The sequence below is a fragment of the Vibrio sp. 970 genome (assembly GCF_033339075.1).
The window spans coordinates 173,015-230,685 of record NZ_JAWOTW010000008.1; the positions used below are offsets into that span (position 1 = coordinate 173,015).

General features: G+C 44.5%; 51 protein-coding genes (2 of these 51 running past the window's edge). 21 read left to right on the forward strand and 30 right to left on the reverse strand.

All coding sequences use genetic code 11. From position 1 onward, the window contains the following. The 9 genes from nrfD to R7Q11_RS14040 all read left to right on the forward strand — a co-directional run. Positions 1–663: the 3' portion of an NrfD/PsrC family molybdoenzyme membrane anchor subunit gene (nrfD, locus tag R7Q11_RS14000; RefSeq protein ID WP_042523072.1), read on the forward strand. 468 nt of this gene lie to the left of the window's left edge; only the last 663 of its 1,131 coding nucleotides appear in the window; its start codon lies beyond the left edge, outside the window; the stop codon is at positions 661–663. Between the two features lie 17 nt (positions 664–680). Further along, positions 681–3,773 (forward strand): tetrathionate reductase subunit A, encoded by a 3,093-nt coding sequence (locus R7Q11_RS14005; RefSeq protein ID WP_171342888.1) that lies wholly within the window; start codon positions 681–683, stop codon positions 3,771–3,773. A 277-nt stretch (positions 3,774–4,050) separates the two neighbouring features. Further along, positions 4,051–4,614, forward strand: coding sequence for a c-type cytochrome (locus R7Q11_RS14010; protein ID WP_372059261.1), 564 nt, complete (start codon positions 4,051–4,053; stop codon positions 4,612–4,614). A gap of 8 nt (positions 4,615–4,622) precedes the next feature. Beyond that, positions 4,623–5,684 carry a c-type cytochrome gene (locus R7Q11_RS14015; RefSeq protein WP_225466530.1) on the forward strand — a complete coding sequence of 354 codons (1,062 nt, stop codon included), beginning with the start codon at positions 4,623–4,625 and terminating at the stop codon, positions 5,682–5,684. 303 nt (positions 5,685–5,987) lie between these two features. After that, complete coding sequence (locus R7Q11_RS14020; RefSeq protein ID WP_005376683.1) at positions 5,988–7,319, forward strand: paraquat-inducible protein A; 1,332 nt, start codon at positions 5,988–5,990, stop codon at positions 7,317–7,319. Beyond that, the gene (gene pqiB, locus R7Q11_RS14025) at positions 7,312–8,958 is read left to right on the forward strand and encodes an intermembrane transport protein PqiB (protein WP_171342887.1); all 1,647 of its coding nucleotides are present in this window, start codon (positions 7,312–7,314) and stop codon (positions 8,956–8,958) included. Before R7Q11_RS14020 ends, pqiB begins: the two co-directional genes overlap by 8 nt. Further along, positions 8,958–9,536, forward strand: a complete 579-nt coding sequence (locus R7Q11_RS14030) for a membrane integrity-associated transporter subunit PqiC (RefSeq protein ID WP_017821657.1) — start codon at positions 8,958–8,960, stop codon at positions 9,534–9,536. Before pqiB ends, R7Q11_RS14030 begins: the two co-directional genes overlap by 1 nt. A gap of 102 nt (positions 9,537–9,638) precedes the next feature. Continuing rightward, positions 9,639–10,412: a hypothetical protein gene (locus R7Q11_RS14035; RefSeq protein WP_017633868.1), complete on the forward strand. Its 774-nt coding sequence runs from the start codon at positions 9,639–9,641 to the stop codon at positions 10,410–10,412. Between the two features lie 206 nt (positions 10,413–10,618). Further along, a complete protein-coding gene (locus tag R7Q11_RS14040) occupies positions 10,619–10,858 on the forward strand; it encodes a hypothetical protein (RefSeq protein ID WP_005385812.1) in 240 nt (79 codons plus the stop codon). 60 nt (positions 10,859–10,918) lie between these two features. Here the strand turns inward: R7Q11_RS14040 and R7Q11_RS14045 are convergent, their stop codons facing one another. The 8 genes from R7Q11_RS14045 to sohB all read right to left on the reverse strand — a co-directional run bounded on the left by R7Q11_RS14045 (position 10,919) and on the right by sohB (position 20,041). Continuing rightward, the gene (locus tag R7Q11_RS14045; protein WP_042523082.1) at positions 10,919–12,757 is read right to left on the reverse strand and encodes an extracellular solute-binding protein; all 1,839 of its coding nucleotides are present in this window, start codon (positions 12,755–12,757) and stop codon (positions 10,919–10,921) included. Positions 12,758–13,256: 499 nt separating this feature from the next. Further along, positions 13,257–13,958 carry an orotidine-5'-phosphate decarboxylase gene (gene pyrF, locus R7Q11_RS14050; RefSeq protein ID WP_005376667.1) on the reverse strand — a complete coding sequence of 234 codons (702 nt, stop codon included), beginning with the start codon at positions 13,956–13,958 and terminating at the stop codon, positions 13,257–13,259. Between the two features lie 84 nt (positions 13,959–14,042). Beyond that, entirely contained in the window at positions 14,043–15,218 is a 1,176-nt protein-coding gene (gene lapB, locus R7Q11_RS14055) for a lipopolysaccharide assembly protein LapB (protein ID WP_005376665.1), read from the reverse strand. A gap of 18 nt (positions 15,219–15,236) precedes the next feature. Then, entirely contained in the window at positions 15,237–15,533 is a 297-nt protein-coding gene (locus R7Q11_RS14060) for a LapA family protein (protein ID WP_005376663.1), read from the reverse strand. Between the two features lie 281 nt (positions 15,534–15,814). After that, positions 15,815–16,096 (reverse strand): integration host factor subunit beta, encoded by a 282-nt coding sequence (gene ihfB, locus R7Q11_RS14065; protein ID WP_005385816.1) that lies wholly within the window; start codon positions 16,094–16,096, stop codon positions 15,815–15,817. 213 nt (positions 16,097–16,309) lie between these two features. Further along, positions 16,310–17,980, reverse strand: coding sequence for a 30S ribosomal protein S1 (gene rpsA, locus R7Q11_RS14070; protein ID WP_005385817.1), 1,671 nt, complete (start codon positions 17,978–17,980; stop codon positions 16,310–16,312). Between the two features lie 110 nt (positions 17,981–18,090). Further along, the gene (cmk, locus tag R7Q11_RS14075; protein ID WP_021033981.1) at positions 18,091–18,771 is read right to left on the reverse strand and encodes a (d)CMP kinase; all 681 of its coding nucleotides are present in this window, start codon (positions 18,769–18,771) and stop codon (positions 18,091–18,093) included. Between the two features lie 208 nt (positions 18,772–18,979). Further along, positions 18,980–20,041: a protease SohB gene (gene sohB, locus R7Q11_RS14080; RefSeq protein ID WP_005385819.1), complete on the reverse strand. Its 1,062-nt coding sequence runs from the start codon at positions 20,039–20,041 to the stop codon at positions 18,980–18,982. Between the two features lie 254 nt (positions 20,042–20,295). Between sohB and R7Q11_RS14085 the strand changes: the two genes are divergently transcribed. The 4 genes from R7Q11_RS14085 (at position 20,296) to R7Q11_RS14100 (ending at position 26,374) form a co-directional block, all read left to right on the forward strand. Then, positions 20,296–21,042 (forward strand): YciK family oxidoreductase, encoded by a 747-nt coding sequence (locus R7Q11_RS14085; RefSeq protein WP_005372980.1) that lies wholly within the window; start codon positions 20,296–20,298, stop codon positions 21,040–21,042. Between the two features lie 129 nt (positions 21,043–21,171). After that, a complete protein-coding gene (imuA, locus tag R7Q11_RS14090; protein WP_005372979.1) occupies positions 21,172–21,864 on the forward strand; it encodes a translesion DNA synthesis-associated protein ImuA in 693 nt (230 codons plus the stop codon). A gap of 4 nt (positions 21,865–21,868) precedes the next feature. Next, on the forward strand, positions 21,869–23,272 hold the full coding sequence (locus R7Q11_RS14095) for a Y-family DNA polymerase (RefSeq protein WP_005372978.1): 1,404 nt from the start codon (positions 21,869–21,871) through the stop codon (positions 23,270–23,272). A 27-nt stretch (positions 23,273–23,299) separates the two neighbouring features. After that, positions 23,300–26,374 (forward strand): error-prone DNA polymerase, encoded by a 3,075-nt coding sequence (locus R7Q11_RS14100; protein WP_225466531.1) that lies wholly within the window; start codon positions 23,300–23,302, stop codon positions 26,372–26,374. 72 nt (positions 26,375–26,446) lie between these two features. Here the strand turns inward: R7Q11_RS14100 and R7Q11_RS14105 are convergent, their stop codons facing one another. Both R7Q11_RS14105 and R7Q11_RS14110 read right to left on the reverse strand, forming a co-directional pair. Continuing rightward, complete coding sequence (locus R7Q11_RS14105) at positions 26,447–27,400, reverse strand: chemotaxis protein CheV (RefSeq protein ID WP_005372976.1); 954 nt, start codon at positions 27,398–27,400, stop codon at positions 26,447–26,449. Positions 27,401–27,763: 363 nt separating this feature from the next. After that, positions 27,764–28,981, reverse strand: a complete 1,218-nt coding sequence (locus tag R7Q11_RS14110; protein ID WP_005372973.1) for an ROK family protein — start codon at positions 28,979–28,981, stop codon at positions 27,764–27,766. Positions 28,982–29,388: 407 nt separating this feature from the next. On the opposite strand from R7Q11_RS14110, the gene pyk reads away from it, so the two are divergent. Continuing rightward, entirely contained in the window at positions 29,389–30,831 is a 1,443-nt protein-coding gene (gene pyk, locus R7Q11_RS14115) for a pyruvate kinase (RefSeq protein ID WP_005372972.1), read from the forward strand. A gap of 108 nt (positions 30,832–30,939) precedes the next feature. Here pyk and R7Q11_RS14120 read toward each other — a convergent pair whose 3' ends face one another. Continuing rightward, positions 30,940–32,091, reverse strand: a complete 1,152-nt coding sequence (locus R7Q11_RS14120; RefSeq protein WP_005372971.1) for a patatin family protein — start codon at positions 32,089–32,091, stop codon at positions 30,940–30,942. 44 nt (positions 32,092–32,135) lie between these two features. Then, a complete protein-coding gene (locus R7Q11_RS14125; RefSeq protein WP_005372970.1) occupies positions 32,136–32,228 on the reverse strand; it encodes a YnhF family membrane protein in 93 nt (30 codons plus the stop codon). A 127-nt stretch (positions 32,229–32,355) separates the two neighbouring features. Here R7Q11_RS14125 and R7Q11_RS14130 point away from each other — a divergent pair, with 127 nt between their 5' ends. The 3 genes from R7Q11_RS14130 to R7Q11_RS14140 all read left to right on the forward strand — a co-directional run bounded on the left by R7Q11_RS14130 (position 32,356) and on the right by R7Q11_RS14140 (position 35,074). Continuing rightward, positions 32,356–32,946, forward strand: a complete 591-nt coding sequence (locus R7Q11_RS14130) for an outer membrane protein (protein WP_225466532.1) — start codon at positions 32,356–32,358, stop codon at positions 32,944–32,946. 569 nt (positions 32,947–33,515) lie between these two features. Next, complete coding sequence (locus R7Q11_RS14135) at positions 33,516–34,982, forward strand: sodium-dependent transporter (protein WP_005372966.1); 1,467 nt, start codon at positions 33,516–33,518, stop codon at positions 34,980–34,982. Next, positions 34,979–35,074 (forward strand): MetS family NSS transporter small subunit, encoded by a 96-nt coding sequence (locus tag R7Q11_RS14140; RefSeq protein WP_005372963.1) that lies wholly within the window; start codon positions 34,979–34,981, stop codon positions 35,072–35,074. Before R7Q11_RS14135 ends, R7Q11_RS14140 begins: the two co-directional genes overlap by 4 nt. Positions 35,075–35,136: 62 nt before the next feature. Here the strand turns inward: R7Q11_RS14140 and R7Q11_RS14145 are convergent, their stop codons facing one another. The 15 genes from R7Q11_RS14145 to yceD form a co-directional block, all read right to left on the reverse strand. Beyond that, the gene (locus R7Q11_RS14145) at positions 35,137–35,538 is read right to left on the reverse strand and encodes a hypothetical protein (protein ID WP_005372960.1); all 402 of its coding nucleotides are present in this window, start codon (positions 35,536–35,538) and stop codon (positions 35,137–35,139) included. Between the two features lie 214 nt (positions 35,539–35,752). Then, complete coding sequence (gene ptsG / locus R7Q11_RS14150) at positions 35,753–37,183, reverse strand: PTS glucose transporter subunit IIBC (RefSeq protein WP_005372959.1); 1,431 nt, start codon at positions 37,181–37,183, stop codon at positions 35,753–35,755. Positions 37,184–37,627: 444 nt separating this feature from the next. Next, on the reverse strand, positions 37,628–38,395 hold the full coding sequence (locus R7Q11_RS14155) for a TatD family hydrolase (RefSeq protein ID WP_213874799.1): 768 nt from the start codon (positions 38,393–38,395) through the stop codon (positions 37,628–37,630). Continuing rightward, positions 38,386–39,348, reverse strand: coding sequence for a DNA polymerase III subunit delta' (locus R7Q11_RS14160; RefSeq protein WP_054729226.1), 963 nt, complete (start codon positions 39,346–39,348; stop codon positions 38,386–38,388). The genes R7Q11_RS14155 and R7Q11_RS14160 overlap by 10 nt, the downstream gene beginning before the upstream one ends. Positions 39,349–39,372: 24 nt before the next feature. Then, positions 39,373–40,005, reverse strand: a complete 633-nt coding sequence (tmk, locus tag R7Q11_RS14165) for a dTMP kinase (RefSeq protein WP_005387350.1) — start codon at positions 40,003–40,005, stop codon at positions 39,373–39,375. Continuing rightward, positions 40,002–41,018, reverse strand: coding sequence for an endolytic transglycosylase MltG (gene mltG / locus R7Q11_RS14170; RefSeq protein WP_005372950.1), 1,017 nt, complete (start codon positions 41,016–41,018; stop codon positions 40,002–40,004). Before mltG ends, tmk begins: the two co-directional genes overlap by 4 nt. After that, complete coding sequence (pabC, locus tag R7Q11_RS14175) at positions 41,015–41,830, reverse strand: aminodeoxychorismate lyase (RefSeq protein WP_225466533.1); 816 nt, start codon at positions 41,828–41,830, stop codon at positions 41,015–41,017. Before pabC ends, mltG begins: the two co-directional genes overlap by 4 nt. Before the next feature lie 107 nt (positions 41,831–41,937). After that, entirely contained in the window at positions 41,938–43,188 is a 1,251-nt protein-coding gene (gene fabF / locus R7Q11_RS14180; protein ID WP_005372948.1) for a beta-ketoacyl-ACP synthase II, read from the reverse strand. A 93-nt stretch (positions 43,189–43,281) separates the two neighbouring features. Then, the gene (acpP, locus tag R7Q11_RS14185; RefSeq protein ID WP_004406112.1) at positions 43,282–43,515 is read right to left on the reverse strand and encodes an acyl carrier protein; all 234 of its coding nucleotides are present in this window, start codon (positions 43,513–43,515) and stop codon (positions 43,282–43,284) included. Positions 43,516–43,761: 246 nt separating this feature from the next. Further along, positions 43,762–44,496 carry a 3-oxoacyl-ACP reductase FabG gene (gene fabG, locus R7Q11_RS14190; RefSeq protein WP_031781117.1) on the reverse strand — a complete coding sequence of 245 codons (735 nt, stop codon included), beginning with the start codon at positions 44,494–44,496 and terminating at the stop codon, positions 43,762–43,764. A 45-nt stretch (positions 44,497–44,541) separates the two neighbouring features. Next, positions 44,542–45,465: an ACP S-malonyltransferase gene (fabD, locus tag R7Q11_RS14195; protein ID WP_005387313.1), complete on the reverse strand. Its 924-nt coding sequence runs from the start codon at positions 45,463–45,465 to the stop codon at positions 44,542–44,544. A gap of 75 nt (positions 45,466–45,540) precedes the next feature. Beyond that, positions 45,541–46,491 carry a beta-ketoacyl-ACP synthase III gene (locus R7Q11_RS14200; RefSeq protein ID WP_017821385.1) on the reverse strand — a complete coding sequence of 317 codons (951 nt, stop codon included), beginning with the start codon at positions 46,489–46,491 and terminating at the stop codon, positions 45,541–45,543. 5 nt (positions 46,492–46,496) lie between these two features. After that, on the reverse strand, positions 46,497–47,522 hold the full coding sequence (gene plsX, locus R7Q11_RS14205) for a phosphate acyltransferase PlsX (protein ID WP_017633846.1): 1,026 nt from the start codon (positions 47,520–47,522) through the stop codon (positions 46,497–46,499). A 10-nt stretch (positions 47,523–47,532) separates the two neighbouring features. Then, complete coding sequence (gene rpmF / locus R7Q11_RS14210) at positions 47,533–47,703, reverse strand: 50S ribosomal protein L32 (protein ID WP_005396978.1); 171 nt, start codon at positions 47,701–47,703, stop codon at positions 47,533–47,535. Between the two features lie 59 nt (positions 47,704–47,762). Further along, entirely contained in the window at positions 47,763–48,287 is a 525-nt protein-coding gene (gene yceD / locus R7Q11_RS14215; protein ID WP_005387307.1) for a 23S rRNA accumulation protein YceD, read from the reverse strand. A gap of 149 nt (positions 48,288–48,436) precedes the next feature. On the opposite strand from yceD, the gene R7Q11_RS14220 reads away from it, so the two are divergent. Beyond that, on the forward strand, positions 48,437–49,018 hold the full coding sequence (locus tag R7Q11_RS14220; protein ID WP_005380845.1) for a Maf family protein: 582 nt from the start codon (positions 48,437–48,439) through the stop codon (positions 49,016–49,018). Positions 49,019–49,076: 58 nt separating this feature from the next. Here R7Q11_RS14220 and rluC read toward each other — a convergent pair whose 3' ends face one another. Then, complete coding sequence (gene rluC / locus R7Q11_RS14225) at positions 49,077–50,021, reverse strand: 23S rRNA pseudouridine(955/2504/2580) synthase RluC (RefSeq protein ID WP_021033985.1); 945 nt, start codon at positions 50,019–50,021, stop codon at positions 49,077–49,079. 639 nt (positions 50,022–50,660) lie between these two features. Between rluC and rne the strand changes: the two genes are divergently transcribed. Next, positions 50,661–53,744, forward strand: coding sequence for a ribonuclease E (gene rne / locus R7Q11_RS14230; RefSeq protein WP_158174067.1), 3,084 nt, complete (start codon positions 50,661–50,663; stop codon positions 53,742–53,744). A gap of 332 nt (positions 53,745–54,076) precedes the next feature. Continuing rightward, positions 54,077–55,636: a SulP family inorganic anion transporter gene (locus R7Q11_RS14235; RefSeq protein ID WP_005380840.1), complete on the forward strand. Its 1,560-nt coding sequence runs from the start codon at positions 54,077–54,079 to the stop codon at positions 55,634–55,636. 60 nt (positions 55,637–55,696) lie between these two features. On the opposite strand, the gene R7Q11_RS14240 is transcribed toward R7Q11_RS14235, so the two are convergent. Beyond that, positions 55,697–56,146, reverse strand: a complete 450-nt coding sequence (locus R7Q11_RS14240) for a low molecular weight protein-tyrosine-phosphatase (RefSeq protein WP_025767219.1) — start codon at positions 56,144–56,146, stop codon at positions 55,697–55,699. Between the two features lie 117 nt (positions 56,147–56,263). On the opposite strand from R7Q11_RS14240, the gene cobO reads away from it, so the two are divergent. After that, complete coding sequence (gene cobO, locus R7Q11_RS14245; protein ID WP_065274711.1) at positions 56,264–56,869, forward strand: cob(I)yrinic acid a,c-diamide adenosyltransferase; 606 nt, start codon at positions 56,264–56,266, stop codon at positions 56,867–56,869. Between the two features lie 62 nt (positions 56,870–56,931). Here the strand turns inward: cobO and R7Q11_RS14250 are convergent, their stop codons facing one another. Continuing rightward, on the reverse strand, positions 56,932–57,671 hold the 3' end of the coding sequence (locus R7Q11_RS14250; protein ID WP_225466534.1) for an AsmA family protein. Its footprint extends 1,348 nt past the window's final position; 740 of the gene's 2,088 nt are visible here — the last part of the coding sequence; the start codon falls outside the window, past its right edge; the stop codon is at positions 56,932–56,934.

Genomic DNA, 57,671 nt, shown 5'->3' on the forward strand with positions numbered 1-57,671 from the left:
TCAGGCATCACCATTGCAGTCTACACAGGCGCTGAAATTGCAGTCGTTAAATCGCGCTCTTTATGGCACCAACCCGCGTCGCCGGTTCTTTGGTTTGTCACTGCATTTATGAGCGCGGTCGGATTTTCTCTGTTGATTTGGCTCTTGCTGCCTAGTCAGTCAAAGACACTGACATCTGGCGATACTAATTTACTTAAAAAATCAGTGGTTACCAGCGGTGTATTAACGCTGATACTGCTACCGATTTGGGCATCCAACAATTCCGCATTTTCGCTCTATTCTAGCGAACAGTGGATGCACAACATTGCCCTGCTCACTTTTGTCGTTTTAGGTTGTGTTTTGCTCGCTTTCATCTTCTTGCGCGATACCCAAAAGTCCGCATCAGCCAGATTTCGTCACGTCATAGGGCTCAGTTTTGTGTCTGCTGCCGCACTGGCAAGTGCATGGCTGATTCGCTGGTTTACCATCATGGAAGTGCAAATCATCGCCAAGTTCGATGCAGGGCTGTATCCATACCAACTCACTATGGATGGAAATGGCTGGATAGGCATTATCGGCATGCTCGGATTATGGCTTGCACTGGCACTGCTCGGTTCGGAGCTGGTTCAGCCAAAACAAAAGATCGAAGTAAAAGCCTCATCACTCACCTTAACTGAACGCTAATCAAAGGGGATTTCATCATGGATAACAAACGCCGTCAGTTTTTGAAATCAGGCATTGCAGTGGGTGGGCTTGGCGCATTCGCTGCGGGTTACGCCACCACCACCAAACACATGGTCGAGGGTGCGCTCGAAGGCACTGCGGGAGAAAAAACGCGTGATATTCACCACGGTAACTCGCTTGAACCAGAGTACACGGTCAACAGCAAAGGCAACCTAATCCCTAATCCAAATCAGCGCGTTGCACCATCGATGTGCTTTGGTTGTTGGTCACTGTGCGGATTGCGTGTACGCATTGATAACCGCAACGACGAGATTTTGCGTATTACTGGCAACCCATATCACCCACTCTCTCATCAGCAACACATTCCGTTCGAAACGCCAGTCAAAGGTGCTTATTTAAGTTTGGCAGGAGAAGCGGGCCTTGACGGTCGTTCAACAGCATGCGCACGTGGCAATGGGATGTTAGAAATTCGCAACAGCCCGTACCGCATTACTCAGCCACTGAAACGAGTTGGAAAACGCGGCGAAGGAAAATGGATTCCGATCAGTTACGAACAACTGATAGAAGAAGTCGTCGAGGGCGGTGATTTATTTGGTGAAGGTCATGTGGATGGCTTACGCGACATTCGCGATTTAACAACACCCGTTGATCCTGAAAACCCAGAATATGGACCGAAAGCCAACCAACTGTTAATGACCAACGCCGGTAACGAAGGCCGAGACGACATATTCAAACGCTTCGCGTTCAACAGCTATGGTACGCGTAACTTTGGGCATCACGGCTCTTACTGCGGCTACGCATTTCGTGCTGGCAGCGGCGCATTTATGAACGACTTAGATAAGAACGCACATTTGAAGCCAGACTTTGATAATGCGGAATACATCATCTTCATCGGTATGTCGCCTGCGCAAGCTGGCAACCCTTTTAAGCGTCAGGCGCGCCAACTCGCCAATGCGCGAACAGAAGGTGGCTTGGAATACACCATCATCACGCCAAGTTTGCCTGCGGGTTCATCGAGCTTGGCTGCCGGTGACAACAACCGCTGGATAGCAATCAAACCGGGCACCGACTCTGCCCTCGTGCTTGGCATGATCCAGTGGATCATCGAAAACCAACGCTACAACAAAACCTTCTTGGCGCAGCCGGGGGCAAACGCGATGAAACGAGCCGGCACCGCGCACTGGTGTAATGCTACGCATCTCGTGATAAGCGATAATCAGCACCCGAGAAACGGCACGTTTTTACGCGCGTCGGACTTGAATCTGCCATTCGAGGGCGTAGCGTTGTCTGACTCCGACCCGTACGTCATCGTGGAAGAGCAAAGTGGCCAATTTGGTGTTCATACCCAAACTGAGGAAGCGACACTGTTTGTCGATAAAACGGTTTCGCTTGCATCAGGCAAAGTGCGCGTAAAATCGTCTCTGCAAAGGCTCAAAGAAGAGGCGTTTAAATACAGCCTTGCGTTCTACAGTCAACAATGTGAGATCCCTGTAGAGCAAATCGCAGAACTAGCGAAACGCTTCACAAGCTATGGCACAAAAGCGGTGGTCGATACCCACGGTGGCAACATGCACACCAATGGGTTCTATAACTCGTTTACTATCATGATGCTCAATGCGTTGATTGGTAACATCAACATGAAAGGCGGCGCGATGGCGAAAGCGGGTGGCTACCCAACTTCCGCTGCGGGTCCTCGTTACGACTTCACCAAATTTGCTGGCAAAGTCGGCCCGAAAGGCGTCTTTTTGTCGCGCAGTAAATTCCCCTACCACAAAACCAGCGAATACAAACGTCGCGTTGAGGCAGGAAAATCCCCTTACCCAACTCGCGCACCTTGGTATCCGTTTGCAGCACCACTGCTGACGGAACACTTGTCTGCGGCTATTGATGGTTATCCATATCGCGTTAAAGCGTGGATCAACCACATGGCGAACCCGATGTATGGTGTACCCGGTTTGAAAACGCTGCTGGAAGACAAGCTTAAAGATCCAAAGCAGCTCGGTTTGATTGTGTCTATTGATGCGTTCATTAACGAAACCACCGCGTTGTCGGATTATATTGTACCTGACACGGTCACCTACGAAAGCTGGGGTATGGCAACGCCTTGGCACGACGTTCCGGTGAAAGCCGTCACCGCTCGTTGGCCGATTGTGGAAGCGCGAACAGAGAAAACCGCCGATGGTCGTTCGATTTGCTTAGAAAACTTTTTGATTGATGTCGCCAAGAAAATGCAACTAGGCGGCTTTGGTGACAACGCGATTCAAGATGCGCAAGGGAATTGGCACGCCCTCCACAGCGCTGAAGATTTCTACTTACGTTCCGCGGCAAACTTGGCTTATGTGAAAGGCGGGGTGCCTGAAGTTTCGGCAGAAGACATTGCGTGGTCCGGCCTAGAGCGTTTAATGCCAGCCATGCAGAAGACGCTGACAGCGGATGAGATGAAACGTGTGGCGTTTATTTTTGCTCGCGGTGGACGTTTTGAAAATGCAACCGAAGCGTATCAAGGTGAGCAAATGAAGCACAAATGGACACGACCTGTCGCGATATGGAATGAACGTGTCGGCAGCGCAAGAAACACCATGACCGGTGATTTCTACACGGGTTGCCCAACATGGCATCCACAAAAACTGGCCGATGGCACATCAATGGAAGACCAGTTCCCAAGCTCAGAATGGCCTTTCAGCCTGACGAACTTTAAATCCAACATTCACAGTGCGGTATCCAACCTATCGCCAAGGTTGAACTCGATTAAAGGCGTAAACCCAGTGTACATCCATCCAATCGATGCCGAGCGTGCGGGCATTAAAACGGGTGATGAGTTTGTTATCGAGACACCATCTGCAAGCACCAAAGCACTTGCGATGATAGTCAGCGGGATTCGCCCTAGCACACTCGGATTTGAACATGGGTTTGGTCATACCGAGCTAGGACAACGCTCGCACTGGATCGGCGATAAACAACAACCCGTAAAAACGCGCAGCCAAGATGGCGTCAACATTAACGACATTGGCTTAATTGATCCTACCCGAGAAGGTAAAGGTGTATTGTTGGATTGGGTAGTGGGCGCCGCGGCACGTCAGTCCTTGCCGGCCAAAATCCGCAAAGCGTAACGCCGCACGTTAAGACGTCTCTACCACTTAGAGCTGCCGATTTGTGCAGCTCTTCACCACTTTGTTTTTATAGCTTATAGAACAACCAATAAAAACAAATACGGCCATTTACACTTATTAAATATGTGGAAATCCACAATACCTTTCATTATTGACAAGGCCGACAATATCGTCCGAGTGACTACCAAGTAGCACTTAGACATATTAATAAAAATTAAAGTGAGTCAGCATGTCAAAAATTCTTCCAGTGGTGGTGGCCTGTTTGTTAGCAACCACTATGGGCGCAAGCGCCTCGTCTATTCCGGAAAAAGCCAGCGTATGTAGCGGTTGTCACGGCCAAGATGGCATGGGACAGCCAAATATCGCGCCGATGATCGCTGGTTTAAACGCGAATTATCTCAACACTCAAATCGAACTATTCCTTAGTGGCGAACGCCAAAATGTGGTCATGCAAGGCATGGCGAAGGAACTCAGCGATCCCGCAGGCCGTAAGGAAGTTATGGAGTACTTTGCTAACCTCCCGAGCTATGAGTTCACGAATCCAGAACAACGCGGCGACCAAGCTGATATTCGTAACCCGTATCGTAAGTTAATTTTCCAAGGCGATTGGGATAGAAATATTCCAGCTTGCGCAACTTGTCATGGAGCCAGCGGTATGGGCGTCGACAAGTTCCCTCGCCTCGCAAGCCAACATGCTGATTACTTAAAAACGCAATTGATGGCATGGAAAAACGGCACTCGCAGTGGCGACCCGCTCAATATGATGGGGACCATCGCAAAAAATCTCACTGACAAAGAGATCGAAAATCTTGCTTACTACTTTGCCTCATTACGTTACTAGGAGCAGTCATGAAACGTTTCTATTCTTTGTTCGCACTGCCTTTCATTTCTACGCTCGTACTAGCTAACGCTCCATTACCGGACCGCCAGAAAGAGCTACCTGCGATAGAAAAAGAAAAGCACGGTGAATACTTAAAACCGCGTGATCTCAGCACAATCCCAAACACCGCATTTGGTGAGCAAGTAAAACGCGGTTACTCGCTCTTTGTTAACTCACAACAAATGCGCGGAAAATACGTTGGCAACGAACAAAACTGTGTGAACTGCCATATGGAGGCAGGACGAAAAGCAAACGCTGCGCCACTGTGGGCAGCTTACATGGCATACCCGGCATATCGTAAGAAAAACGATCGCGTAAACAGCTATGCTGACCGTATCCAAGGTTGTTTCGAGTATTCCATGAACGGTAAAGCGCCCGCTTACGATTCGACAGAAATTGTTGCCCTTAGTGCTTACGCCTACTGGTTAGCGATGGGCGGCTTGCTTGACAAACATGGTATGGCGGATGAACCCATTCCAGAACTAGACGCAAAAACGTTGCAAATTGGTGGAAAAGCAAAAGACTTCCCGTTGCCCGAAGCCATCGCACAAGCATTACCAATTGAAAAGCGGGGTAATCTCTCTGGGCGTGGCTACCCAAAAATCGCCGCCCCTGAGCAAGAACCATCAATAGAGCGAGGCGCATTGGTCTACGAAAAGAACTGTGAAACTTGCCATCGCGCCGACGGTTCAGGCATCTCAGGCATCAAAGACACCAACGACCATTCATACATTCCACCACTTTGGGGCGAATATGCGTATAACTGGGGCGCAGGTATGCACCGGATTAACACAGCGGCCTATTTTATTTACGAAAACATGCCGCTTGGGAAAAGTGTGCAGCTGACAGAGCAAGAAGCTTGGGATGTCGCAGCATACGTCAACAGCCATGAGCGTCCACAAGATCCTCGATTCAAAGGCAATGTCACCGCAAACGCGGAGAAATATCACCAGCACCAAGGCTATTACGGCAAAACGCTCAACGGTACGCAAGTCGGCTCCAATGCCTTTAAGAGCGGAACGGTCAAGTAAAGTACAACTAAGTACCTTAAATAAAATGCTCTTTTTCCCTGCTCTGATTATCTGGGCAGGGTTACTTACCCTTAAAAACAAGTAATTACCCCCCTCCACAGACAAGCAATATCACATTATTTTCGACTTCCAACATACTCATCTTCGCCGTAAAATCTTGTACCAAACGCGACTTCGTTTATGTCTTAGATCTCCCATATCCTCTAATGCCAAAAGTAAGAAACTCGTAAACTCCTGAATCAAAACAAGCGTGCCTAGTGAAAAAAGAGTATTCTTAAAGCAAATGAATCTAAAACCTACCCGATGAGTATTCAACCTAATTCCCGTCAGTTAATTTCATGCGAAGAGTGCGGCCTTGTTGTTCGCATTCCCGATATCGAACAGGGGCAAAAAGCACAATGTCCTCGATGTTCGCATTCGCTGACTAAAGTGAATGCCAAGCCTTACCAAAGCGTGATCGCCATATCATCGGCATGTTTGATCATGTTAGTGCTAAGCATTTCTTTCCCTTTTATGTCGTTCAGCGTGCAAGGGTTGTCGCAAGAAATCACCTTGTTGCACGCTGCCAAAATGCTGGCTGAGTTTCAAAATGTGCTTTTGGGTGTGCTGCTACTCGCAACAGTTATCGTTTTGCCTGCAATCTATGTTGGTCTCATTCTCTTTCTTCATCTTGAAGCATTAAAAGCACGTAAACATACCCCCTCTAAAAAGCAGCAACGAATGGCAAAAGTTTTATGCCGTCTTCTGTTTCGAGTCGAACCTTGGTTAATGGTGGATGTATTTTTGATTGGCGTGTTGGTCAGCTTAATTAAAATCGCTTCCCTCGCAGACATAGGAATGGGCACTTCATTCTGGGCGTTTTGTGTATATACCGTTCTGGTAGTCAAATGCATATCAATGGTCGACAAAAGCTGGCTCTGGGGGCACTTTATTCCAGCTATCGAGCTACCTGATGTAAAAGAGGGTGATACGCACCATAACCACAACCATATTGGTTGTCATACGTGCCACCAGCTCAACCCTATTGAAGCTAAAAAACACCAACACTGCATTCGTTGTAAAAGCCCTATTCACAAATACAACCCCGCAGACAATTTACAAAAAGCTTGGGCGCTTTTGTTTGCTTCAATCATTTTCTATATCCCTGCGAACCTCTACCCTATGATGTACACCGTAAGCCTTGGACATGCAGAAGGTTCGACTATCATGGAGGGGGTAATATTGCTTTGGCATTTAGGTTCTTACCCTATTGCGATGGTAATTTTCTTTGCTAGCGTATTTATTCCAATGGCGAAAATGCTGGCACTCGCGTGGCTGTATTACAATGCGCAAAAAGCGCGATATCTTCCGCACGAAGAGAGTATTTCACGCTTAAAGATCTACCGCATAACTGAGTTTATTGGCCGTTGGTCCATGATCGATATCTTCGTCGTCGCGATCTTAGTTGCACTGGTTCAGCTGCAAAACTTAATGGCGATTTATCCAGGTCCTGCTGCGCTCTCTTTCGCGGCAGTGGTCATTTTTACTATGCTTTCTGCAATGATATTTGACTCACGTTTGTTGTGGCAATTGCCACAAAACGAAGTGCAGGAGCCGATTTCTGACAACTTAAACGAGAAAGCCAAATATGAGTGATAAGAACAACGTAACCGCTCAAATAAAACCGCAAAAGCAGATTTCTGCGATATGGATTGTCCCGATCCTTGCGCTAGCCATGGGAGCGTGGATGCTGTTCCAATATATCAACAGTACAGGCCCACAAATTACTCTCCAACTGCCAACCGCAGATGGGATTGAGGTTGGCAAAACCGAAATCCGAGCATTGAATGTAAAAGTCGGACTGATTACTGAAGTCACTCTCAGTGAAAATTACGATCACATCATCGCTAAGGCACAAATGAACAAGGATGCAGAACGCATGCTGCGAGATGACACCATGTTTTGGGTTGTGAAGCCTCGTATTGGCCGTGATGGCGTTTCAGGTTTAGAGACCTTGCTCTCTGGCGCTTATATCCAACTTCAGCCGGGTAAATCTAAGATAGAGAAAGAGCGCTTTACGGTCTTAGATGTTCCCCCAGTCGCCTCTCCTGATGCAGAGGGGTTACGCCTTGTGTTAACACACCGCGAGGCTGGTAAGCTAGGCGTTGGTGACCCCGTCATTTATAAAGGCTTTACGGTTGGTCGTGTAGAGAAAACCAGCTTTGATGTTGACACTCGCAAAGCGTTATACCAACTCTTTATTTTCAAGCCTTATGACAGCTTAGTGCGCACTCGTACCAAGTTCTGGCTGAATTCTGGCGTAGATTTACAGCTCAACGCTGAAGGGTTCGAAGTCAAGTTTGGCTCATTAGAGAGCATGCTAACGGGTGGTGTTACCTTCGATACCGTTCCAGGTCTTGAATCCGGTGAACAGCTCACTGAAAATATGGTCAACTTCCGCTTGTACGATGATATTAAACAACTTCGAGAAGGCATGTACGATGATTATATTGAATTCGTTATGCTTTTTGATGAATCGGTACGAGGACTTAAACGTAAGGCACCTGTCGAATATCGAGGCTTGAGAATTGGTACTGTGATGCGTGTACCAATGCGACTTCCAACCCCAGAAGAGAACTTTTCTGCGAAAAAAATCCCTGTATTGGTACGTATCGAGCTCGGCCGTGTTTATGGCGATTTCCAATCCCAATCTTTACCAATGTTAAAAGATAAATTGAAGAGTGAGTTTGCTAAAGGCCTACGTGGTACTTTAAAAACAGGTAACTTATTAACAGGCGCACTGTATGTTGACGCCGACTTCTATCCAAATGACGAGCCTTACGTACCGAGTAAGTTTGCTGATTTAGATGTTTTCCCAACCATGCGTGGTGGTTTTGCGCAGGTTCAGCGCCAAGTGAACGACTTCCTAAATAAGATTAATAACTTACCGATGGAAGAAACACTAGACTCTCTCAATTCAACGTTAAAAACGTCCGAAAAAACGTTAGCTTCAGCAGAACGCGTGGCGGACAGTATTGATAAACTTTTGAATCAAAAAGAGACGCAAGAGATCCCAACAGATATTCGCCAAAGCTTACAGCAATTACAAAAAACACTCGATGGTTATGGGCCCAACTCAACCATGTACAGCGAAATGGAAGCCACGCTAAAAGAATTAGAAAGCGTAATGACAGAGTTTAAACCCGTACTTAAACAGCTAAACGAAAAGCCAAACTCTCTCGTGTTTGGAGAAGATGAAATCAGTGACCCAATACCAGTTAAAGGCAAAAACTAATGAAACGAGTATTCTTTCTGTCTATCGCGCTATTTGTCGGTCTAACGGGTTGCAGTAGCGCTCCGCAAACTAAAGGAGCTATGTACCTTCTACCTAAGGCGGAACCAGTGACGCTGAGCTCTTCTGATATCGCTCAGCGCCCAACTTTAGTTGTTCGTCCAGTGACATTGGCGAGTTATTTGAATGATAATGGCATTGTTTATCGAACCTCTGAGACCCAAGTTATTCAGGCGAAGCACAATCAATGGGCGCACAGTATTTCTGAGCAAATCACTCAGAGAGTCGTCGCGGAACTACGTCACAAGCAAAGTCATTACTGGCCGACTGAAATGAATAATCTGTTGGATCAAAGCGGTGAAGCCAAACTCCAGCTTACGTTAAATAAATTTAATGGCAGCTACAAAGGTAATATCGAAATTGAGGGGGAATGGTTACTCATTAATGCCGAAGGTAAGGTAGAAAACAGCGCGCCAATACAAATCTCTCAGCCGCTTCAAGATGAGGGCTATGAAGCGCTCGTCAACGCTTTATCCATAGGCTTAGAAAGCCTAACCTCAGACATTGCCAAACAACTCTAAGTCAATGTTAATTACAGGGAAGCAAGTTGCTTCCCTTTTTTATGCAGAGTGTAGCGACTTCTACTAAGCTGAAAGCTGACGAAAAGCCGAAAAGGAAATTGGATGAAACCATGTAACCTGCTATCACTCTCCTCACTCATTCTTGTATTACCTACATCAGTAGCGCTCTCAGCTGAGACACAAGAATCTCGTTGGCGAAATAGCATAGAAGTGTACATGCTAGGACTGAATATCCACGGGGATACCAGTATTGGTCGCTTTTCATCAGAGGTGGATGTCGATCCTAAGTTCATCGTAGACCACCTCGATATTGGGGCGATGTTGCGATTCGAGAGTATTTACCAAAGTAAGTGGGGCTACTACATAGATTATAGTTTCATGAACTTAAGTGGTGATGTTAATAATATCAAGGGCGCTCTGCCTAACGCTCGTTATCGTGCGGACATCGAAATACGGCAAGGTGTTCTAGAAGCAAAGGCATTCCAACGCGAACAATATTCATTTGGTAAACTGGATTATATGTTTGGATTACGTTGGTGGGACAATGACATCACCGGCAAGCTGTATCGTAATGACAACCGGGTACTAGAAGATAGACTGTCATTACAAGAAGATTGGGTCGATTTTTTAGTTGGCTTGCGACTCATTGATGAATTGAGTGAAAACTGGCGATTTCATGCCAGTATCGACGCCGGACTTGGCAACGATACTCACTTCACTTATGCCATTCAAACTGGTGTTCGTTATCGCTTTAACGAATGGTCTGATCTCAACTTAGCTTACAAGTCGACCTGGGTCGATTACAAAAATGAAGAGGTATTTGAATATGATACGGCTTCTCAAGGGCTTTTAGTCGGACTTGGCTTTTACTTTTGATCAGGTGAAACCCTAGCCTATATTCAAGCGTTGTAACGTGTACTAGCTCTAGGTACACGTCTAGTGCCGCGTTACAGATGCTTAAATAAGGCAAATTGATCTTCATCAGACTATAAATTGCTCTTCGGTGTTACTCTCTGTCGCAAAATATAAAACCCCACTCTATGACCTCATATAGGTCTTGTTGATAAGGTTCCCGAGTAGCAATGTCGATTAACATTTCCGATTTAACCACCGCCCTAAATAAGGTGGAGCATATTCATAAAGTGCAGCTTGAAAACGTACATCAGTTCTTCAAAGCAAACGAAGCTTTCTCGTTGCAAACATTCAGCCAGCTGATATCCAGCGACTCGCTTGATGATCGATTTAAAACCATCGATAAAGCGTTCTCTTTGCTTGGTGATGCAAAAACCTACCTTTTAGAAGTGTCTTACCTTATTAAGTAAAAAAGAAAGCCCCGATAAAATTCATTATCGGGGCTATCATTTTCTATCTAAACTACTGATTTACAATTTGTAACGATCATCAATTACCGTTAGTTCTGGGAAGGTTTTACCCTCGTCCATCGCTTCTTCTGTCTCTTCTTTTACTTGGTTATCAATCCAGAAATTACCGATATCCATTGGATGAAGCACCCATTCTGTCGCTTTTGTCATGCCGTTTTTAGGAATTTTAACCCAGCGCCAATGAGCAACTCGAGAATAAGGCACCATGTAGCCAGGAACGATGATATTTGCTTTGCTGACATAGTTTTGGATTTGATGCGACAAGTCGTAACGCTTCTCCTGATCAAACTCAGAATCATACGCTTCAATTAACTTGTCTAGCTCAGGGCTGCTGTAATTGGTGTGAGCATTCGTTTGTGGTCGATTTGCATTATCCGAGTGTAGGTATTCCCAATACGCAGGGATCTCACCAGAGCCCATATTCAAAAACGCTAGCTGATGCTTTTTCTCAAGAATGTATTTAAACGCAGATGAGCCATCCACCAAGTTTAACGTGAACTCAAGACCAGCAAGTTTCGCTTGCTCTTTCAGGTATGCAATACGCGGTGTCCAAGAGTTGTATCCGTAGGTGATAGCAAAGCTCAAGCGTTGGCCCTTGTCGTTAACACGAATACCATCTGCGCCCACTTTATCAAAGCCCGCTTTTTCGAAGTGTTTAACCGCCGCATCAGCATCAAACTTTGGCGGTGTATTGCTAGGATCATCGTATTCGCCATGACCAAAGCCGAGTCCATGCGGTTTACGTGAATAATCTCCACGCATGATGTTTTCAATCATGCCGTCATAGTCAGTGGCTGCCATAACACCTTTACGCACTTCTAGGTTATCCAACATCGGCATCGCTGTGTTCATCCAAAGACCACCAGCTCCTTGCGGTGCTTCGTTAAAGCCCCAGTACTTTTGGATATAGCCTTTTTTGTACACATCACTATTGGTTTTGTCATGCCAAAAGCTTGGTAGCACCATCTCAAAGTAGTCTAAGTTGCCTTTCTCAAAGTGCTTCATGGCAATATCAGGATCGCGAATCACCTTAATGCGAACCTTTTCAACGTTATAACGGTTTTTATAGTAGCGGTTGTTGTATCCCCACCAATCTTCACCGACATGTTTGAATGTCACGCTCTTACCTTTCTTCACTTGATCAATGTAGTAAGGCGCTGCGGTTGGCTCAGATTTAAAGTTAAACTTTCTGACGAAGTTATCAGGCATGCCATCGTTATTTGCGTCCTTTTCTCCTTCAAAGAAGTGTTCAGGACGAGGCTGAAAACCATTACTTGGCATGTTAATCATAACCATAAGTGAGTCATGACTTTGAGCTACAGCAAGATTGACTTTGATCGTGTAGTCATCAATTTTTTCAACACTCACAATACTGTTTGTGAAGAAGTCGTTATACCACGGGTCGATAATGTCTTTTGACGTGTAGTACTTCATCATAAAGACGTAATCATCTGCTGTAATTTTTTCACCATCTGACCACTCGGCCGTTTCGTCGAGTTTAAAGAATACGGTTTTGTTGTCTTCTCCAAATGCCCATGACTTAGCAAGTTGAGGGATCCATTTGCCAGTATTTGGATGACGCTGAGCCAGTTTTGGTGAACCATCCATTAAGTATTGGCGCAAACCTGAGTTCGCATCTGGACCAACACTTCGTAATGTTTGCGGAAAGCTCTGAATGTAAGTGCGATAGGTGCCACCTCGTACCGCCTCTTCAGAGGCAAATAGAGGTTCGTTGTTGTTTGAAATCCATTCGATATCAGCTGGCAATTCTGCCGCACTCAGTTGAAAACTGGCAGCGGTCAGTGTTGCTAGTACTGAAAATGGCAGTTTTTTAGTCATGTTTCTTCCTTGTTGTGTTTGCGCACTAAGGTCGTAACAAGGAAGACAGCGTGTGAAAGCTCACAGAAAGCTGCGATTTAAAATACGCAGATAGGAAATAATAGGAACGTAATATGAAGTGACGTCCTGCCAGCTTCTATATTAATTTCAAAGAGTTTCACTAGGTCATCCTAGACCTTACAACGCAGTGAATGCATCTTCGCCATAGTATTCTTTAGACATTTGTAACGCAAGCCATCAATAACACATGGTTGCATTTTCGAGGCATCACAGTGAGTTATGTTACAAAAGTGTGATCGGCATAGTACCAAGCCCTACTTTACTCAGAATAAACCGCAGAACCTTTATCTCAATTGGCCCCGATATACCAGTTAAAGCGAGTAAATGATCAGACATAGCTGGTTAAAAGGAATGGTTGTTTACCGCGATCAGTATTTTCATTCGATGTAAAAAGTGAGGCATCTTAGCCTCACTTTTCTCCATACAATCGAGACAGTGCTTACATGTTAGATAAGCTCTCATTGATCGACTTCAGCACTTCTGCAGGATTTGACGCTTGAGTGATAGGGCGACCAATCACAAGATAATCTGAACCTGATTGGATAGCGTCTACTGGCGTCATGATACGGCGTTGGTCACCTTGTTCTGAGCCAGCAGGTCGAATACCAGGGGTCACTAACTTAAATTCTTGGCCTAGTTCGCTCTTCAGTAATGAGGACTCTTGCGCTGAACATACCACACCATCTAAGCCTGCGTTTTTGGTCAAGGTTGCTAGACGAATCACTTGCTCCTGAGGCGCAACATTCAAACCAATACCAGCTAAATCACTTTGTTCCATACTGGTTAGTACCGTTACACCGATAAGAAGTGGACGATCTTTACCATATGGCTCAAGAATTTCACGTGATGCCGTCATCATACGCTCACCACCGCTCGCGTGTACGTTCACCATCCATACACCCATTTCAGCCGCAGCGCGAACTGCTTTCGAACAGGTGTTTGGAATATCGTGAAATTTTAAATCTAGGAATACCGAGAAACCACGTTTATGGAGTTCACGTACAAAATCAGGACCAAATAGCGTAAACATCTCCTTGCCAACTTTTAGTCGGCATGACGCAGGATCAATTCTATCTACAAACGCAAGTGCATCTGCTTGGTTATCATAATCCAGTGCGACAATAACTTTTTGGTCGATCATTTCATCTCCTAACTGTTTTGGTTCTTATTAAATAAAAAGTTAAAAAAATGCAGCGGACAGAAACTCTGCCAGCTGCATTAAGAATTATTCACCATCCAATCCGCGGATTGGCTTGATCGTCCCCCATCCTTTACAGGACGGACAATGCCAATAAAGGGAATGGGTAGAAAATCCACACTTCCGGCATCGGTAATGTGGTTTCACTTTTAACTGTTCACCCACCATCGCTTGTAGTGTTGATAGGCTGTCTTTCGCTCGACCATCTTCTGCTTCTGCAATGTGGTAGTCAATTAAACGGTAGAAGCCCTTCATGGTTGGGTTTTTCAGCAATTGTTTCGTCAGTAACTCTTGAGCAGCCCCAACGTTCTCGTGATGAGCAACTAATTGAGCCAACATCAACTCGGCTGATACGCCTGCTTTCTTATCAATACAAGCTCGCAGAAACTCGACAAGTTCATCTTCCTGGCCCAGATGATGATAGCATTCTGCAATAGTTGGCAAGACATCACTGATAAAGTCTTTATCTTGCTCAAGTACCCCTGTCAGATATTTGATGGTGTGCTTATAGTCTTCAGACTCTAGATAAATTCGTCCCAAAGCAATACTTGCTCGAACACACTTCGGGTCTTCCGCTAACGCTTTTTTAAAATGCTGTATTGCCTTATTAGTATTCCCATCAGCTTGGTCGAGCATGGCTATTTCACACCAAAAATGGGCAATATTTGCACGCATCCTTGAGCGTTTATTACCTAACTTAGCCAATTGGTTCGCGTAATAAATCGCCTTTTCCCATTCTCGTGTTTGCTGATAAATGGTCACTAATTGTTGAAGAGCCGCCTCTTTGTAATCTGGCTCTTCGACTAACTGTTCGAAGATTTTCTCTGCACGATCAAGAAAACCTGAGACCATGTAGTCTTTCGCTAACTGTTGAAGGGCGAGGTTCTTTTGGTCCAGTGTTAAGCCTGAACGAGAAATAAGATTTTGGTGAATTCTGATTGCGCGGTCGACTTCACCACGAGACCGGAACAGGTTACCCAACGCAAGGTGAGTATCGATGGTCTCGTTATCAACTTGGAGCAATTCAATAAAGTGATCGACAGCCTTATCTGATTGGTCAGAGAGCAGCAGATTAAGACCCGTCATATACTGACGAGAGATTTGATGAGATTGCTTCTGCTTGTCTTGCTGAGCGCTGCGATGCCCCATATACCAGCCATACGCAGCAGCTATAGGCAACAACAAGAAGAGTAGTTCAAGCATTAAAGTTAAGCCTTATCCTTATGCCTGTTTTTCAATGGCTGGCTTATCAGCAGCGTTGTTTGATTCAGTTGGTTCGTACTTTTTCAGTTTTTTCTTTAAACGACGGACCTGTAGCTGAGTTTTCAGTTGGATGCTACCAAAGATAACCCACGCTAAAGCAAAGCCAACCACAAATACTACACCTAATAGCGTAGATAAGTGGAACTCTCCTTTTGCTAGAAGATAGTTAAAAGTCACGAGCTCTTGGTTTTGGGAACCTAACGCCAATGCAATTAAAAAGAGAGCTAAAACAGCAACGATTTTTATAATTTTCATGTTACATCACCCTTCTAGGAGTAAGTCGGTAAGATTATGCAGGAAAATGCTTCTTCAGACTACGTATATTAGCAATAATCTATACCCAAGTAACCTCAAGATGCTTAGTTTGTAGACATGCTTAGAAGTTAAAGTTATTTGGGTATAGAAAGCAGCAAAGAAAACAGCTGAATCCACAATTAGATTAGTAAACGATCTTGGATGTATGACTAACTTGGATACATTACAAAAAAGCGGCATACACAAACGTATGCCGCTTTTTTCAAACTAATAAGAGTGCATTAACCAATATTTACACGCTCACGAAGTTCTTTACCAGGTTTGAAATGTGGAACGTATTTACCTTCCAATTCCACTTTATCGCCCGTTTTAGGGTTACGACCTACGCGAGGCTCGCGGTAATGAAGAGAAAAACTACCAAAGCCACGGATCTCGATACGGTCACCGCTCTCTAGTGTAGAGGCCATGTGCTCTAAAATATCTTTTACAGCATCCTCTACCTCTTTCGCTGATAAGTGTGTTTGCTCAGCGCAGAGTCTTTCAATCAGTTCAGACTTAGTCATAGTTGCCCTCTTTGAGTATCTTTATCACTTATTATAGTAAGTAATACTAATTCCAACAAACACTTGCTGACAATTCTAGACAAATTTTATGCAAAATGCGCAATGAAGAAATGCCTTTTATTAAGATAGTTTACTGTCATTAGTATTACTACTTAAATATGACCAAATATAAAAAAGGAGCCTTGCGGCTCCTTTTTTGCTTAAGCGAGTATATTATTCGCCTTTAGCAGCTTTGAAAGCGTCAGCCATTGCGTTACCGAATGCATTGTCATCTTGCTTGTTGATAGATGCCATTGCTTCTTGCTCGTCAGCTTCGTCTTTAGCTTTGATAGATAGGTTGATTACGCGGTTCTTACGGTCTACACCTGTGAACTTCGCTTCAACAACATCACCAGCGCTTAGGATTAGAGAAGCATCTTCTACGCGATCGCGTGATACTTCAGAAGCACGGATGTAACCTTCAACGCCTTCTGCGATTTCAACAGTAGCGCCTTTAGCGTCAACAGCAGTTACAGTAGCGTTAACTAGAACACCTTTCTTGTTGTCAGCAACGTAAGCATTGAATGGGTCATTTTCCATTTGCTTGATGCCTAGAGAGATGCGCTCACGCTCAGCGTCTACTGCTAGAACAACTGCAGAGATCTCGTCGCCTTTCTTGTACTCACGTACAGCTTCTTCGCCAGCAACATTCCAAGAAATGTCAGATAGGTGAACTAGACCATCGATGCCGCCTTCTAGACCGATGAAGATACCGAAGTCAGTGATAGACTTGATCTTACCAGTAACTTTGTCGCCTTTAGCTTGTGCTTCAGCGAATGACTGCCATGGGTTAGCTTTACACTGTTTCAGACCTAGAGAGATACGACGACGTTCTTCGTCGATTTCAAGAACCATAACCTCAACTTCGTCGCCAACATTAACAACTTTAGAAGGGTGGATGTTCTTGTTAGTCCAATCCATTTCTGAAACGTGAACTAGACCTTCAACGCCTTCTTCGATTTCAACGAAGCAGCCGTAGTCAGTTAGGTTAGTTACGCGACCAGTTAGTTTGTGACCTTCTGGGTAACGCTTAGCGATTGCTACCCATGGATCTTCGCCTAGTTGCTTAAGACCTAGTGATACGCGAGTACGCTCACGGTCGAACTTAAGAACTTTAACTTGGATCTCGTCACCAACGTTAACGATTTCAGATGGGTGCTTAACGCGCTTCCAAGCCATATCAGTGATATGTAGAAGACCGTCAACGCCACCTAGGTCAACGAACGCACCGTAGTCAGTAAGGTTCTTAACGATACCTTTAACTTCAGAACCTTCTTGTAGAGTTTCTAGAAGCTCGTCACGCTCAACGCTGTTCTCTGATTCGATAACTGCACGACGTGAAACAACTACGTTGTTACGTTTTTGGTCAAGTTTGATAACTTTGAACTCTAGCTCTTTGTTTTCTAGGTGAGCAGTGTCGCGGATTGGACGTACGTCTACTAGAGAGCCAGGAAGGAAAGCACGGATACCGTTTAGTTCAACAGTGAAACCGCCTTTAACTTTACCGTTGATGATACCAACAACAGTTTCAGCTTCTTCGTAAGCTTTCTCAAGTACGATCCAAGCTTCGTGACGCTTAGCTTTCTCACGAGAAAGTTGAGTTTCACCGAAACCATCTTCAACAGCGTCTAGAGCTACGTCTACTTCAGCGCCAACTTCAACTTCAAGTTCGCCAGCAGCGTTCTTGAACTGTTCAGCAGGGATAGCAGATTCAGACTTAAGACCAGCGTCAACAAGAACGAAACCGTTCTCGATAGCTACTACAGTACCTTTAACGATGCTGCCTTGTTGGAATTCTGTTTCGTTTAGAAACTCTTCAAAGAGTTGAGCAAAAGATTCAGTCATTTAATTAATCTTCAATAAATTAAACTTCCACGGGTATCCTACCGCATGGGGTTATTAAATTCGCCAGTCATCATCCTTGCGACCAACGCTCTTAGCCTAGTCGAGTATTATTACTCAGCTAGCTTCGATTCGATATATTGTAGTGCCTTTTCTACTACTTCGTCGATAGTCATCGACGTAGAATCTAGCACAAGCGCATCCTCAGCAGGGCGTAATGGCGCCACTGGGCGGTTACGATCTCGGTCGTCACGCTCTTGGATCTCGCTTAAAAGGTCAGCAAATCTAACATCTAACCCTTTCTCTTGCAACTGTTTAAGGCGTCGATTTGCACGCTCTTCAGCACTCGCATCAAGGAAGATTTTTGCTTGCGCACTCGGGAATACAATTGTGCCCATATCACGACCATCAGCAACCAGACCCGGAGCGGTCTCAAATGCACGCTGACGACGTAGTAATGCTTCACGAACACGTGGCAAAGCCGCAACTTTAGATGCTGCCATGCCTGTTTCTTCTTTGCGAAGCTCCCCTGACACGTCTTCGCCTTCTAGAATGACCTTAACTAAGTCACCTTCCGCGATAAATTGAACGTCTAGGTGGGTTGCTAGTGGGACAAGAGCATCTTCTGACTCGGTGTCGACACCGTGGTGAATCGCAGCGAGTGCAAGTACACGATAAATTGCGCCAGAATCTAAGAGTTGGAAACCCAACTTTTTCGCCAGCAACATACATAAAGTGCCTTTACCTGCACCACTAGGTCCATCTACGGTTACAACCGGAGTTTGAGAGGACATGTTCTTCTCCACCAATAGTTTCTTTTCAGCAATTTGCTCGGTTTTCGAGGCGCACATTATACGGGTAATCAGTCTTTGGAGCGAGGAAAAATGTCGTGTAAAGCATTACACCTAATGCGTAATTGGATTCATCAATAAACATAAAGTTCAACAAAAACGGCGAGAGCTTCTGCCCTCGCCGTTTTAAATGTCATGAACTTAAGCTCGATTAAACAATCGGTTTTTGACCACGCTCAGCTAACTTTAAGATCACACTGTCAGCAACTTTGCCCGCGACACCTGCTAGCTTGTCTGCCAGCTTTTTCTTCTGCACATAATGCACAGAAAGTACGGTTTTATCTTTGCATGCCGCAACAACGATATCATCAGATGTACTAATGTCATCCACCAAACCAAGCTCTTTCGCTTGTGTACCGAACCAGTGCTCACCAGTGGCTACTTTGTCTAGGTCCAAACTAGGACGACGCTCACGGATGAAGTCTTTAAACAAGACATGTGTTTCTTCAAGTTCTTGCTTAAACTTATCGCGCGCTTTATCGGTATTCTCACCGAACATCGTTAGCGTGCGTTTATATTCACCCGCTGTTAGTTGTTCGTACTCAATGTCATGTTTCTTCAACAGTTTGTTGAAGTTAGGAATTTGTGCGATAACGCCAATAGACCCCACAATTGCAAATGGTGCAGAAACAATCTTATCTGCTACACATGCCATCATGTAACCACCACTTGCCGCAACTTTGTCAACAGAGATGGTCAGAGGAAGACCCGCAGCTTTGATTCGGTCCAGTTGAGAAGAGGCAAGGCCGTAACCATGAACCATACCACCGCCAGACTCTAAGCGAAGTAACACTTCATCACCTTCACGTGCGACAGCCAAAATAGCGGTGATTTCTTCACGTAGAGACGCGACTTCTTTTGCGTCTATGCTACCGTTGAAATCAAGAACAAATAGGTGTGGTTCACGCTTGCTATCTAATGAACCGTCTTTGCTCGCTTGTTTGATTTCTTTCTCGCGAGATTTGTTCTTCTCTTTTTCTTCTTTCTTGACGGCTTTATCTCGAGCCTTGATGAAAGCATCGTCATGCAAATGATGCTCTAACTGCTCAACAGATTGTTTGTGTTGCTCTGAAAGGTTGGTAATCTCTAACTCCCCTTTCGCCGCACCCGATTTGCCACCAGCCGATTTTGCAATAATGAGCAGAACAATTATCGCAGCAACCACCGTGATAATTTTGGCCAGAAACAGACCATAATCTAATAAAAATTCCAACGAGAGCTCCTTTATCTCATTTCAGATGACGTTAGTATGTTACGCAGAAACATCAGCGAGAAGGCAGCGCGGTTTGTAACCACTTGTTCTGATTGATAGCATACCTAACGAAAGTTCTGGAATTGGTATAACACATGAATTGGTGTATTGTAACCATCTTGTCACGATTACCAAGATTTTCCATTGAGAAACAGGCGTTTTTTAGCGTCAATTAACTATCATGGACCCTCTTACAATAATAAGGATTTATCGCCGTGAACTACTCCGTTTCAGCTGATGCTCTAAAAGGTAAAGTCATTCTTGTTACTGGCGCTGGTAATGGCATCGGCCGTCAAGCCGCGCTTTCTTATGCCGAGCACGGTGCAACTGTTATTCTCTTGGGTAGAAATGTGCAAAACCTTGAATCTATCTATGATGAGATTGAAGCTGCTGGCTATCCACAAGCTGCTATCATTCCATTGGATCTCAAGGGTGCAACTCAGCAGAATTACATTGATATGGCAGAGACAATCGAAGGACAGTTTGGTCGCTTGGATGGTCTATTACACAACGCAGGTGTCTTGAGTTCGCTGTGTCCATTTGATCAAATCAAAGAGGAAGACTTCGACGATATCATGCAGATCAACGTGAAAGCCGAAGTGCTAATGACTCAAGCATTACTGCCTGTGATGCGTAAATCAGAAGCTGGGCGTATTATCTTTACCTCTTCAACTGTCGGCCACTCTGGCCGCGCATTCTGGGGGCCATACGCTATCTCTAAATTTGCCGTAGAAGGCATGATGCAAGTTTTAGCTGACGAGCTGAGTGATACACCGATCCGCGTTAACGCAATTAACCCTGGTGCCACTCGTACTCGCATGCGTGAAAAAGCATATCCGGGTGAAGATGCGAATACTCTCAAAACGCCACTGGATATCATGCCGCTATATTTGCACTTAATGGATCCTGCGGTTACCGATGTGAACGGTCAGTGCATCGACGCTCAACCGAAGCGTAAATAACTCATTCAGGTTACCTCACATAATCGATTGAAAAGGCAGCAAACGCTGCCTTTTTTCATTTCTCTCTTCATAAAAATCTTGCGACTTTCTCCCACAGAAATATACTGTACATATATACAGGTATTTATTATGCAAGATATTATTCAGAACTTAAAAAGCCAACACCTTGTTTGGCAAGCAAATTTAACGAAAGCAGATCCTCAGCAGTTGCAGACTAGTTCCGGTTTTTCTGAATTAGATGATTTGCTCGGCGGAGGCTTTCCACCTCATGGCGTAGTGGAGATGGAATCTATTGGTAGTATTGGTGAATTGCGTTTGCTCGCTCCCTATTTAAAAGCCACTCAGACCAATGGTATGACCGCATTTATTCAACCACCTGCGCTAGTGAATTCTCTGTTTTTACACTACATCGGGTTGGATATAAACCAAGTGTGGGTTGTTACTCCAACTCACCCCAAAGATGCTCTTTGGGCTGCAGAGCAATGTCTGAAAAGTGGGGTATGCAGTAATGTTTTGTTATGGCAAGAAGAGCTTGAAATACACCAAGTGAAACGCTTACAGGTAGCGAGTGAACAAGGTACTTGCCCTCTCTTTATGCTTAAAACAGATACTATCAACCGCTTGTCTTTGCCTGTGTCACTCAGTTTAAAACTGAAAGGCGACGAGCAAGGGATTCATGTTGAAGTGCTGAAAAGGAAAGGAGGCTGGAATAGAGGTAGCGTTAGTATCGGCTTCCAACACCATTATCCGCAACTGGTGAAACCATCATCTGAAACTGTGCACTCGACTGTGGTCAATTTCCCACTGGCGAACCAAGGTTAGTGATATGGCTCTGTGGATTTACTTGCACTTCCCTCGCCTGCAGCTAGACGCACTCTTTGGTGATAACCAAGAACAACCCGTGGTGATTGTCGAAAGCCAACGTTGCCAGATTATTCAATACAACGAGATTGCCGAACAACAAGGCATTAAACCAGGTATGGGCCTAGGCAGTGCTGCGTCCTTGTGTCGAGATTTACAAGTGCATCCTTATCATCCGCACACCGAATGGAGCAAGTTACAAGAAATTGCTCAATGGCTGTATTTGATCACATCTGACGTTGTGTTGATGCCAAACCAAGGTATTTTACTGCGTGCTACTCCAATGCTCGCTCTGTATGAAGGGCTTGAAAACTATTGGAATAAAGTCAGAGCTCACTTATCGGAGCTGAAACTGAGTTTTCAATTCGGATGTGGTTTTTCGCCTTTTGCTGCCAAATTGATGGCAATATCAGGAGCGAACGTCATCAGTGAAGACAAATCTGCCATACAAAAAGTCCTATCACCATTACCGTTAACACTGGCAGATTTATCAAGCGCTACAGTAGAGAAGTTACAACGTGTAGGCGTCACCACATTGCAAAACCTGCTTGAACTGCCATTGCAAGACATCGCACGACGCTTTGATATCGATTTGGTGAACTACGTTGGTCGACTGACTGGGCAGTTTAAACACCCTGTCGACCTTTATCACCCTACCGAATCCTTCCAAGTTTATTTAGAGCTGTTGTTTGAGATCGAAAACGTTCAGTGGATTGAAAAACCGTTGGCCAAATTACTTCGTCAACTCGAAACCTTTCTTAAATTAAGAGATAAGGTCGCTTTTGAACTGTGTTTAACACTCCACCAGCGTGAGAAACAAGAGCAACACCTTCAACTCACTTCTGCGCAAGGTGATTACCTATGTCAGCGTTGGCAACAGTTAGCGAGTTTGAGCTTAGAGTCACTCTCGCTTAATGGCCCAGTCACAGGGCTAACGTTAAAAGTCATCCGTCAAGGTGAGCCTCTTAGTGCATCACGCGATCTCTTTGCTGGGCAGAAAGGAAACATGAATGCTTTAGAGCTGCTCTCTTTACTGCAAGCTAAATTGGGGAAAAGTGCCGTTTTAAAACCCAATATTGCTTGCGATCCTAGACCAGAAAAGGCCAGTCAGTATCGCCCTGCTGATGCTCCAGATAAAAAGGGGCACGCCATACCCTCCATACTACGCCCCGCAATGCAATTACCCACTCCCATTGTATTGCAAGAACAAGTTTCTTTGGTCCACGGACCTGAGCGAATAGTTTCTGGGTGGTGGGATGGTGATGAGATCATGCGTGATTACTACATTGCACACACCAAGCAAGGCCGCTGGTTATGGATATTTCGCGATCAGCACAAGCACTGGTTTCTTCATGGCTATTTTTGTTAAATCGACAGTTATTTTTGTTGGGTCATTATGAGTTACGCGGAACTATTTTGTCAGTCTAACTTCTCTTTTTTGACTGGAGCTTCTCATGCAGAAGAGCTGGTACTCCAAGCTGCTTTCTATCGCTATCAAGCTCTAGCTATAACGGATGAATGTTCAGTCGCGGGCGTTGTCAAAGCCCATGCGACCATCGAACAACATAAACTCGATATCAAACAAATCGTTGGAAGTATGTTTTGGTTAAATGATGAATGCCAAATCGTACTGCTTTGCCCTTGTCGCAAGGCTTATGCCGAGTTGTGTCGTATCATCACAAACGCAAGAAGACGTAGTGAAAAAGGCAACTATCAACTGTTCGAATGGGATTTGATGTCGGTTCGACATTGTTTGGTATTGTGGCTGCCCACACATCAAGAGAGTGATCACTATTGGGGGCGCTGGCTCAATCAACACCACGCTAATCGTTTGTGGGTAGCGATTCAGCGCCATTTGAGTAACAACGATACTGAGTACATTGCGCACTGCGAGCAGTTAGCACATGAATTTCAATTACCTATAACTGCCTGCGGAGGCGTTCTCATGCATGATGTTGAACGCTTGCCATTACAGCATGTACTTACTGCTATAAAGCATGGGTGTAGCGTCGATAAACTCGGTTTTGATCGTATTTCGAATACTGAGCGAGCACTTCGTCCTTTTAAAAAGTTGATTCGGATTTACAAACCAGAATGGCTGGAAGAAAGCACTTACATCGCCGATTTATGCGAGTTTAAGCTCTCCGATTTAAAATACGAATATCCTACCGAGCTGATCCCAGATGGTTACACACCCGACTCTTACTTACGTATGTTGGTCGAACGCGGTAAAAAGCTGCGTTTTCCTGAAGGCGTGCCAGCAGAAGTCAATCAAACCATCGAGAATGAACTGGCGCTTATTCAAGAGCTGAAATACCACTACTACTTCCTTACTATTCACGACATCGTAATGTTCGCGAAACAGCAAGGCATTCTTTACCAAGGGCGAGGTTCCGCTGCAAACTCTGTGGTGTGTTATTGCCTGGAAATTACCGCCGTCGATCCTCGACAAATCGCTGTCTTATTCGAACGATTTATCAGTAAAGAACGTAAGGAACCGCCGGATATTGATGTAGACTTTGAACACGAGCGCCGTGAAGAAGTTATCCAGTATATTTACAAAAAATATGGCCGTGAGCGTGCAGCACTTGCTGCAACAGTGATCAGCTATCGCTTTAAAAGTGCCGTGCGTGAAGTCGGTAAAGCACTAGGGATTGAAGAGACCCAATTGGATTTTTTCATTAAGAACGTTAATCGCCGAGATCGCCGCCAAGGCTGGCAAGCTCAAATTATTGAACTGGGCTTACAACCAGAATCTCTCAAAGGGCAGCAGTTCATCCAATTGGTCAACGAGATCATTGGCTTCCCACGCCATTTATCTCAGCACGTAGGTGGCTTTGTAATTTCATCTGGCCCTTTATATGAGTTGGTACCTGTTGAAAATGCCTCGATGGAAGATCGCACTATCATTCAATGGGATAAAGACGATTTAGAAAGCTTGAAGCTACTAAAAGTCGATGTGCTCGCACTCGGCATGTTAAACGCCATCAAAAAGTGCTTTCAGCTGGTCGAGAAACATCACCAGCGATCCCTCTCTATTTCCGAAATCACTCGCCGACAAGATGATCCACACGTGTATCGCATGATCCAAAAAGCTGACACGATAGGCGTATTCCAAATAGAATCTCGTGCACAAATGAGCATGCTTCCTCGCCTAAAGCCTGCTTGTTATTACGACTTAGTGATTCAAATTGCAATTGTTCGTCCAGGCCCTATTCAGGGTGATATGGTGCATCCTTTTTTAAAACGACGAGATCACAAAGAGCCTGTCAGTTATCCATCGGAAGAAGTAAAAAGCGTTCTTGAGCGGACTATGGGCGTCCCTATTTTCCAAGAGCAAGTCATCAAGCTAGCCATGGTAGCCGCAGGGTTTAGCGGCGGCGAGGCCGATCAACTCCGTCGAGCGATGGCATCATGGAAAAAGAATGGCGATCTCGCTAAATTCAGACCAAAACTGATCAATGGTATGCAAGAGAGAGGTTATGACTTAGCGTTTGCTGAGCGCATTTTCGATCAGATTTGCGGCTTTGGTGAGTACGGCTTCCCTGAAAGTCATTCAGCGTCTTTCGCAGTGCTGGCATATTGTTCTGCATGGTTAAAATATTATTACCCAGCCGAATTTTACACTGCATTGTTGAACAGCCAACCAATGGGATTTTATAGCCCATCGCAATTAGTACAAGATGCTCGCCGACATGGCGTCGAAGTATTGCCGGTGTGCGTCAATCATTCAAAATATCAACATCATCTCGTCTCACGTCCGAATGGCAGGCTCGGCGTGCAACTTGGTTTTCGCTTGGTGAAAGGCTTTAACGCAGAAAGCGCACAAAGGCTTATTGAGCGCAAACCACTTAATGGTTACCGATCGATTCAAGAAGTAAAGCAGATATTAAGAAGCCGAAGTGACATTGAATTATTGGCTTCAGCCAATGCATTTCAAGCCTTATCGGGAAATCGTTATAACGCTCGCTGGGCAGCAATGGATTCCTTATCTGACCTACCATTGTTTCACAAGGTCGAAGAACCCAATGTTAGCTACCAGACTCAACCCTCTGAATATGAAAATTTAATTGAGGATTACGCAAGCACGGGACTATCTCTTAGCCGCCATCCAATTAAATTATTAGAAGAAACGGGCAAACTCCCTCACTTTACCCGCATGAGGCAACTGACAGAGAAACCGCATAAGTCACTGGTCACAGTGGTAGGTGTGGTAACAGGAAGACAATCTCCAGGCACCGCCGCTGGCGTGACATTTTTTACGTTAGAAGATGACACGGGCAACATTAATGTGGTCGTTTGGCAAGCTACAGCACGAGCCCAAAAGCAAGCGTATTTAGGCGCTAAAGTATTAATGGTGAAAGGCATTCTTGAAAGAGAGGGAGAAGTCACGCACGTCATTGCTGGTAAGTTGATTGATTGCACGCACTACTTGAACAATCTACAAAGTAAATCTCGGGATTTCCATTAGTACAGAGGAATTAAGGAGAGAGATGTTAAAAATCAGAGAGAGGTGCGCTCCCTCTGATTTCACTAGATCTAATCATGCACTTTTAGAAAGCATCTGGCGTAATCGGTCTTGAGCAACTTCAACCAGCAGATCCGGTTGGAATTTAGATATAAAGCGATCACAGCCTACTTTTTGTACCATGGCTTCATTAAAACTACCGCTCAGAGAAGTGTTCAATGTGATAAACAACTTAGACATACGTGGATCTTGGCGCACTTCATGGGTCAGTTTATAACCGTCCATTTCAGGCATTTCAGCATCCGTAATCATCATCAACAGCTCTTTTTCTACATCTTTACCTTCATCACACCAACGTTTTAAAACCGTTAACGCTTCTAGCCCGTCACGACACTCGATGATATTCATACCTAATTGAGAAAGCGTATCGCGAACTTGATTACGAGCTGTAGAGGAATCATCCACAATCAGAACATTACGCCCGACCATTGCTTGGGCCAATTCTTGATCGAGAATATCCTCCGAGATAGTCACGTCGTAATGTACGATCTCTGCTAAAACTTTTTCAACGTCAATAATTTCGACAATTTGAGAGGCATCCCCCTCTTTAATTTGCGTGATAGCCGTGAGGTAATTCGAGCGACCAGACGTGGAAGGAGGCGGCTGAATTTCAGTCCATGCCGTATTAATAATGTTTTTAACCGGACCGACTAAGAAGCCCTGCACCGTGCGGTTGTACTCTGTCACGATCAAATTTTCTTCTTCCGCTTCACCACGCAAAGCTGGGAAACCTATCGCGCCACGCAAATCAATCACTGGCACTGCTTCACCTCGTAAAGAAGCGACCCCACGAATGTTGTAGTGTGAGCCAGGAAGCTTGGTTAACGGTGGCAGCTTGATGACCTCTTTCACTTTGAACACATTAATCGCAAACAATTGGCGACTATTTAAAGTGAACAGCAGAAGCTCTAGTCGATTTTCACCAACCAAGTTTGTACGCTGGTCAACCGTATTTAACACTCCGGACATACTACTACCTAAATTATGGATAATTCTTATTTTACTCGAAATCAGTACAGACACAGCAAGGTTATATAACCAAATAACCTTAAAATATTTGGCTTTTCGAGCACAGCTTTAAAGTACAACAGTTTTAGCGTATTACTTCTCTTTGCATCAGACGCAAAGTCACGCAGCACATTGAAAGCCATTTTGTTTATTTACTTGAGCTTTTTAGGAAATTACATGAATGGCGCAGATATAGCAATGCAGCATAACTCAAATTCCCTTTCAAGTAATAGGCGATCAAAAAGGGTGAGCCGTTAAGTCTCACCCTAAATCACCTACAAATGCAGTCTCAACAGCCAGGCACATCATCATGTTAAAAAGTACTTAACCTTCCACAACCTTCATCAATAGTTGACCATCGTACAACGCCTGCTTAATCAACGCGGCACCAGGCATTGTGGCTTGCTTATAGAAACGAGACTCCACCAGCTCAAGATCTTGGTGATAAACAGGTAAACTCTGCTCTTCGATACAGCGACGAACCGCAGGATAAAGCACATCTTTTGCTTGGTTAATCACACCACCGATCAAGATTTTCTCAGGGTTAAATAAGTTGATCACAATAGCAATTGCAGAGCCTAAGTAGCCTCCAAGTTTTTCAATCACATCGACGGCCAAAGGATCACCGTTTGCAGCGGCTTCACAAATGCTCTCAATACTCATTTCCTCTTGTTTAGCAAGAATAGAGTCTTCGCCATCAGCGATTCGTCTTACGACTTCTTCACGAATTGCCTGAGAACTGGCAACGGTTTCCAAACAGCCAATATTGCCGCAATGACAACGTTTTCCATTTGGGTCAATTTGAATATGCCCGAGTTCACCAATGTTACCGTGACGGCCTTGCAAAACGCGCCCATCCAGAATGATGCCCGCACCTAAACCGTGGTGGATAGAGATAAGAACGGAGTTGTCATTATCTTGAGAATGACCAAAAAGCTTTTCTGCTAATGCCCAAGCTCGCGTGTCATTGGCAATGAAAACTGGCAAGCCTGTTGCTTTGTATATCTCTGGTCCAAGAGCAAGATTTTCGACATTGTAATGAGGCATCTGCAAAACGACACCTTGCTCTGAGTTCACGAGACCAGGCAGCGTAAGGGCAATACTGGTAACACGATCAAGTTGATCCGCGTAAGTCTGAAAGAATTCATCAATTTCGTAAAGCAGGCGCTCAAGCACATCGTCTTGATCAAGCTCGTGTATCTCGATTTTAGTATCGATTAGTACATCACCGCCTAACTCATGCAAAGCAATGGTTAAATAACCCCGCCCCAAACGCATTGACAAAAATTGCCAGCCTTCATTATTGACCTGCAAACCGACAGCAGGTCGACCACGACTCGTCGCTTCTTGTACTGTCGTTTCATGAATCAAGTGCGCTTCAATTAATTCTCGAGTGATTTTGGTGATACTAGCAGGAGCAAGCTCACTCTGCTTGGACAAATCAATTCGAGAAATAGGACCTTTTAGGTCAATTAGTTTATATACACGACCAGCATTGACCTGTTTGATATGATCAATATGGCCCGGTTGAGCCATGTACATCTTGCACTCCGAAATTCTATAACGGGACAATTTTTTTACTTTGCGAACTAATTGTGAAGTGAATTAATAAATCCCCGTGACAAGCATCACGTATAAACCTGTTTGTTTGTGTATTCAATCAAATAACGAAGAATCTACTCCTGTTAAATTGTTTGAAAAATAACTTATTTTTATTCACTAAATTATGAAGTAATGCCTTTAAAGCAGCGTATTTTTATCAATAAGGCCATTGCCTGTCGAATATCTGTCTGTTTTACCGGGGTTACTCTTAATGTAAACATTCTGTGCATATACTTATATTCAAGTAGCTTTAAGGTGTGGGCTAAGCGAGGCTAACCTTGAGAGCGATTGCGTAAAGTAAGGATAGAGTTCAAGTTACCTGTACACACACATTCATCGGAGAATCTATGACTTCCAAATTAAGACGAACAAAAATTGTCACTACGCTGGGTCCTTCAACGGATAAGGACAATATACTTGAGGAGATCATCAAAGCCGGTGCAAACGTTGTCCGTATGAATTTTTCACATGGAACCAGTGAAGACCACATTCAACGTGCGAACAAAGTCCGTACCATTGCAGCAAGACTTGGGCGTCAGGTTGCAATTCTTGGTGACTTACAAGGCCCTAAAATTCGTGTATCAACGTTTAAAGACGGCCAAGTCATTTTGAATGTGGGCGATAAATTCACATTAGATAGTGATTTACCAAAAGGTGAAGGCAATCAAGAATCTGTAGGGTTAGATTATAAAGAACTACCGCAAGATGTTTCACCAAATGACATTTTATTACTCGATGATGGACGCGTTCAGCTGCAAGTTACCAAAGTAGAGGGTAATAAAGTTCATACCCGTGTGATTGTCGGTGGTCCACTGTCCAACAATAAAGGGATCAACAAAAAAGGCGGCGGATTGTCAGCCGATGCGCTCACAGAGAAAGATAAAGCCGACATTCTTACCGCCGCAGCAATTCAAGTAGACTACCTTGCTATTTCATTCCCGCGTAACGGCGAAGACATGCATTACGCTCGACGCTTAGCCAGAGATGCAGGCCTTGAAGCCATGTTAGTGGCTAAAGTCGAACGAGCAGAAACCGTCGCGACCAATGAGTCTATTGACGACATTATTCTCGCATCCGATGTGGTGATGGTTGCACGTGGTGACCTTGGTGTAGAAATCGGTGACCCTGAGCTCATAGGTGTCCAGAAAAAACTGATTCGCCGCGCACGCAGTTTAAACCGTATCGTGATTACTGCGACACAAATGATGGAGTCCATGATTACTAGCCCAATGCCAACGCGTGCTGAAGTGATGGATGTGGCCAATGCGGTTCTAGACGGCACTGACGCGGTGATGCTTTCTGGAGAGACCGCTGCAGGTAAATATCCTGTAGAAACGGTCAAATCCATGGCCGAAGTATGTGTGGGGGCAGAAAAAATGTCGGAGGCAAGTCTATCAACCTATCGCTTAGATAGAACCTTCGAAACCGCTGAAGAAACCATCGCAATGGCAACCATGTACTCTGCGAATCACATGGAAGGAATTAAAGCGATGATCTCGTTAACTGAGTCCGGCAGGACTGCGTTGATGATGTCTCGCTTAAGCTCTGGCTTGCCAATATTTGCCTTATCACGGAATGAATCGACACTAAATCGAGCAGCATTATACCGAGGCGTGACACCTGTATATTTCGAGTCAAAAAGTGATGCGGGTTTACCAACGGCTCAAGCAGCGATTACTAGCCTTAAAGAGCAAGGGTTCTTGCACAAAGGTGATTTAGTCATTATTACTCAAGGCGATGTAATGGATGTTGTTGGCTCAACCAACTGCATGCGCATTCTACAAGCGTAGTCGTTATACCTAACCGGAGTTAACCACAAGAACCCGCAAATAAGGCTCCGAAAATGGAGCCTTATTTATATGCTTTGTATATTGCGCACATCGTGAACGTAAGAAGGTTTATGCACTCTCTCTACCATCAATTTCAACATCCAGCTGGTCATAGAGTTGAACTAGGTTAAACCCAGCTTGAAGCCCAAGTTGATAGTCATGCTCTAGTGACTCTTGGTCACTTAACAAAGAAGAAGAACGAAGTCCCTCTTTAGGCGCAACTTGTAAAATAAAAGTGTCGTCAGGTGGAGCAGATATAAAGGCCTGAGTGAGCTCAAATGTTTGATAATGAATCATCAGCATGTCGGCTAAACCTGAATCAAAATTCTCACCAATCAGATGACTTAAACGATACAAGTTATCGGCACCGAACAACCAACGACCTCCATTTAACAGCATTTTCCCTGCAAGCTTCGATTGATGTGCTGCATTAATTTTTTGTTGGAAGAACGACGCCCAATCCAGCTTCCACTGATTCACTTTTTGCTGCCATGATTGCTGTACTGAGTTGATAGACTCTCGATACCATTCGACAGGCACATCCCCCACTTCACTTTGGGCTCTCGCTTCAATCTCTGAAAACGGCTCTGTGCGAATGACAATAATGTTGCGAGCATTCTGACGCCACGCTTCTTGAACAGGGATAGAGGCAGACACGCCGCCATCAACAAACTTATTGCCATTTACGTCGACAGGTCCGTGGTACAACTTGGGAATCGCACATGTCGCTAGCATAGTGTTAAACCACGAGTCATCCAAGATTGGTAGATATTGATCTGATAGCGTCTCTATATTCGTTACCGCAGCAAACGCTCCTCGTTTTCCCAATGCACTACGACCTAAATCAAGGTCAAGCTTGTATGGGAAATCTTGAATCCGTTCTAATGCCCACTCTAAACCTAAGTACTGCTGCTTTCGGATATAGCGAAACAGATTAAAAAATTCAGGAGACGTTGTCAGCTCGGTAATAAAAGCTTTGCCCATGCCATGTTGACGACACAAGTAAGAACATAAGTTAAGTGCTCCGGCAGAGGTGCCATAGAACTCATCGAAAGGATCGAAGTTGGAAAGTAAAAAGGCGTCTAAAACGCCAGCGGTAAAAATCCCTCTCTGCCCTCCACCTTGCGTGACTAAAGCAGTTTTACCATGCCTAAAGTGCTCATAAACTTTTACATCAAGCTCTGCATGGCTTTCTGTGATTATACCGCTGTTACGTATCATAGGCTCACGCCATTTTGTTAAATCGTTTGGTAAAAGTGGTTATCTTAAGCTGTTGTAATAGCAATGATGCCAAATGACAAAAGCACTGCAAAAACAGTCACCACAATGATTAATGCGGATTTTAGATCGTGTTCCATAAACACCTCCTTAATATGTAACAAATTAATAACACCGGTGTGAAATATGTTCAAGATTTGCTTAATTTAGTCGCGCAATTTTGACTAACCCATCACAATTAGCTTAGTCATAATAAGGAGATAGGGCATGAACCAAAAACTCAGCTGGTTAGTAGGAATCATGATGATGAGTACTGCTATCAATGCACAAGCGAATATCATCGTTACGCCATACATAGGCTATACAGGAGGCGGCCAAGTAGAGGATGAAAGTGGTAATAAATACGATCTCGACCCCGCAGTGAATTACGCTCTTTCAGTCGAGACTCCCTTAGAAAAAGGAAGGATCGGATTGTTTTACTCCAATCAATCGACGGAACTTGAAAAGCTGTCCAACTCGGCAGATATCCATTATCTGCACTTCCAAAGCAGCATGTACTATCCTGTCGCAGAAAATTGGCAAACCTATATCGGTGTAGGTTTGGGCGCTTCTTATGCCGATGTGGATTGGGTAGACAAAAAATACGGATTTTCGGCTAGCGCTTTTGCAGGGCTGGAATATGAATTTTCAAAGAACTTTGCGTTAACAGCCCAACTGAGATGGTTAGGAACGGTCGTTGATAACGATACATCTGGCGCCTGTAATCTACCTAATGACGGCTCAAACTGTATCATTAAGTTCGATACTGATTGGATGAACCAATTCCAATCAAATGTCGGTTTTAGTTTCAGCTTCTAATTTTTATGCATGTTCCTTTGCAGGACTCGTCACAAAGAACGCTGAACGAGTCCTGCACAGAGCCGATAAAGGATATCGTCTAAGCACCATTGTTTGGCAAAGTAACGAAGCATCATCTAGATAGGTGCACAAAAGATAGCCGTACGCCCTAATTCATCAAAATAGTCTTAAACACCAAAGCAATTATTAGATCCCAGTCATTTATTCCAGACAAACAACCAACCACCCACACAAAACCACAATCAAACTCAAATTTAACAAGATTAAAACCAGACAACGCATCTGAATTAACATTTAGATTCTATTGCGCTAAGTATTATTAGAAGTTAGTCTGATCAGTGAAAACAGATAAATATTTCAGTTTTATCAAACACAAATCAAAATTTTAAGATTAATAATCTACTTTCTCTTACAGTATCCAGAATATAGCTCTATAAAATTATAATAAGTTAGAATTAAGGATAGAAAAGCTGATGGATAACAGCGGTCCTTTCTTCCAACTGTTTGCGCAATTATTACTGTGTTACGTAGAGAGCTTCATTCCTCAGGGAGTCTTATAGGAGTCAAATATGAAGCGAGAACAATGGGGATCCCGGGCGGGATTCATCTTAGCAGCAGTTGGGTCTGCTATCGGTTTGGGAAACATTTGGCGTTTCCCATACATGGCCTATGAAAACGGTGGCGGCGCATTTTTTATTCCTTACATTTTTGCCATGATCACTGCCGGTATTCCATTTATGATCCTTGAGTTCAGTATGGGACAAAAATACCGAGGCTCGGCACCAAAAACACTTGCGAAAATTCATTCTAAATTTGAATGGCTTGGCTGGTTCCAAGTTGGTGTGGCTGCAGTTATTGCCGTTTACTATGTGGCTGTTATCGGTTGGTCGATTTCTTACTTTGGGTTGTCGTTCACTCAAGGTTGGGGAACCGATACCAACGCATTTTTCTTTAGTGAATACCTAAAGCTAGGTGACAACTCACCAACAGACTTAGGCAGTATTCAATGGAAGATTGCTTTATCCATGGTAATTGCTTGGGCAATTACTTACACCGCCATTGCCAAAGGCGTGAAATCAGGAATTGAACGAGCATCTAAAATTATGATGCCAATCCTATTCTTGATGGTGATTTTCTTAATCGGACGTATGATTTTCTTGCCAGGAGCTCTAGATGGCGTGAACTACATGTTCGAACCCGATTTCAGCAAAATTTGGGATGTGAAAGTATGGGCAGCGGCATATGGTCAGATCTTTTTTACGCTAAGTATCGGCTTCGCCATCATGCTAGCTTACTCTAGCTACCTACCAGAAAAGTCGGACATAACGAATAACGCGTTTATGACCGTGTTGATCAACTGTGGCTTCTCGATCCTAGCCGGCATCATGATCTTCTCAGTATTGGGTTACATGGCTCAAGAGCAAGGTAAGCCGTTAACAGAGGTGGTATCTGCAGGCGTTGGCTTGGCTTTTGTTACTTTACCTGCGGCAATTAACCTACTACCTGCCCCATATATTCTTGGTCCACTGTTCTTCTTTGCACTGGTGGTTGCTGGTCTAAGTTCGCATATTTCAATTATGGAAGCCGTAACTTCAGCCATTATCGACAAGCTGAAGTGGAGCCGTAAAAAAGCTGCAAATGTTGTGATTGGTATTGGCTTCGTTGTCTCTATGGCGTTTGCTACCAATGGCGGTCTGCTGCTACTCGATCTAGTAGACCACTTTGCAAACAACGTTGGCATCATGGTTGGTGGTCTGGTTGAGATTGTCTTGATGGCGTGGCTATTGAAGCGCGTGCCAGAAGTACGTAATTACGTTAACGAGCGCTCTGATTTCTCTGTTGGTCAATGGTTCGAGATCTGCTTACGCTTCGTTACACCAATCATGCTCGCCATTATCTTAGCGACCAAGCTATACGCCCTAATTACTGAAGGCTACGGTGGCTATGATCTAACTTTAGGCTGGGCACTTATCGCCGCACTCTTTATCTTTGGTCTAGTGATCAACGCAGTGAACCGCAAGGAGACAGCAAAATGACAATCAGCGCAATTATTATGATGGTTATTGGTTTAGGTATCACTTGGGGCGGAGCTGCCGTTTGCATCAAGCGAGCCATGGATAAACAATAGCAATATTGCATTCCAAACAAAAAACGCCGGTATTTACCGGCGTTTTTTATGTTTCTTTTATTCTAGAAACTGTATTTGATGCCAACGGCGCCGCCAAGTTGCAAGTCAGCACCTTTGTAAAGATCTAGCTCTGGGTGTATTTGGCCATAAAGGTCCCAGCCGCGTGATAAATCCCAGTTCACACCAAGTGGTACTCTCACACCAAACTCGTCATCCCATTCATACCAGCCACCAACGCCGACATACCAAGTCACAGGCATGTTTTGATCGAATGTTCCACGCTTAGCGATGTAATCAAACGCCATACCATCGTTTCCGATAATGCCACGATATTTGTTATCTAACTCTACAACAACACTTAATTGTTGATCGACAGCCATACCAACTGATAGATCCGTTGGCTCGCTTGCCGCCATTGCCGTACTAGAAACTAGTCCCAAAACTAAAATGAATTTGTTCTTCATACACGTTATCAATTATTCAAAAAAAACATTATTCGCTATTCAAACATAATGGCATATCAATATGTCAACGATGGGTAAGCTCGATGTATGAAAAAGCTGACAAAAGTAAAGATGAGTTTAGGATCACACTAAAAAAGGAACTGTCAGTTAATAAAATAGGAACTAAAAAAGGAGGCCGAAGCCTCCTTTTATGCATTACTATGAATGACTGCGATTAACCGTGGTTACGAATCCACTCATCCATTTCAGTTTTTAGGTTATCAGACTTAGTACCGAAGATAGCCTGTACACCACCAGCTACAACTACAACACCAGCAGCGCCTAGTTGTTTTAGCTTGTCTTGGTCAACAGCTGCTGTATCTGCAACTGCTACACGTAGACGTGTGATACATGCATCTAGACCAGTAATGTTAGCTTTACCGCCAAACGCTGCAACCAGTTCACCGCCCATATCAGAGCCAGAAGTTACAGCTGCACTTTCCGTTTCATCTTCACGGCCAGGTGTTTTTAGGTCAAGCGCTGTGATTACACCACGGAACACTACGTAGTAAATTACTGCGTAAACTAGACCAACGGCAATCATTAGCACCATCTTCTGAGCGTTACCAGATAGAACTAGGAAGTCGATCAGACCGTGAGAGAAAGAAGTACCGTGTACAAAGCCTAGAGTGTTCGAAACGATGTATGCAGAACCAGCTAGTAGAGCGTGGATACCGTATAGTAGTGGAGCAACGAATAGGAATGAGAATTCGATTGGCTCAGTAATACCAGTTAGGAATGAAGTCAGTGCAGCTGACGCCATGATACCCATTACTTTTGCACGGTTTTCTGGTTTAGCACAATGAGCAATTGCGATTGCTGCAGCTGGTAGACCGAACATCTTGAACATGTAACCACCCGCTAGCTGACCGAAGCCATTACCAGCAGCACGAGAGGCTTCATCAGCAACTAGGTAACAAGTTAGTACACCATTTTGAGCTTCACCGGCAGCGTTAACACAAGAACCTGCTTCGAAGAAGAACGGTACGTTCCATACATGGTGTAGACCGAATGGGATTAGAGAACGCTCAACAACACCGTAGATACCGAATGCTAGCTGTGGGTTTTGGTGTGCAGCCCAATCAGAGAATGCAGAAATTGCACCGCCAATTGGTGGCCAGATAACAGAAAGGATAACACCTAGGATGATCGCAGCAAAACCAGTGATGATTGGCACTGCGCGCTTACCAGCGAAGAAGCCAAGGTACTCTGGAAGTTGGATTTTGAAGAAACGGTTGAATGCCCAAGCAGCCACACCACCGACAAGGATACCACCTAGTACACCTGTATCGATTTTCTCAACACCCATAACGCCCGCCATTACACCTAGCGTTGCCGTCATGATGCCGTAACCAACGATAGCTGCAAGACCTGCAACACCGTCGTTGTTAGTGAAGCCTAGAGCTACACCTACTGCAAATAGAAGTGCCATTTGGCCGAATACTGAACCACCAGCTTGTTCCATAAGATTAGAAACGATCTCTGGAATAAAGCTTAGATGGGCAGCACCCACACCTAATAAAATACCTGCAACTGGCAAAACTGATACTGGAAGCATCAGAGCCTTACCAACTTTTTGCAGGTTAGCAAAAAGGTTCTTAAACATGTTTATGCTCCTGATAAATTTATAAGTATTATTTGGGCACTAACGGCACACCCCCGTAGCCTAAAGGTTAGCACCCAATGAAAATGTAACCACAACTGCATTATATTTTCCGGCTCTAAATATATATTGATGACCCTCAAACTTTCCACACAGTTACGAAATTTAGTTTCAAAACAAGTCTTGGATCACACCCAAAAACAGCCGATGAAAAGGTTTGCATTGCACTTATATTACTGTTTTATAAAGAATTAATTATTTATATAATTAATTTTAAGGCGTAAATAAAATACGCCTCAATGTTATTTTTAGTAACAAAATTACATTTGTGATTTTTGAATGTTATTAAATCAACATTTTTAGTAAACATTAAACTCATGAGCGTATCTGTTGTTTTTATCAACAAAAAAGGAGCCTAAGCTCCTTTTTTATGCTCTTATTATTTTTTCATCGCAAAAAAAGATTTCGGAAGTTTTCGGTGGTTTTTTGTGCCACTTCAGAAAGAGAGCACGATTTGAGTTGCGCAATATAAGAAGCGACTTCGACAACGTAAGCGGGGTGATTCTCTTTGCCACGATGAGGGACAGGAGCCAAGTAAGGAGAATCTGTCTCAATAAGAAGCTTCTCTAAAGGTAGAGTCTTCACCACTTCTTTTAACTCTGTAGCTTGACGGAAAGTAACAATCCCCGAGATAGAAATATAAAACCCCAGCTCCAGTGCAGCTTCAGCAAATGGAAGATCTTCTGTAAAACAGTGGATAACACCACCACATTTCTCTGCCCCACCCTTACGCAAAATATCTAGAGTATCCGCACGTGCGTTTCTGGTATGGATAATTAAAGGTTTGTTGAGCTCCACTGCAAGATCAACGTGTTGCTCAAAGCGCTCTTTCTGTAACGCGGCCGTTTCGGGCTTGTAATGATAATCTAACCCCGTTTCGCCAATAGCGACGACTTTTGCATTCGACGCATGGTGGCGCAATACGTCCATCGAAAAGTCGCTTTCAACATCAAGTGGGTGCACACCGCACGAAGCATAAACATTGTCATAAGGCTCGATCATTTCCATCATTTTCGGGAAAGAATCCAGCGTTACTCCAACAGAAAGTAGCTCAGTTACGTTTGCTTGTTTAGCTTTGTTAATAACGTCTTCCACATTGATGTGGAGATCGTCGTAATTCAATTTGTCTAAATGACAATGAGAATCTACGAACATAATGCCTCTCGTGATTCAATTAACCAATTCATTGATAGTAGCTCAAGGTTCAGGCCAGGAAAGGCTTGCACCTGAGCTTTCAGGTTCATCAGCGCCTTCGCTGATGAGTACAAACCGTTATAGTTGTCCGGTTGAAACTTTGTCGCGCCCGGAAGCATTTGAGCTTCTGATACACCAAACTGCGCTTTCTGAGCATCTGTCAGTAAATACCATGCCCAGTCTAGTGATTGCTCTGAGTGTTTAGCGATTAAAGAAGCACACTCAGAAACGTCTGAAACAGGCGAAGACATTGCCTTAATAAAACTGCGTTCAAAAGCCAAGTAAGCTTCGAGCTCACCATTATTTAACGCATCCAATGTTTTTATTGGAGAGCCCATATTCAGTTTTAAGGCATAAGCAGGAACTTGCTTCGCCCCTTGTTCGTGCATCCATTGCATCGCTTGTTCCGCTGACGGAGGCGCAACAACCCAGTGTTGGCAACGGCTACGAATCGTTGGGAGCAGACGCTCCTGATTGTGGGTAACGAGCAAAAACAAGCACTTTGCCCCAGGCTCTTCTAGCGTCTTTAACAGCGCATTCGATGCCGACTCGTTCATAGAGTCCGCCGGTTCTATTACAAATAGGCGGTAACCATTAAGCTGAGATGATTCCTGAGCAAGACGGTTACAAGCGCGAATTTGGTCCACCGTTATCGCCTTTCCTTCTTTCTCTGGCTTGATCCAGTGTAAATCAGGGTGGTTTTGAGATTGATTTAGCTGGCAGCTATGACAAAAACCGCATGCTTCACTCGCGTAATTTTGGCAAAGAAGTGCTTGGCTAAAAAACTCGATAAGTTTTTCGATGCCCAAGCCCTGCTCGCTTTGTAATAAAAGCGCACCTGGTATTCTGTCCGACTCTAACCCTACTTTGAGGTTATCCCATATTGGCTGTAGCCATGGATAATCATTTAACATGAGTCACCTAAATTTACGTTTCACTTATTGACGAGCTAGCCACTCGTTTAGAGCGTCCCGAATATCACGCGACACGCCTTCAATCGTCTGTTCTGCGTTAATGATAACGATGGAAGGATCGGCATGAGCAATCTCCAAATAACGCTCACGTGTACGCTCGAAGAAACTAATATCCATCTTCTCTATACGATCTAACTCACCACGCCCACGTGCACGCTCAAGCCCAACACGAGGGTCAATATCCATATAGAGAGTGAGAGCAGGTTTAAAATCACCAAGCGTTGTATCCCGGAGATTTTTCATTAACGATGCGTCAATCTGACGGCCACCACCTTGATAAGCTTGCGACGACATATCGTGTCGGTCACCAACCACCCACTGACCGTTTTCCAAAGCTGGTTTGATCACGTTCTCAACCAACTGAACACGTGCAGCGTACAGAAGAAGCAACTCCGTCATGTCCTTAAGTTCTTCGCCTTCGTGCTCTTCTTTCACCAGAGCGCGCATTTTTTCTGCTAGCGGTGTGCCTCCTGGCTCACGGGTATTTACGATATCCTCAATACCGGCCGCTTTTAGCGTATCTAAAACGGTTTTAATCGCAGTGCTTTTACCCGCGCCTTCTAGGCCTTCAACGACAATAAAGTTTGCTTTCATCATTTGTTCTTTCTTAGTTCTCTTAAATAGGCACGAACAGCACGGTTGTGCTCAGCAAGGGATTTCGAGAATACATGTCCGCCCTTTCCACTTGCTACAAAATATAAATAGTTGCTGCTTTCTGGATTCAAAGCCGCTTCAATGGAAGCTTCACCAGCCATCGCAATCGGTGTTGGTGGCAAACCATTGATGGTATAGGTGTTATATGGTGTCGGCGTACGCAAATCTTTCTTACGAATGTTGCCATCGTAGGCGTCACCCATACCATAAATAACTGTCGGATCAGTTTGTAACCGCATACGTTTGTTCAATCGGTTGATAAACACAGAAGCGACGCGCTCACGCTCAGAATCAATAGCCGTCTCTTTCTCGATGATAGACGCGAGAATCAAGGCTTCATATTTATCCTGTAATGGCAGCTTTTCTTGACGAGCTTCCCAGCTAGCGTCCAGTATTTTATTGAGTTTTCGATGCGCTCGTTTTAATAACTGGCTTTCACTCGCACCCGCTGTGTAATGGTAGGTTTCTGCTAAAAACAACCCTTCTAGCTTTTCTCTCTCAATTCCGAGCTTCGCAGCCATTTCTTTTTCTGAAAGATCGGTTAAATCATGCTTTAAATAAGGAGCACTTTTTAGTTGATCTACCCATTCAGAAAAGCGACTGCCTTCAACAAAAGTGATCGCAAACTGGTATTCTTTTCCAGTATTCAGATGCTCCAATGTTTGCGAAAGCGACATACCAGGCTCAAGTTGGTAAGTACCCGCTCGCACTTGCAACAATTCTGGATATAAGTGAGGAATTAAACGGATGTACTCCGATGTTTCAATCACCTCATCTTCAACTAAGGCGCGCATGACATGATGAAAGCTTGTACCACTTTCAACAGTAAACAGCTGAGGTTGTTCCAATAGAATAGGCTTTTCAACGTATTGTTTAGCCTGTGAAATTATATAAAAAACAGCTGCTGCGCCTATCACTGCGATCAGCACAACAAAAGCCAACAGTTTTTTAATCACGTAGTTAAATTCCCTTGCAGTCGTTGAGTCAATTTTCCTATCGGAAATATAGTCTTAGAGTTCGATGTCACTATGCTGCGAATAGGTGCGACACCTAATATTGAGTTACACATGAAAGCCTCGTCAGCACTCAGCAAATCTGGAAGTATAAAACGCCCCTCGATGACTTCAATATGACTTACTTTAAGTAACTCAAGCACCTTACGACGCATTACGCCCGTAACACCTGATAAGGTTAGCTCCGGCGTAAATACTTTATTACCTTTAACCCAAAAAAGGTTGGCCATTGTAGTTTCAATGACATGGTTTTGCACATTTAACGTTATTGCATCTGCAAACTCTGTATTGTCGATTTCAGCCTTGGCGAGAATCTGCTCTAAACGGTTGTTGTGCTTATGTCCCGCAAGTAAAGGTTGAATCCCTAGACGAGTATTACAAACGCCCAAGTCCACACCTTGTTCTTGCCAAGATGAATAATGAGAAGGAAATGCAAAATTGGAAATCGTCACGATAGGGCCTTTAATCCCATTAGGGCTATACCCTCGCCCGCCAATACCGCGGCTAACGTGAATCTTCACCCCCGCTCGTGCGTCAGATAAAACCGCTTTGCTTGCCCAACCATGCACAACTTTCCAGTCAGGTGAAGAGATCTTCAAAGCGTCAAGGCAAGCACTCATGCGCTCAGTATGCTCCTGCCAGTAAACCAACTCTCTATTTTGGGTCAGGATGGTGGTAAAGCCTCCATCACCGTATTGGAATGAGCGATCACCTAGCTCTACATGCGTTTGCGGAACTCCATTTACCCAAAACATTCACGTACCTTCAAATTAGCAGACAACAAATAAAACAAAACGGCTCAATGCTAAGCATCGAGCCGTTAGAATACAAGTTTCGCTTATCTAAATAAGGTTAGATAGTGTTACTCAGCGAACTTCTTGAAGATCAAAGAACCGTTTGTACCACCAAAGCCAAACGAGTTACAGATAGCGTACTCCATACCTTCAACTTTGCGCGCTGTATGCGGCACAAGGTCGATGTCTAGACCTTCTTCTGGATCATCAAGGTTAATGGTTGGCGGAACAATTTGGTCAACCAAAGACATAACCGTGATAATTGCTTCAACAGAGCCAGCAGCACCTAATAGGTGACCCGTCATAGACTTAGTTGAAGACACAAGAACTTGCTTCGCACCTTCTTCACCAAGAGCACGTTTCACGCCCTTGATTTCTGCAACATCACCAGCAGGAGTAGAAGTACCGTGAGCATTCACATAACCTACTTGAGTACCTGTGATGTTAGCGTCACGCATCGCCGCTTCCATCGCAAGTGCACCACCAGAGCCGTCTTCGCTTGGAGATGTCATGTGGTAAGCATCACCAGACATACCAAAACCAACCAGTTCTGCGTAAATCTTCGCGCCACGTGCTTTTGCGTGTTCGTACTCTTCAAGCACCATCATGCCAGCACCATCACCTAGAACAAAACCATCACGGCCTTTATCCCATGGGCGAGACGCTTTTTGAGGCTCTTCATTACGAGTAGATAGTGCTTTAGCTGCACCGAAGCCAGCCATGCCAAGAGGCGTAGAAGCTTTTTCTGCACCACCAGCAACCATCGCATCTGCATCGCCGTAGGCAATCATACGTGCTGCATGGCCGATATTATGCAGGCCAGTAGTACATGCGGTAGAAATCGCGATATTTGGACCACGGAGACCACGCATGATAGATAGGTTACCTGCAACCATGTTTACAATGGTCGAAGGAACAAAAAATGGGCTAACTTTGCGAGGGCCTTTGTCTACTAATGCAGTATGGCCAGTTTCGATAAGGTCAAGACCGCCAATGCCTGAGCCGATAGCAACACCAACTCGAGCCGCATTTTCTTCGGTAATTTGTAAGCCAGAGTTATCAAGAGCTTGAATACCCGCTGCAATGCCGTACTGGATGAAAAGGTCCATCTTACGAGCATCTTTTTTAGACATGTACTCTGTGCAATCGAAATCTTTAACAAGACCTGCAAAACGAGTTGAGAAGTTCGTAGTATCAAAGTGCTCGATATTTACGATACCACTTTGACCTTCTAGCAGGGCTTTCCAAGATGATTCTACTGTGTTGCCTACCGGTGACAACATACCCATGCCAGTGACAACTACACGACGCTTGGACACGATATAATTCTCCGGGAATTGAATATTTCTATGAGAGGATAGAAGAAGTTAGAAAGAACACAGGCGGTCTAGGAGACCGCCTGGGAGAGCTAATTACTGAGCGCTGTTTACGTAGTCGATTGCAGCTTGAACAGTAGTGATCTTCTCAGCTTCTTCGTCAGGAATCTCAGTGTCGAATTCCTCTTCTAGAGCCATAACTAGTTCTACAGTGTCTAGAGAATCAGCACCTAGATCGTCAACGAAAGAAGCTTCGTTTTTAACTTCTGCTTCGTCTACACCTAGCTGTTCAACAATGATTTTCTTTACGCGTTCTTCGATGTTGCTCATTTTTCTTTTCCTTTACAGATTTCGCCTAATGCGATGATTCCGTAGTTTATTCGAACTATTGAAAGTTGCAAGGGGGTCCTTGCTGGTCAAACCACAAAATTAGCGAATTTAACCGAATTTCAATACATTTTTGACTTAAATCATGCACAAATCTTGCGCATAAGCATGACAAGTTCATGACAGTTAACTGCAACTATAGGCTATTTTTCACAATGTAAAATAGCTTATTTTGCATAAACTGTCGCATTAAACCATGTACATGCCACCATTTACATGCAAAGTTTCACCAGTAATGTACGCTGCTTCAGGAGAAGCAAGGAAAACTACTGCTGATGCAATTTCACGTGGGTCACCTAAACGACCTGCTGGCACGTTCGACAAAGTTGCCGCACGTTGGTCATCATTTAGCGCCTTAGTCATGTCAGTTTCGATGAAACCAGGAGCAACAGTGTTCACTGTTACACCACGAGACGCAACTTCACGAGCCATTGATTTAGTAAAACCAATCACGCCCGCTTTCGCTGCTGCGTAGTTAGTTTGACCAGCATTACCCATGGTACCAACAACAGAGCCTACGTTGATGATACGACCCGCACGTTTTTTCATCATACCGCGTAAAACCGCTTTAGACATGCGGTAGATAGGCGTTAGGTTGGTATCGATGATGTCGTTCCACTCATCATCTTTCATGCGCATCAATAGGTTGTCACGAGTAATACCAGCGTTATTCACCAGAATATCGATCACACCAAATTCTTCGTTGATCGTTTTTAATGTCGCTTCGATAGACTCGACATCAGTCACGTTAAGCGCTAAGCCTTTACCGTTATCACCAAGATACTCGCTGATAGCAGCCGCACCACTTTCAGAAGTAGCAGTACCGATAACCGTAGCACCTCGCTCGACAAGAAGTTCCGCGATCGCGCGGCCAATACCACGGCTTGCGCCGGTAACTAGCGCGATCTTACCTTCTAGATTCATCATGTTGTGTTTCCTTTTCTTATCGCAAATTTATCGCTTGATGGATTACTTCGCAGCGTCTAGCGATGCGATATCATTCACTGCTGCTGCAGTTAGCGTTTTCACGATACGTTTTGTTAGACCTGTTAAAACTTTACCAGGGCCAAGCTCAAGAAGATTTTCTACGCCTTGTTCGTGCATCAGTTCAACTGTTTCAGTCCAACGAACTGGGCTATGTAGCTGACGAACAAGCGCATCTTTGATTTTTGCAGGATCTGTCTCAGCAACCACATCAACGTTGTTGATAACTGGCAGCTGTGGTGAGTTAAATTCGATAGACTCAAGAGCTACAGCAAGTTTTTCCGCTGCTGGCTTCATAAGTGCACAGTGTGAAGGTACTGAAACAGGAAGAGGAAGCGCACGCTTCGCACCAGCTTCTTTACATAGCGCACCAGCTCGCTCTACTGCGTCTTTGCTACCAGCGATAACGACTTGGCCAGGCGAGTTAAAGTTTACTGGAGAGACCACTTCGCCTTGCGCTGCGTCTTCACACGCTTTTGCAATCGCATCATCAGCCAAACCGATAATCGCGTACATTGCGCCAGTACCAGCTGGTACTGCTTCTTGCATAAGTTGACCACGTAATTCAACCAGCTTGATGGCTTCTTTAAAGTCAATAACACCCGCACATACAAGTGCTGAGTACTCACCTAGGCTGTGGCCAGCTAGGTTGGCTGGTTGCTCTAAGCCAAGTTCCTGCCATACACGCCAGATTGCAACAGATGAAGCTAGCAAAGCTGGTTGAGTACGGAAAGTCTCGTTTAAATCTTCTGCAGGTCCATTTTGAACAAGCGCCCATAGATCGTAACCTAGTGCGTCAGATGCTTCTGCAAATGTTTGTTTTACTACGTCATATTGTTCGCCTAGCTCTGCAAGCATACCTACAGCTTGAGAACCTTGACCTGGAAATACGATAGCAAACTTGCTCATGTTGTTTTCCTTTAAGCAAAGTAAAAAGAAATAAGATGCACCAAGTGCACCTTAAATTTTGAATTCTTGTGAAACTTAGAACTTCACAAGGGCCGAGCCCCAAGTGAATCCGCCGCCAAACGCTTCAAGAAGCAGAGTTTGACCGCGTTTAATACGACCATCACGTACCGCTTCATCTAGTGCTGTTGGCACAGTTGCAGCCGATGTGTTGCCGTGTTTATCAAGTGTAATCACGACTTGGTCTAGTGACATCGAAAGTTTCTTCGCTGTCGCTGAAATAATGCGGTAGTTCGCTTGGTGCGGCACTAGCCAGTCTAGTTCAGACTTATGCATGTTGTTGGCTTCAAGCGTATCTTTTACTAGTTTCGATAGCTGAGTTACAGCGACTTTGAATACTTCGTTCCCAGCCATATGAAGCCATTTATCCGCATCTTGCCCCCGCACAGGTACAGGTAGGCTTAGAAGCTCTCCGAATTGACCATCCGAGTATATGTGGGTAGAGATAATGCCAGGCTCTTGGCTAGCGCCTACGACAACGGCTCCGGCACCATCACCAAATAGGATGATGGTTGAACGGTCTGTCGGATCACACGTTTTAGACAAAGCATCTGAACCAATCACAAGTACGTTTTTGCACATACCAGATTTGATATGTTGGTCTGCAACAGATAATGCGTACACAAAACCAGAACAAGCAGCGGCTAAGTCAAAAGCTGGACAACCTTTAATGCCAAGCTTTGCCTGCACCTGACACGCAGATGAAGGGAAAGTATGGCTACTGCTCGTTGTGGCTACGATAATCAGGTCGATATCGTTTTTATCAATACCCGCCATATCGATAGCGTTTTCAGCTGCGTAGAATGCCATGTCTGCTACAGTCTCGTTTTCTGCAGCAATTCGACGCTCTTTAATACCCGTGCGAGCAACGATCCACTCATCACTTGTATCTACCATTTTCTCTAGATCTGCGTTTGTACGCACCTGAGATGGCAGGTAGCTGCCAGTACCTAAAATTTTGCTATACATGAAGACTAATAATGCCTCTCGAGTAAAACCGCTTCCAAACGATCGCTAATACGGCTTGGTACTTGTCGTTTGACCTCGTGTACTGCCTCGCCAAGTGCATTGACAATCGCAGATACATCCGCACTTCCATGGCTTTTTATGACAATGCCGCGCAATCCTAGCAAACTTGCGCCGTTATACTGGTCGGGGTTCAGTGTTTTTAGTTCATTAAACAGCCTAGAAAACAACTTTCTAGCTATCCAACCCTTTATCGTTGATGCCATTATGCTGGTTTTAATTTTTTCGATAAAAAGTTGAGCTGTTCCCTCACTGGCTTTCAAGCATACGTTGCCGACAAATCCATCACAAACAATGACGTCAGCAACATCATGCAAAATTTGATTACCTTCAATATAACCGACAAAGTTAATCGCATCGGTCTGAGAAAGCATTTCTGCGCAACGTTTGACTAAATCGTTACCTTTAATCTCTTCTGCGCCAATATTGAGCACAGCAACGCGAGGAGGACGACCCAAGTGTTCTTCAGCTAATGCACTGCCCATTACAGCAAATTGGAACAAGCTATCAGCATCGCACGATACATTCGCCCCCAGATCTAGCATCCAAGTGCGCTTTCCGGTAATCGTCGGTAAAGCGGAAACTAAAGCAGGACGTTCAATGCCAGGAAGTAACTTAAGAATGAAACGCGATAGTGCCATTAATGCACCGGTGTTGCCACCACTAACACAAGCATCCGCTTTCTGCTCAGAAACCAAATCGATAGCCATACGCATAGAGCTATTTTGGCTATTACGTAACGCCAATGAAGGTTTTTCTGAGTTCGAGATAACTTTCTCGCTGTGAAGAATAGTCAAGCGGGAACTGGTCGAGGTACCGAGTTGAGATAATTGAGACGTGATCAGTGATTGATCACCAATAAGAATCACTTTTAGCTCTGGGAAATGAGACAGTGCCTGCACGGCGGCAGGCACTGTTACGCGTGGACCGAAATCCCCGCCCATTGCATCAAGTGCAACGGTAATACTTTGCAAAGGTTCAACCTTACTTGTTGATAACCTTTTGACCACGGTAGTAACCTTCAGCAGTTACGTTGTGGCGTAGGTGAGTTTCACCAGAAGTCGCGTCTACAGATAGAGCAGCTGTAGTTAGCGCATCGTGTGAACGACGCATACCGCGCTTAGAACGAGTTTTACGGTTTTTCTGTACGGCCATTGACCCTACTCCTATACTATTGGGTTAAAAACCTGAAGAAGAATCGGCTACCACACCTATTACTTTTTCAGACTTTTCAAAACGTCGAATGGATTCGGTTTTTCTTCCTCAATTTCTTCAGGAATCTCACCAAAAACCATGTTATTTGAATCAACGCTACAATCCGCTTCATCGTGCATCGCAATTTGAGGTAATGCTAAGATGAACTCGTCTTCAACAAGTTGTATGAGGTCTAATTCACCATATTCATTTAGATCTACCAAATCATAAATTTCTGGTGCTTCCTGTTCTGTTTTCTCACCGTAGTAAGGAGTAGAAAGGAATTCAACTTCGCACTCATGTGCGAATACCTCATTACAACGCTGACACTCTAAATCGACTTCGATGTTAGCTTTACCAGAGATAACAACGAGTCGCTGTTCATCCATCCCAAATGACAATGAGACTTCTGCGTCGCGTTTTACGCCTTCAGTTGTTTCCACTAAGCGCTTGAAAAGACTAGCTTGGATGATGCCATCGTAATCCAATCGTTTCTGTGCAGCTTTAGCTGGGTCAACCGTTCGCGGTATTTTTACCTTTTGCATAGGGCGAGAATATTATCTTCCAAATCAAAATTAGTCAAAGAAAAAGGCAAAAAAGTTGTACTTTTTTGCGCTTAACATACAGAGCATTAGCCAGAATCATTTTTGATCGATTATCCTATTGGAAATGCTCCCACGAATTGTAATTCAAAATGAAAAATTACCAACTGGTTTTAGCCTCAACTTCCCCTTTTCGTAAACAACTGCTTGAAAAGCTCTCACTACCATTCGTTTGTTTATCACCTGATTGCGATGAAACACCTTTTGACCAAGAAACGCCAACTGAACTTGTGCAGAGACTGGCCCAAGAGAAAGCAATATCTTGCCAGACGGATAAAGCAAGTTTAGTTATCGGCAGTGACCAAGTTTGTGTCATTAATGGTGAAATCGTTGGCAAGCCTTTAAATAGAGATAACGCGATAAATCAACTTTTGGCTCAAAGTGGAAAAGTCATCACTTTCTATACTGGTCTTGCGGTACATAACACCGTGACAAACCATACAGAAGTCGGCTTTGATTCTTTCGAGGTGCACTTTAGAGATTTAACGCTTGAACAAATCGAACGCTACGTCGACAGGGAAGAACCTTTTTACTGCGCAGGCAGCTTTAAAAGCGAAGGCATGGGAATTTGCTTGTTTACGAAATTAGTTGGTAAAGACCCGAACACACTTGTCGGACTACCATTGATTGATTTGATTGATATGTTGCATGTTCAAGGACTCGATGTCCTTTAACCCAAATACGATAAAAGGGAGCCTGTGGCTCCCTTTTGCATCCGCGAGGAAAACATGGTTACGCGTTTCTTAAACCCGCCAACACTTTTTCTAGTTTCGGTTCCATCGGTGCGTTGATTTCCATCCACTCATCATTTGATGGGTGTTGGAACTTGATGTTTGCCGCGTGTAGGAACAAACGATCTAAACCAACTTGACCTGTATAAGCATCAAAGCGGCGATCACCGTAGCGATCATCCCAAGCGATTGGGTGACCAGTGTATTGCGTATGAACTCGGATTTGGTGAGTTCGACCAGTAATCGGACTCGCCTGAATCAATGTAGCTTGTTCGAACTTTTCCAAAATCTTAAAACGCGTTTCTGACGGCTTACCATTAGGGTTAACACGAACAATACTGTTCACTTCGTTTTTGAGCAGTGGCGCGTTCACAACCTTACAACTGCTTTTCCATTGCCCCATGACAAGAGCTAAGTAAAACTTCTTTACTGTCTTTTCACGAAACTGGGCTTGCAAGTGACGAAGTGCAGAACGCTTCTTAGCAACCAGCAAAATCCCTGAAGTATCACGGTCAATACGATGCACAAGTTCAAGAAAGCGAGCTTGAGGACGCAGAGCCCTAAGCGCTTCAATCGCACCAAACTTTAAACCACTGCCACCATGCACAGCGGTGCCAGATGGTTTGTTTAGAATCAACATATGATCATCTTCGAAGATAATCATATTTTCCAACTCAGCGACTTTGTTAAGTTTCGTACTTGGTGCGACATCGTCATCTTTTTTCTCGACGGTAACCGGTGGAATACGAACGAGATCGCCTGCTTTTAACTTGTACTCTGCTTTTATACGCTTTTTATTTACGCGCACTTCGCCCTTACGCACAATTCTGTAAATCATGCTTTTAGGAATGTCTTTTAATTGGTTGCGCAAAAAATTATCAATGCGCTGACCCGCCATATCTTCGTCAATGTCGACGAACTGGACTTTTGTTCTTATTTCGTTCATGAGCCGTATTGTAAACTCAATTTCGTGCGACTTCACATTATTCTTGTCGTAAAAGAAACACTCGGTGGCACATACTGGTCTAAATTTCGCCAAGCTTTTGTTTAAATTATTAAAACTCTCAATCAAGTTCTCAATTTGTTTTCTGTCTTGAACAGTTTGCACATCTCAATTGCTTATGAAACAGCCAGTTATAAAATAGAAATTTTGAGTTTAGCGGCAAATTTTCTATCGTTTGCGTGAAAGCAGATTGCTGATAGCCACGCGCACTGCTATAGTTCACAGCTGCTAAGGAAGGTTTGGTTACATTTTATTCATTACCAATCATTTATCCTCAAGCAATGTGAGTAGATCGTTGAAGGTCGAGTGCAGCATTGGCGTGAGACACATCGAATTCAACACTCTTGCCACCCTACTCCTCGCATATTCACGTTGAGTACCTACCGCCCAAATAGCGGGTCACAAGTCTACGTTTCCAACAGAAACCACAAGAGGCTTGTGATGACTGAAGTGCCCGAGAGCATCCCCTTCCAGCCGGGAGGCTGCAAAATACAAGCCATGGGATCAGGCACCGTGAAAGAGCGAAAAAACAGTGGCAAGTCGACAAGAAAGATATAAAAGAAAAGACAACGAGAATTTTCAATGAAAAGAATGTTAATTAACGCAACTCAAAAAGAAGAGTTGCGTGTCGCTCTGGTTGATGGCCAGCGACTTTTCGATCTTGATATCGAGAGTCCAGGTCATGAATCTAAAAAAGCGAATATCTACAAAGGACGTATCACACGTATCGAACCAAGCTTAGAAGCCGCATTTGTTGATTACGGCGCCGAGCGTCACGGTTTCCTCCCTCTCAAAGAAATTGCCCGCGAATATTTCCCTGAAGGTTACACCTACCAAGGTCGTCCAAGCATCAAAGAAGTGCTAACGGAAGGCCAAGAAGTTATCGTTCAAGTGGAAAAAGAAGAACGTGGAAGCAAGGGCGCAGCTCTTACTACTTTCATTTCTCTTGCTGGTAGTTACCTTGTTCTGATGCCTAACAACCCTCGTGCTGGCGGTATTTCTCGTCGAATCGAAGGTGACGAGCGTACTCAACTAAAAGCCGCATTAAGTACTTTGGAACTGCCTCAGGGCATGGGCCTAATCGTACGTACTGCTGGCGTTGGCAAGAGTGCTGAAGAGCTTGAGTGGGATTTGAATGTACTACTTAACCACTGGGGTGCAATCAAAGGTGCAGCGGACTCTAACCCTGCTCCATTCTTAATCCACCAAGAAAGTAACGTTATCGTTCGTGCAATCCGTGACTATTTGCGTCGTGATATTGGCGAAATCTTAATTGATAGCAACACCATCTACGAACGTGCAAAAGAGCACATTCAATTGGTGCGCCCTGATTTCCTTAACCGCGTTAAGAAATATGAAGGCGAAGTTCCACTATTCAGCCACTACCAAATCGAAAGCCAAATTGAATCGGCTTTCCAACGTGAAGTGCGTCTGCCATCTGGTGGTTCTATTGTTATTGACCCGACTGAAGCACTAACGTCTATCGATATCAACTCTGCTCGTGCAACCAAGGGCGGCGATATTGAAGAAACAGCTCTAAACACGAACCTAGAAGCAGCCGACGAAATTGCTCGCCAATTGCGTCTACGTGACTTAGGTGGCTTAGTGGTTATCGACTTTATCGATATGACCCCAGTTCGTCACCAACGAGAAGTAGAAAACCGTCTACGTGAAGCCGTTCGCCTTGACCGCGCTCGTGTACAAATCGGTCGTATTTCTCGCTTTGGTTTGTTGGAGATGTCACGCCAGCGCTTGAGCCCTTCTCTAGCAGAAGCAAGCCACCACATCTGTCCTCGCTGTAGCGGAACTGGTGTCGTTCGCGACAACGAATCTCTAGCACTTTCTGTACTTCGTTTAATTGAAGAGGAAGCGCTAAAAGACAACACAGCACAAGTACTTGCAGTCGTACCTGTGCCAATCGCCTCTTACTTATTGAACGAAAAACGTCGTTCAGTAAACCATATCGAACGCATTCAAGAAGTGAAAATTACGGTTGTTCCTAACTCTGATATGGAAACACCGCACTTTGAAGTTATCCGTGTTCGTGAAGGCGAAGAGTTCGATCTGATTTCTTACTTACTTCCTAAGAAACTGGAAGCAATGAAAGAAGCAGAAGGTAAAGAGCCAGCGGAAGTTGACGTAAAACCAAAACGAATTGAAGAGCCAGTTCTTAAAGGCTTTGCTGCTCCGTCTCAAACCGCACCTGCACCAGCAGCTAAACCAGCTCCTGAGGCGAAGAAGAAAGAACAAAACGTTGAACAAGAAGAGAAACCTGGATTGTTCAGCCGTCTGTTTAAAGCACTTGGTAGCTTCCTATTCGGTGGTTCTGAAGAAACAAAAGAAGAACAGAAACCTCAGGAAGAGAAAAAACCAAATCGCGATAATCGACGTAATAAGCGTGATCGCAACGATCGTCGTCGCAATAACAACCAGCGCGATAATCGTGATAATCGTGATAACCGCGACAATCGCGATAACCGACGTCGTCGTAAGCCTCGTGATGAGCAAGCGAATGAGCAAAACGAAGCTCAACAACAAACCAATAAACAGCAAAACCGCAACCAAAAGCGTAAGCCTAAAGCTCAACAAGCAGACAAAGCCCAAGAGCAAAAAGCAAATGCAAAAGTAGCGGAAAAAGGCCTGCAGCTAGCGGCGGAAGCTCGAACTGAAACAAAACCAGAAGAGAGCAAACCAAAGCAACAAAACGCGAAAGCAGAAAAAGTGAAGGAGCGTCGCCAACGTCGCAAACTGAACAAGTCTGTACGCGTTAAAGACCAAGAAGCGGTTGAGAAGAAAGCAGAAGAAACGGCGGTTAAGACTCAAGAAACGGTTGAAACCAAAGTTGAGAAGCCAACAGAAGCAGCGGTAGAAGCACAACAAGACAACAAGCAAGCAGAGTCTAAGCAACGTCGTAATCGTCGTTCGCCACGTCACCTGCGTGCAAGCGGCCAGCGTCGTCGCCGTGGCCGTGATCGCCGCCCTAACCCGTTCCGCCTACGTAAGGGAGGTGTCGCTTCTCCTGAAATGGCTATGGGTAAAGTAATGCCACGTTACATTCCGAAACCAGCACCTAAGAAGGAAGAGCGAGTTAAGGAAGAAGCTGTAGCAGCAGTACCTACAATCCAAGGTGGCTTTGCGTGTCCAGAAATGGCAATGGGTAAAGTGATTATTCGTCGCGAGCAACCTGTCGTAACAGATGCGCCAGTTGTTGAACACAAGGTTCAAGAAACCGTTGAAGCGAAAGTGGAAGCTCCAGTAGTAGAAGCACCTGTTGTTGAAACAGTAATCGCAGAAAAAGCTGAATCGGCAGTAGTAGAAACAGCATCGGTAGAGCCTATCGTTGAAACTCCTGTAACTGAACATGCTGAACCGGTTGATGCCATTGTAGAAACGGCACCTACTGAAGAGCCTATCGTTGAAGCAGCAAAAGAGATTGTAGCCGAAGCGCCAGTAGATAAACCAGAGCCTAAAGTCGAAGCCATTAAAGTTGCTGCTAAGCTAAACGCTAGCGCACCGATGACGAAAGCACCTGGCCCTCAAGAGCTACGCGAAATCACGGTTGCAGCAGCGCCGTTCAAAACCGAACGTTACCAAGCTAAAGGTGCAGGTAGCCAAGTGGCTAAAAACCGTGCATCGGCAGAGATGACAAAGCCTAACTTTAACTAGGCTAAATCATTACGTTCAACTGCTTAACGGCATAAATAAATTAAAGGCTACCATCTGGTAGCCTTTTTTATCTTCATATTTGCCCAATAAATTGTTCATATAAATACCAATTCGTGATCACATTTGTACGCCATTATTCGTATCATTCTTGAACTTAATCACACTTTTCGGTAGCATGCGCCGACTCAAGTTTTCGACACCATTCTGATGCTGCTCTTTTAATACTACGGTTTACACTGCAATGTTTGATTAAAAATCAACCTTCCAGTGGCTTGTGCAAATACGAATATGTGTCGGGTTTAACTCATTGCAAAGAGAACTTAAAAACAAACATGTTCGAATTTCCCCAATTTTCTAAGCACTCCGTAAAAAATGATGTGCTATCAGGCTTAACCGTTGCGCTAGCATTGGTTCCTGAAGCTGTCGCATTTGCGTTCGTCGCAGGCGTAGATCCGATGGTCGGTCTTTACGCTGCATTCATCGTTGGTCTTATTACTTCCATTTTCGGTGGTCGTCCTGGCATGATTTCTGGTGCAACAGGTGCCATGGCAGTCGTAATGGTTTCGCTTGTCGCGACTCACGGTGTCCAGTACCTATTCGCAGCCATCATGCTCGCTGGTATTCTTCAAATTGCCGCTGGTATGTTTAAATTGGGTAAGTTCATCCGTATCGTACCTCACCCTGTGATGATCGGTTTTGTGAACGGTCTGGCTATTGTTATCTTCCTAGCTCAGTTGGGTCAGTTTAAAGCGCCAGACATCAACGGCATGCTTACTTGGCTACCACAAGACCAGATGCTGCTAATGCTTGGTTTGGTTGCGCTGACTATGGCAATCATTCACTTTCTACCAAAAATCACAACAGCTGTACCCTCTTCACTTGTTGCGATCGTAACGGTGACGGCTTTAGTGGTTGGCTTGGATCTGGAAACTCGCACTGTTGTTGACTTCCTGCGTACAATGTCTGGTGATGAAGCTGCAACACTCGCAGGTTCACTACCAACCTTCTCTATTCCTGCGGTACCATTTACACTAGAGACACTACAAATCATTCTTCCATACGCGATCATTCTCGCGGCCATTGGTCTAATTGAATCTCTACTAACACTGACAGTTTTAGATGAGATGACGAATACTCGTGGTCAATCTAACCGCGAATGTATCGGTCAAGGTATGGCAAACATGACGTGTTCTGTGTTTGGCGCAATGGGTGGTTGTGCGATGATTGGTCAGTCGATGATCAACGTAAACTCAGGTGGTCGCGGCCGTCTATCTGGTATCGTTGCGGCTATCGCTCTATTGATGTTTATCTTATTCGCTTCTTCGCTAATTGAAATGATCCCACTCGCTGCTCTGGTTGGTGTGATGTTCATGGTTGTCATTGGTACATTCGAATGGGCAACATTTAAGCTAGCACGCCGCGTACCGAAGCAAGACTTCTTCGTTATTGTTCTTGTGACCGTTGTTACTGTTCTTACTGACCTTGCTGTTGCCGTAGCGGTTGGTGTTATCGTTTCTGCATTAATGTTTGCATGGCAACACGCTAAGCACATCTATGCCGACACGTGCTTAAACGAGGAAGGTTCAAAAGAGTACAAGATTCACGGCCCTATTTTCTTTGGCTCTGCGGCTAACTTCCTGGAGTTGTTTAACGCGCCTGAAGATCCAAAAGATGTGATTGTCGATTTTGCAGACTCTCGCGTGACAGATCACTCTGCAATTGAAGCCATTGAAACACTGGCTGAGCGTTACAATGCTCAAGGTAAAACGCTGCACCTTCGTCACCTAAGCCCAGATTGTCGTAAACTTTTGGACAAAGCTGGCAGCTTGGTTGAAATTAACGTGAAGGAAGACCCAAGCTACAAAGTCGCAACCGACATACTAGCGGGTTAACACGAATAAAAAGGGATGAGCTGAGCTCATCCCTTTTTCTATTGTCTTCAAGCACGGCGATTACAGCTTCTTCAAAATTGCGTCTGATGCCTCTTCGATTAAATCAAGCACCAGTTCAAAGCCATCTTCCCCACCATAATATGGGTCCGGGACTTCGTCGTAACCTGACTCAGAATGACTTAAAAATAACGATACTTTGTGTCGATACTTCAACGGACAAATATCCAATAAATCGGCCAAATTTGCTTTATCTGCGGCTAATATAAGGTCAAACTTTTCAAAGTCATCAATGGTGACTTGGCGCGCTTGCATTCCTTTAAAAGAATAACCTCGCTGCTTTCCTGCTGCCATCGCTCTTGAATCCGGTCGGTTTCCTGCGTGGTAGCCAATTGTACCTGCCGAATCAACCTCTACTTCAACGCCTAGCTTTTGAGCTTTCGCTCTTAACACTGCCTCTCCAGTTGGTGACCGACAAATGTTTCCCATACAAACAACAAGTATTTTCTTCATTTTATTCCCTGAATTATCGGTGGTTTTTCTTCACGATATGTTGGTCTATCATAGCGAGATAAATCAATGAACCCAAATTAGCTTGGGCACAGCACGAAAAGGAATTGAGGAAGTATTATGTCTATCGAAGAAAATAAAGAAGCACGCCATAAAGCTCGCCAACAAAAAGTCAAAGAACAGGTAGACGCAAAAATCGCTGCTGCTAAAGAGGAAAAAGGTCTGCTACTGATCATTACCGGAAATGGTAAAGGTAAATCGACATCAGGATTCGGTACGATCGCACGCGCAGTGGGTCATGGTTTGAATTGTGCTGTCGCGCAGTTTATTAAAGGTACTTGGGACAACGGTGAGCGCAACCTACTTGAGAAACTCGGCGTTGAATTCCAAGTAATGGCAACCGGCTTTACGTGGGAAACTCAAAACAAAGCCGCTGATACCGAAGCAGCGCAAGGCGTATGGCAAGAATGTAAGCGCATGCTGCAAGACGACTCTATCGATGTCATCTTGTTTGACGAGCTAACTTATATGGTGAGCTACGGCTACATCGACTTAGACGAAGTGGTCGAAGCACTGAGCAACAGACCTAAAATGCAGTCGGTTATTATTACTGGGCGTGGCGCACATCGAACCCTGATTGAAATGGCCGATACCGTTTCTGAAGTGAAAAATGTAAAGCACGCATTTGAATCTGGCGTAAAAGCCCTCAAAGGCGTCGATTGGTAACACTCGCAGAGTAATTTAAAAAGGGTTGGCAAAATGCCAACCCTTTTGATTTTCACGCACGGTTAGTTGAAAAGATTCTTCAATAAACCATCGACCGCATCTTTGGTTTTCTCGTCTTTGATTTTGTCCGTTAGCTTCTCCACGCCACGATCGATTTCTTTTTGAGCTTTCTGCTTCAGAACATCATCGAATACGAGCTTGAATTTAGGATCTGCCCACTTACCAGACACATTGATTGGAATCGTGATGTCTTTCAGCTCATCTATATCTTTACCGCCCTGGCCTTCTAGGCTGCCTACAACTGACGTGCTGATAGTAAAGTCGACTGTTTCATTGATGTAGTTTGCGGTACCTTTACCACGAACACGTAACAATGGAGACTGAGCTTGCATATTATCCGTTGATACAACACCTTTGTTGAGTTTCAATGTCGCCGTCATCGCACTGAAGTCTGTTTTCTTAGCTACATTGGTGCCTTCAACTTTTTGCCCTTTAAATTTCGCATAGTTTTCACGAATCAACTGAGCAACGTTGATGCCATTCACCGCACCGTCAGCAAAATTGATAACAACCGTACCAGATAGATTCTTCTTGATACCGGTAGGCGTGAGACTCTTACCTGTAACATTCACATCAATGTTACCTGTCCCTTCAAGTTTGTCGTTTTCAGCAACGTCTATAAGTAGCGGTTGAACTTTCACGCCTTTGATTGACTTTTTAACACTGTAAGTCGCTGGTGATTGGCGTGCATCTAACTTCGCTGTCGCTGAGATTGAGCCTTGGTACAACTTCGAACTAAAAG

Coding starts and splice junctions, on each gene's coding strand:
- R7Q11_RS14220 (WP_005380845.1), top strand. CDS start 48,437: ATGAAAAATTACCAACTGGTTTTAGCCTCAACTTCCCCTTTTCGTAAA.
- R7Q11_RS14125 (WP_005372970.1), bottom strand. CDS start 32,228: ATGGAACACGATCTAAAATCCGCATTAATCATTGTGGTGACTGTTTTT.
- pyrF (WP_005376667.1), bottom strand. CDS start 13,958: ATGATCGACCAAAAAGTTATTGTCGCACTGGATTATGATAACCAAGCA.
- fabD (WP_005387313.1), bottom strand. CDS start 45,465: ATGAGCAAGTTTGCTATCGTATTTCCAGGTCAAGGTTCTCAAGCTGTA.
- R7Q11_RS14030 (WP_017821657.1), top strand. CDS start 8,958: ATGAAACGAGTATTCTTTCTGTCTATCGCGCTATTTGTCGGTCTAACG.
- R7Q11_RS14235 (WP_005380840.1), top strand. CDS start 54,077: ATGTTCGAATTTCCCCAATTTTCTAAGCACTCCGTAAAAAATGATGTG.
- R7Q11_RS14095 (WP_005372978.1), top strand. CDS start 21,869: ATGGCTCTGTGGATTTACTTGCACTTCCCTCGCCTGCAGCTAGACGCA.
- R7Q11_RS14035 (WP_017633868.1), top strand. CDS start 9,639: ATGAAACCATGTAACCTGCTATCACTCTCCTCACTCATTCTTGTATTA.
- R7Q11_RS14155 (WP_213874799.1), bottom strand. CDS start 38,395: ATGTTCGTAGATTCTCATTGTCATTTAGACAAATTGAATTACGACGAT.
- R7Q11_RS14040 (WP_005385812.1), top strand. CDS start 10,619: ATGTCGATTAACATTTCCGATTTAACCACCGCCCTAAATAAGGTGGAG.
- R7Q11_RS14045 (WP_042523082.1), bottom strand. CDS start 12,757: ATGACTAAAAAACTGCCATTTTCAGTACTAGCAACACTGACCGCTGCC.
- R7Q11_RS14135 (WP_005372966.1), top strand. CDS start 33,516: ATGAAGCGAGAACAATGGGGATCCCGGGCGGGATTCATCTTAGCAGCA.
- rpsA (WP_005385817.1), bottom strand. CDS start 17,980: ATGACTGAATCTTTTGCTCAACTCTTTGAAGAGTTTCTAAACGAAACA.
- R7Q11_RS14110 (WP_005372973.1), bottom strand. CDS start 28,981: ATGTACATGGCTCAACCGGGCCATATTGATCATATCAAACAGGTCAAT.
- R7Q11_RS14240 (WP_025767219.1), bottom strand. CDS start 56,146: ATGAAGAAAATACTTGTTGTTTGTATGGGAAACATTTGTCGGTCACCA.
- acpP (WP_004406112.1), bottom strand. CDS start 43,515: ATGAGCAACATCGAAGAACGCGTAAAGAAAATCATTGTTGAACAGCTA.
- R7Q11_RS14015 (WP_225466530.1), top strand. CDS start 4,623: ATGAAACGTTTCTATTCTTTGTTCGCACTGCCTTTCATTTCTACGCTC.
- ihfB (WP_005385816.1), bottom strand. CDS start 16,096: ATGACTAAGTCTGAACTGATTGAAAGACTCTGCGCTGAGCAAACACAC.
- R7Q11_RS14120 (WP_005372971.1), bottom strand. CDS start 32,091: ATGATACGTAACAGCGGTATAATCACAGAAAGCCATGCAGAGCTTGAT.
- ptsG (WP_005372959.1), bottom strand. CDS start 37,183: ATGTTTAAGAACCTTTTTGCTAACCTGCAAAAAGTTGGTAAGGCTCTG.
- R7Q11_RS14100 (WP_225466531.1), top strand. CDS start 23,300: ATGAGTTACGCGGAACTATTTTGTCAGTCTAACTTCTCTTTTTTGACT.
- yceD (WP_005387307.1), bottom strand. CDS start 48,287: ATGCAAAAGGTAAAAATACCGCGAACGGTTGACCCAGCTAAAGCTGCA.
- lapB (WP_005376665.1), bottom strand. CDS start 15,218: ATGCTTGAACTACTCTTCTTGTTGTTGCCTATAGCTGCTGCGTATGGC.
- fabG (WP_031781117.1), bottom strand. CDS start 44,496: ATGAATCTAGAAGGTAAGATCGCGCTAGTTACCGGCGCAAGCCGTGGT.
- R7Q11_RS14010 (WP_372059261.1), top strand. CDS start 4,051: ATGGGCGCAAGCGCCTCGTCTATTCCGGAAAAAGCCAGCGTATGTAGC.
- R7Q11_RS14140 (WP_005372963.1), top strand. CDS start 34,979: ATGACAATCAGCGCAATTATTATGATGGTTATTGGTTTAGGTATCACT.
- imuA (WP_005372979.1), top strand. CDS start 21,172: ATGCAAGATATTATTCAGAACTTAAAAAGCCAACACCTTGTTTGGCAA.
- R7Q11_RS14060 (WP_005376663.1), bottom strand. CDS start 15,533: ATGAAAATTATAAAAATCGTTGCTGTTTTAGCTCTCTTTTTAATTGCA.
- R7Q11_RS14005 (WP_171342888.1), top strand. CDS start 681: ATGGATAACAAACGCCGTCAGTTTTTGAAATCAGGCATTGCAGTGGGT.
- cobO (WP_065274711.1), top strand. CDS start 56,264: ATGTCTATCGAAGAAAATAAAGAAGCACGCCATAAAGCTCGCCAACAA.
- R7Q11_RS14160 (WP_054729226.1), bottom strand. CDS start 39,348: ATGTTAAATGATTATCCATGGCTACAGCCAATATGGGATAACCTCAAA.
- rne (WP_158174067.1), top strand. CDS start 50,661: ATGAAAAGAATGTTAATTAACGCAACTCAAAAAGAAGAGTTGCGTGTC.
- pabC (WP_225466533.1), bottom strand. CDS start 41,830: ATGTTTTGGGTAAATGGAGTTCCGCAAACGCATGTAGAGCTAGGTGAT.
- R7Q11_RS14105 (WP_005372976.1), bottom strand. CDS start 27,400: ATGTCCGGAGTGTTAAATACGGTTGACCAGCGTACAAACTTGGTTGGT.
- tmk (WP_005387350.1), bottom strand. CDS start 40,005: ATGATGAAAGCAAACTTTATTGTCGTTGAAGGCCTAGAAGGCGCGGGT.
- R7Q11_RS14130 (WP_225466532.1), top strand. CDS start 32,356: ATGAACCAAAAACTCAGCTGGTTAGTAGGAATCATGATGATGAGTACT.
- rpmF (WP_005396978.1), bottom strand. CDS start 47,703: ATGGCCGTACAGAAAAACCGTAAAACTCGTTCTAAGCGCGGTATGCGT.
- R7Q11_RS14145 (WP_005372960.1), bottom strand. CDS start 35,538: ATGAAGAACAAATTCATTTTAGTTTTGGGACTAGTTTCTAGTACGGCA.
- rluC (WP_021033985.1), bottom strand. CDS start 50,021: ATGAACGAAATAAGAACAAAAGTCCAGTTCGTCGACATTGACGAAGAT.
- cmk (WP_021033981.1), bottom strand. CDS start 18,771: ATGTCCTCTCAAACTCCGGTTGTAACCGTAGATGGACCTAGTGGTGCA.
- pqiB (WP_171342887.1), top strand. CDS start 7,312: ATGAGTGATAAGAACAACGTAACCGCTCAAATAAAACCGCAAAAGCAG.
- R7Q11_RS14020 (WP_005376683.1), top strand. CDS start 5,988: ATGAGTATTCAACCTAATTCCCGTCAGTTAATTTCATGCGAAGAGTGC.
- R7Q11_RS14200 (WP_017821385.1), bottom strand. CDS start 46,491: ATGTATAGCAAAATTTTAGGTACTGGCAGCTACCTGCCATCTCAGGTG.
- pyk (WP_005372972.1), top strand. CDS start 29,389: ATGACTTCCAAATTAAGACGAACAAAAATTGTCACTACGCTGGGTCCT.